Raw genomic sequence first — 56,068 nt, 5'->3', positions numbered from 1 at the left:
CCAGCGCCAGGCGACGCAGCTTCTGTTGCATGATGTCGTTCGAACGGGGCGACAGCATGCCGTTGAGGAACAACCGCAGCTCGCCGGGCCGGTTAAAGCGGCAGTGGAAGAAATCCCCCTGCACCTGATCCTCGAAAAAGCGCTGGATCGGACCGTTCTTCTGCCAGTGGAAATCGTGGGTGATCAGCGGCTTGATGCGATTGCCCGGCAACAGCTCGATCAGCCCCATGCGGTCCAGCTGGGCCAGACGGTTGATGACGTCGTGTTCGCTGAGCTCATACGCCGCCAGGATCTGCTCGAAATGCCACCGATTCAGCGCGCAGATCGCCACGATGAGCAGCGGGATGTCCGACACCAGTTGCTGTTCCTGGTCGGTCGTTAACGCATCCACCCGGGCCTCCGGCTCCAGTCGGCGCATCAGGTCGCTGATCTCCAGGCCCATTAACGCGCAGACCTGATCCAGGCGTTTCAGCGAAAACTGCCTTTCCGCAAACAGCCGCTTCACGCTGGCTTCCGACAACGACAGCTCGGCGGCCACCTGCTGGTAAGTGAGGCCATGCTCCCGCAGGACTTTCTTGAGGGCGTCGATGATGGCGGTGGTCTGGGCCATAGAATTCGGGTCTCCGGATTGCGAGTGGTTGATGGCAGCTCAAAGATACCCGCATGCCTGTGGTTCGTAGGTTGGGCTGACGCAGGAAGCCCAACGATGACCCGCCCGCGGCCCTGTACGGATTCCCCTTCCATGCCGGTTCAACACGGCTACGCTTGTTGGGCTTCCTGCGTCAGCCCAACCTACGATTGAGTCTTGATCGGGCACCTTCGGCGCCTCAGAAGCTGAAGCGTCTGCTACATGGAACGGCGAACATCTCGGCATATAGTATCGCCAGGTAATACCCCATAGCCAATCCCATGCAACTATTTGGCTTTTTCTGGTGCCCATCGCCCCACCCAACCACAGTGTCTCCAACAGCGGCACACGCCGCATTCAACAAGAAAGCACGAACCGGAGGCTGTATGGATAACGAACTCAGTAGCAACTCGACCGGCTGGTTGTTCTTTGTGAAGGCATCGTTCGCGATTGCCCTGGTGGCCACCGCGGTGGGCATTGTGTTTACGCCCACCGACCTGCTGGTCAAAGGCTACATGGCGATCTGTGCCCTGTTCCTGGTGAGCACCACCATCACCCTGTCCAAGACCATGCGCGACGAGCACGAAGGCAAACGCATCCACAATCGGATCTCCGAGGCCCGGGCCCAGCAGATCCTGAAAGAATACGGGGAGTGAGCGCCATGATGATCTGGAGAAAAGTCGGCACCCTGTTCCGCGCCTCCGCCTGCGAACCGGCGGAGAAACTGGTGGACGCCAACGCCCTGCGCATCATGGCGCAGGAGCTTCGAGAGACGGAAGACGCCATGATTGTCGCCCGGCGCGAACTGGCCGGGCTGATGGCCGAATCCAAGCAACTCGCCCGCAGCAACGACCAACTGGCCGAGGGCATTACCCGCCGTGAGAATCAGGCGCGGGAAGCCCTCGATAAAAGCGAAGACGCGTTGGCCGGCGAGTTGGCCGAGCGCATCGCCGAAGACGAAAACACGCTGGCCGAACAGCGCCAGCAAGCCCAATACCTGGCGCAGCAGGAGCAGACTCTGCGCAAGCAACTCTCTGCAGCGGCCCGACGCCTGCAGCACTACAAACGGGAGCTGAGTCTGGCCAAAGCCAACCGCAACGCGGAGCAGGTGTTGAAGCAATTGGGCAGTCACACCACCGGACTGAACAGCCGGATGAGCGACCTGGCGTCGTCCGCCGACCGCATTAAATCGCAGCAGACGCGGAATGCGGATGTGAATGAGAGTTTGCGGGAGCTGGCTGAAGAGGACGAAGGCCAGGATCTGGATCGCAAGCTGGAGAGTGCGGGGATCAGCACCGGGAAGCATGATGCGAAAGCGGTGTTGGCGCGGTTGCGGGGTGGTGAGGCGCGCACGGCGTCGCCTTCCAGCCCCGAGTGAATATGGGCGCCTGACGGCGCCTCAGAAGCTGAAGCGTCTGCTACATGCCCGAGTTGACCGAAAATGTAGCCGATGCTTTAGCTTCGGAGCAGCCTGCAAGGCTGCCAGAGAACACACACACCCTCTCAGGGCTCGGGAAAATACGCCTCTTCCTGGCTCAGCTGCTTGCGCAACTCCATCAACCGTTTGGCCGAATCCCGCAGCTTCAGGTCGCGAGGTTCCTTGGGCACCCATTCCGGGACCGGGGTGGGATTTCCTTCTTCATCCACCGCCACCATGATGACGGTGCAGCGGGTGGTCAGGCTGCGTTCTTCCCGGGTCGGGTAGCCGGCCCTCACTTCCATGGCGATGTGCATGGAGGTGTTGCCGGTCATGATCACCTTGGCGGCGACTTCAACGAGCTGCCCCACCAGGATGGGTTTGACGAAGCGGATGCCGCCGGCATAGGCGGTGATGCAGTACTTGCCGCTCCACCCGGCCGCACAAGCGTAGGCCGCGAGGTCGATCCAGCGCATCACGGCGCCGCCGTGTACCTTGCCACCAAAATTCTGGTCCCCGGGTTCCGCCAGGAAGCGCAATGTAATCTGTCGTTCAGTTCCCGGCATACCGGCTCCAATCCATCACCCAACAAAAGACTACTGTCTCAACTTCCGGGGCGAATGACGAGCGTTTACGGGGCAATTTAGACCAAGAGCTAACGGCTGGCTGACCACCAGGGGTACAACAACGGTCGACGTGACTAATCCACTCCGGGGTATTTGGGCCGCGGTACGGGCGTGCAGTGCTTGAACGCCTCACCCTTGGTGCCTCCGCCCACGACTTTGTACGGAGCAAAGCAGCGCTGGCTTTCCCGGTAGCGTCTCATTTGGGCTTCGTACCGTTCTTGCTGTTGCTCATGAGTCAGCCGGGTTCCGGGACCGGGCGATTCGGGGAGCGACTGGGGCTCGGCTTGTTGGGGCTTCACTTCAGCCGGATTTGCGCCAGCTTCTTCGGCACGCTGCTCTTGTTCGTGCCGATATTCCCTCGCGGCGTCGGCTGCCTCGCGGGCCGATTCGGCGATCGCCTCGGCCGACTTCCGCTCGCGGGCCGACGGATGACCGCTATCGATATCGAGCGTTTCACCCTGCGCTTCGTAGGCCTTCGGAATATGATCCCCGAAATGGACGTTGCCATCCTTATCCACCCAGCGATAGACCTCTGCACTGACCAGACCAGGCATTGCGCATAAAAAACCGATCGCGACGACGAAACTCCGGAACCCCATGACCAACATCCTTTGCCGGGACAACCATTCCGTTATCCCGAACTATAGACCATGGACCCGCTCTGCCCAGCGACCCGGTTCTGTCAACAGCGATGAGACACCGGACAAGCGTCGCTGTCCCGCTCCCACTGGATGGTGACGTGGTTGATGTTGAAGTCATGGCGCAGCTTGCCTTCCAGGGTTTCCAGCAGGGCGTCGTCGGAGGCCGGGTCCGGCTTGACCAGATGGGCGGTCAAGGCGTTTTCGGTGGTGCTCATGGCCCATATGTGCACGTGGTGGACGCCTTCCACGCCCGGCAGGTCATTGAGCACCGTGTGGACCTCATCCGGGTCGATACCGGAAGGTACGGCGTCCAGGCTGAGGTTGAGCGATTCCTTGAGCAGTCCCCAGGTGCCGATCAGGATGACGGCAACGATGGCCAGACTGACGACGGGGTCAATCCAGGTCTGCCCGGTCCACAGGATCACCAGGCCAGCCACCGCGACGCCCAGCGACACACCGGCGTCCGCCGCCATGTGCAGGAAGGCACCGCGGATGTTCAGGTCTTCTTTCTGACCGGCCATGAACAGCATCATGGTCGCAGCGTTGATCACCACGCCAATCAGCGCCACGACGATCACGGTCATGCCGGCCACTTCCGGCGGATTGGCGAAGCGGCGGATCGACTCCCAGGCGATGCCGCCGATGGCGACCATCAGCACCAGCGCGTTGATCAGCGCCGCCAGGATGGTGGTTTTCTTCAGCCCGTAGGTGCGCCATTTGGTGGCCGCACGCTGGGCCAGCCAGGCCGCGCCCCAGGCCAGGATGAGGCCCAGTACATCGCTCAGGTTGTGCCCGGCATCCGCCAGCAGGGCCATGGAATCCGCCAGTACGCCGTACACCGCTTCCACCACGACGAAAAACACGTTGAGCAGAATGCCGATGGCAAACGCACGGTTGTGAGCCATCCCGTGCGCGTGTCCGTGGGCATGGCCGTGATGCGAGTGACCGTGGTGGTGATGGGCGTGAGACATGGAAACGGGCTCCTTGATTGTGGTTGACGCTATTAAAAACCCTGAAGTGGTTACAGGGTCAAGCCATCACACACGTCGGGAGTCAGCGGCCCGTCTTCAGCCCGTCTGTTCTTCGGCACATTCCACGCAAATGGTGGTCTGGGGCAGGATCTTGATTCGCTCGGGGTTGATGAATTCACCGCAGTATTCGCAGATGTCGCCCTCACCTTCTTCAATGCGACGAAGCGCCCGTTCCACCTGTCGTAATTCTTCACGGGCCTCGACATCCAGTCCGTCGACGACTTCATCATTCTGTCGCTGGACGGCCTGCTCGGCGAAATCGGCTTCCAGGGGGCCACCGTCGCGGTGTTGGTGGGCGGAATACTTATCGATGCGCGCTTTGAGTTCATGGCGCAGGTCGGTCAGGAATTCGGTGCGATCGGTCATAGGGGTACCTCGCTCAATCGAGAACCGTACTCTCACTATAGGCGTTTACGTATTAACTGACGCAAGACAATAGTTAGACCGTAAGATTGCCGTTTTGTCCCCCAAGTCGGTCTGTCGCTGGAACTGCGCTAAAGTCATCGGGTAACCATCCCCGTTTTGTGCTCACTGTGCGCATCGCCATGCCAAGGAGTTTGCCCGTGTTCCATCGCCTGCTTCCGATCTGCGGCCTTGTCCCGCTTCTGCTTGTCGGTTGTGCTCACTGGACGCCGGAGCCGGACTCGCCGCCTTCCCTGCCACCCATGCATTCCATCCTGAATACGCCGGTGATCGACGGTGACACGGGCCAGCCCATTACCGTGGAAGCGTTGGCGGCCAAATGGCGGGATGCCGACGTGGTGGTGATTGGCGAGCTGCACGGCCATAACGGCGCGCACCTGCTGGAGGCCCGCATGCAGGCAGCCCTTTATGCCGAGCATCCGGATCAGGTGTTGTCGCTGGAGCCGTTCAACGTGGATCACCAGCCGGAACTGGACCAATACCTGGCCGGCAAGCTGGGCGAAGCGGAGATGATCGAAGACGCCGAAGCATGGGAAAACTACCGGGCGGGCTACCGGCCGCTGGTGACTTTCGCCGCGGAACTGGGCCTGCCGGTGGTGGCCGCTAACGCGCCGACATTGGCCGTCCGCTGCGTGGGCCGGGAGGGTCCGACGGCGCTGGACCGGCTGGATCCAGATCTGCAGGCACTGCTGCCGAAGCAGCCTTTCCTGAGCGACCCGAATTATCGCGAGCGTTTCTTCGCGGCCATGGGCGGCCACGGTAGTGGCAGCGGTGGCGACAATCCGTTAGAGAACCGTTACAAGGCGCAGCTCCTGCGGGACAACACCATGGCGAGTCGCATCCTGCAGGCACTGAAAGCCCATCCCGGCGCCCAGGTGCTGCATGTTACGGGGGTATTCCACAGCGAGGGCCGGCTGGGCACGGTAGCGTTGCTGCAGGCCCGGGATCCGGATCTCAAAATACGAGTCCTGACGCCCGTCACGGTGAGCAATCCGACACATCCCACCTACGGCGCCGACGACCTGAGTGGCGGGGATGCCGTTTACCTGCTGGCCCCGCTGCCGCCGGAATACGTCGATCAGTCCCGCATGATCGACGCGATACGCCAACAGTTCGCGGACGCCCGGGACATGGAATGCCCATGACCGGGCGCCCGTCAGCGCTGCGTTAAAGCCGGGCGCCGGGGATATCGCTGCCGGCTTCGTCCTCCGGGACGATCTCGGTTTCGGCAAGGGCACCGGCGAGCCAGCGCTCCATGGATTCGTGATGGCGCAGCCGCGCCGCGTACTGCTGGGCGCCGTCCGACAGTGGTGTGCCGTAGGTCAGGAAGCGCCAGGCCACCGGCGCGTAGAAGCAGTCGGCGATGGAGAAATCACCGAACAGCCAGGGGCCGTCCTCTCCGTAACGGGTGGTGCAATCGGTCCAGATGCGGTCCACTCTTTCGACATCCGCCTTGGCGGCCTCGGACAGTTCAATCAGGCGACGGGCGCGGCAGTTCATGGGCATTTCCGAACGCAGGGCCGACAGGCCGGAATGCATTTCCGCACAGATCGCCCGCGCATGGGCCCGGGCCCGCAGATCCGCCGGCCAGCCACGGCCGTCCAGGTAGGCTTCGGACACGTATTCGCAAATGGCCAGGGAATCCCAGACGGTCAGACCGCCGTCGATCAGGACCGGCACACGGGAAGTCGGTGAATAACGCCCGAGCCGAACCTTCAGGCCATCCTGCTGGAGCGACTCTTCGATCTCCTCAAATTCAAGACCGAATGCCGACATCAGGAGCCAGGGTCGCAGGGACCAGGATGAGTAATTCTTGTTGCCGATGACCAGTTGCATCATGACCTCCCGTTTCTGATCTGCCGAGTGAGCCCCGACAACAGGCCTAACGCCATCCATGACCGCTGTTGGAGTCGTCTGAATATAGCATTGATCCCTGTCTCAACCCATGGCCCCGGTCGCCGTTTGATGGCCCTCCGATGGGCGCTCGATCTGTGCAGGAAATCGATATGTTCAATTCCGTGGTGGCTTCCTATGCTGATGGTTGAACCCTCAGCAAAAAGGAGATTGCAGAATGGGCGTTCAACCCAAGTGGTTACCCGCATTCGCGCTGGTGATGGCATCCGGACTGGCCCAGGCAACGCCGGCACCCGACGATGCATCGGTCTATTTCATCACGCCCGAGGATGGCGCGACGGTCAGCTCCCCCGTCACCGTGCGGTTCGGACTGACAGGCATGGGCGTGGCGCCGGCCGGCACCGACAAGGCGGACACCGGCCACCACCACCTGTTGATTGATGCGGACGGTCTGCCGCCGAAAGGCCAGCCCATCCCTTCCGACGACCACCACAAGCACTTCGGCGGCGGTCAGACCGAAACCCGACTGGACCTCTCACCCGGCCAGCACACACTCCAGTTATTGATGGGCGACCAGAATCACATTCCCTTCGATCCACCGGTGGTCTCGAAAAAGATCACCATCACGGTGACCGAGTAACGCTGGCCCCCTCAATCCAGTCCGTCAACTGACGGACTGGAGAACCCGGTTTGATGGTGTGGTTTTCCAAGCCGTATTGCTGTCGGCATCGATGCTGTAGCTGTCGGCTTTCACCGTGTCGACAAAGCGCCAGTCGGAACGGGCCTCGTCCGGGGTCAGGGTGAGTTTGAGGTAGCCGCGCTGGTTGGCGTTGCTGTATTCAAGATCGTCGATCAGGGTGACCAAAGCCTCTTCGACCTGGGCGATGCTGTCCGACGGCACTTGCAGATACGTCTCCAACCCAGGCGAGCTGACAGACGCCGTCGCGAATTCCACGCCCACCGCTGTGCCGCCATTACTGGTGTCCAGGTGCAGGTTGTTGGCCCAGGCGTTGTGGGTGTCCCCTGCCAGGACGACCAGATTCTTGTCGGCCTCTTTGAAGATCTTGAGCACCTGCTCCCGCTCGTAGTAATAGCCATCCCAGGCGTCGAGGTTGTAGGGAAGTACGTTCGTGATCCGCGCTTCCTCCTCACTGCTAACTGAATCAGGATACCGCTGCTTGATATCCACCAGTTGCTGAATCGCCTGCACGATCGCCAGCGTATCCCCACTTTCATAAGCCACTAACAGCTCCGCCGGGAACAGCATCCGCCCCATCAGAACCTGCTGTCCGAGTATCTGCCAGCGGGCGTTAGATAGCTGGACTTTATTGCTCAACCAGCTGAACTGCTCGGCCCCGATCATCTCCCGGTTCGGATCTTCGACGTCCGCCTCGAATGCCCCCTCATCAATGCCGCCAGAACCGTCCAGATAATCGTCGTAGTCCAGCTGCTTGTCCCGCGCAATCAACCGGGTATCGAGCATGTAAAGACTGGCGAGGTCACCAAATTCAAAGCTGCGATAGATGGTTTCTGTGTTATCCGCACTGGCCGGGCGCACCGGCATCCACTCGAAGTAGGCCTGGAGCGCCTGCATCTTGCGATCCTGGTAGTCGCCTTCCGTGGAGGGCTGGTGGTTTTCGGCCCCGTTCTCCCAGGCGTCGTTGGCCACTTCGTGGTCGTCCCAGACTGCGATGAGCGGCCAGCGGGCATGCATGGCCTGGCAGTCGCTGTCCGCCCGGTAAAGCGCGTAGCGAGTCCGGTACTCGTCCAGGGTGATTGTTTCCGTGTTGCTGTTGTCGGGCAGCGCGCGGCCGATGGCTTCTGCACCGTCGGTGCCGTACTGACCCTCACCGTACTCGTAGATGAAGTCGCCCAGATGCAGGACCGCATCGAGGTCGGTCTCCTTGGCAATTTCCGCGTAAACGTTGAAATAACCGGCCGGGTAGTTGGCGCAGGAAACGACGGCAAACGCCGCCTGGTCGACGACGCCTTCCGGCAAGGTTCTGGTCTGTCCCACCGGCGACGTACCGGCGTCATTGGACTTGAAACGATAGAAATAGGTGGTGCCGGCAGACAGGTTCAGCACGTCCACTTTCACGGTGAAATCGTTGTCCGCCGTGGTCTGCGTGGTGCCGGAATGCACCAGTTGGTTGAAGTCCTCGTCCTCGGCCACTTCCCAGCCTACGGACATGGCGCTGGTGTTGCCGTCATTCGGGGTCAGGCGGGTCCAGAGCATCACGCGGTCCTGCAGCGGATCGCCGCTGGCTACGCCGTGGTCGAAACTGATCGCGCGTTCACGATCCTCTTCGGTGGACCCGGACAGGCAGCCCGACAGACCAGTGGATACGGCAACCGCGCCGGCACTCAGGGCCGAAACACGCAGGAACTCGCGACGGGTCAAACGCTTCATGACAAATCCTTTTGTAGTGGAGTCTGTTTATTGTGAAGTCTTTTATTCGAGGCCGAACTTACGCTCGAAGAATGACAATCCGATGGCGACCGCTTCCTGCCATAGTTCGCAAAACACAAAGAATACCCAAGCCGTCCCCCGCAAAAACAGTGCCGTATCCGGCGTCAGTCATTGAACCTGACAGGTTGGCACCGCACCAGGACGGCCAACGATGCCCACTTACGCACCAAATCAGTGCGTATATGACCGTCAGGCCAGCCGGAATCCAGCCGCTGACTTCAACGGGCAAGGCGGCCTGCGGGCATTTGGATGAGGTTGGCACTCACTTTGCTCTCTCGTGAGTGTGAGGAATCAAATGGCCAGTCGCCACTGAGGGAGGCGGCAGCGTCCCCGATTCACGACAATCTGACGCAACACCAATAGACAGCTAGGGTTCCGGTCGGCCACAAGCCGACGCCTGGTCCGAGAGCGGTCGACCTTCTTGCAAGGTTACACGGCGGGACAAAAGCCCGGGAGGACAATCAATGGCGCGCTCGCCATCTGATTCCTCTCGCTGCTTTACGAATCACTCGACACCCGCTTGCCAAGGAGGTCACGATGACCCGTAAGCTGTACACAACGATCACCCTGCTCTTCTCTCTCGCGTTCACACCCGTGGCGTTCGCCAAGGACACCTTCAACGTCTGCTGGTCGATCTATGTCGGCTGGATGCCCTGGGGCTATGCCGAGGACTCCGGCATCATCGACAAATGGGCGGACAAGTACGGCATCGACATCAACGTCGTGCAGATCAACGACTACATCGAGTCCATCAACCAGTACACCGCTGGCCAATATGATGCCTGCGCCATGACCAACATGGACGCGCTGACCATTCCCGCCGCCGGCGGCGTGGACTCTACTGCCCTGATCGTGGGCGATTTCTCCAACGGCAACGACGGCATCGTGCTCAAGGGCAAGGACAAGCTCGAGGACATCAGAGGCCAGAAGGTCAACCTGGTGGAGCTGTCCGTCTCCCACTACATGCTGGCCCGCGCCCTGGAAACCGTCGGCATGACCGAGCGTGACCTCACCGTGGTGAACACCTCCGACGCGGACATGGTCTCCGCCTACACCAGCGACGACGTCACCGCGGTCGCCACCTGGAACCCGCTGCTCAGCGAGATCAAAACCATGCCGGACAGCCACCTGGTGTTCGACTCGTCCAAGATCCCGGGCGAGATCATCGACCTGATGGTGGTGAACACCGATGTGCTCAAGGACAACCCCAAGCTGGGCAAGGCCCTGACCGGCGCCTGGTACGAGATCATGGGCAAGATGCAGGGCGACAGCGATGAGGCGATCAAGATCCGCAAGGCCCTGGCCGACGCGTCCGGCACGGACCTGACCGGCTACGACAGCCAGCTGGACAGCACCCGCATGTTCTATGACCCGGCCAAGGCGGTGGCCTTCGTCAACGGCACCGAGCTGAAAGAGACCATGCAGAAAGTGGCGGAGTTCTCCTTTGAGCACGGCCTGCTGGGTGAAGGCGCGCCGGATGCCACGTTCATCGGCGTGGAAACACCGGCCGGCACCTATGGCAACAGCGGCAACACCCAACTGCGCTTCACACCGGACTACATGAAGATGGCCGCGGACGGCGATCTCTGATCCCGCACCTCTGAACCGGCCGGTCCTTCGGGACCGGCCGTCATGAACCCGACGCCGGAACCTGTCCCATGAAGAAACTGATCAACCGACATCCGGGCATCGTGAGCCGCTGGGCGCTGGGATTGCTGCCCTTCCTGCTGATTGCGGTGATCTACACCGCCGCCTCGACCGCACGCCTGGAAGAGAATCCCAACGACAAGCTGCTGCCATCGGCCAGCGCCATGGCGGACGCCATGCACCGGATGGCTTTCGAGCCCAGCAAGCGGACTGGCGATTACGTGCTCTGGACCGACACCGCCGCCAGCCTGCAACGCCTGGCCATCGGCGTCGGCCTGGCCGCCCTGGTGGGTCTGGTGTTCGGGATCGCCAACGGCGCCATTCCCTTGTTCCGGGCCGGGCTGTCGCCGTTGATCACCGGGATATCGCTGGTGCCGCCCATGGCGATGTTGCCCATCCTGTTTATCGCCTTCGGCCTGGAAGAGTTGGCCAAGGTCATGCTGATTTTCATCGGCATCACGCCCTTCCTGATCCGCGACCTGCAACAGCGCACCGAGGAAATCCCGGAAGAGCAGATCATCAAGATGCAGACCCTCGGCGCCAACACCTGGCAGATCATCGTGCGGCTGGTCTGGCCCCAGATCATGCCCCGCCTGATCGCCGCCGTGCGCCTGTCGCTGGGTTCGGCGTGGCTGTTCCTGATCGCCGCCGAAGCCATCGCGGCCACCGACGGGCTGGGCTACCGGATCTTCCTGGTGCGGCGTTATCTCGCCATGGACGTGATCCTGCCCTACGTGGTCTGGATTACACTGCTGGCGTTTGTCATCGACCTGGTGCTGCGCCGCTACTCCGCCTGGCGCTACCCCTGGTTCCACGGCCGCACCGCCTGAGGAGGACAACGATGGCAACGCTTGAACTGAAAAGCCTCTGGAAGGAATACGGCGACGACGTGGTGCTCGAACGCCTCAACGCCACCGTGGAAACCGGTGAATTCGTCACCATCGTCGGCGCCTCCGGCTGCGGTAAGACCACGTTCCTGAAAATGCTGCTGGGTACCGAATCCCCCACCCGCGGAGAGCTCTTGCTCGATGGCAAGCCGATCCCGGACGAACCGGACGAGACCCGCGGCATCGTGTTCCAGCGCTATTCCGTGCTGCCCCACCTGACCGCCGAGCGCAACGTGATGCTGGCCGGCGAGCTGGAGTCCAGCCGCTTCCTGGGCCACACCTTTGGCCGGATGCGTCTGGCCCTGCGCAACGAGGCCCGGCAGATGCTGGAAGACGTGGGCCTCGGCCACGCCATGCACAAGTACCCGCACGAGCTGTCCGGCGGCATGCAGCAGCGGCTGGCCATCGCCCAGGCGCTGATGAAGAAGCCCCGCATCCTGCTGCTGGACGAGCCCTTTGGCGCGCTGGACCCCGGCATCCGCCGGGACATGCACAAGCTGGTGCTCAAGCTGTGGCGGGAACAGAACCTGACCGTGTTCATGATCACCCACGACCTGGAGGAAGGCTTCTTCCTCGGCACGCGCTTGTGGGTTTTCGACAAGGACCGGCTCGACCCGCAGGCCCCGGGAGCCTATGGCGCCCGCATCACCTACGACCTGCCGGTGGGCCGGGACGACGCCCACACACTGGATTCGATTGCGGACCGGGTGGACTCCACCGCCCGGGCCCTGAACGACTGATCACGCACGAGGAGAGACACGATGAGCGACGCGCTGATCTACAACACCACGCTGCCGGGCGGCCATCACTGGTCGTTCCGCATGCGCCGCGGGACCCGCCTGCGCCTCACCGATCTGGACGGCGGCGCCAACGTGGCCCTGCTGTTCTACAACCCGGAAAACCTGCTGGAGCGCTACAACGCGCCGGACACCCTCAAGGGCCAGCACACGTTCAAACTGACCCGCGGCAACTGCCTGTATTCCGACATGGGCCGCAGCATGGCCTCCATCGTCGAGGACAGCTTCGGCTGGCACGAGACTGTCTGCGGCAACCTGAGCGACGCCGCCTGCCTGAAAAAGTACGGCGAGCACGGCTACCAGGAAAACCGCAACGACTGGTTCCTCAGCGGCGAGCAGAGCTTCCTGACCGAGCTGGCCAAATACGGCCTGACTGAGCGGGACATGGCTGCCAACCTGAACCTGTTCTCCAAGGTGTACACCGACGACGCCGGCAACCTGGCCTACGACCCGTCGGCTTCCGAAGCCGGCGCCCAGGTGACCCTGCGCTTCGACATGGACACGCTGGTGCTGCTGCACACCTGCCCGCACCCGCTCAACCCGGCCAGCGACTACCCCCGGCACCCGGTGCGCGTCGAGTTCCTCACCGGCGAGCCGATGACGGCGGACGACATTTGCCTGAATCACCGGCCGGAAAACCGCCGCGCCCTGGAAAACACCCGACTTTACTACCTGGATCCGATCCAGAGCCTGGACAACGCCTGAGGAGACCGTCTGATGATTCGAGAAAGCCAACGCCAGATGGACGACGCCCGCTTCCGCCAGGTGGTGCCCGCCGGCGATTACTTCATCCACCGGATCAAGGCCGGTGAAACGTTCCGTATCCTCGACCTGGAAGGCAACCAGGCGGCGGACACGCTGTTCTTCAATGCCGACGAACCGGCCGAGCGCTACAGCTTCATGGACACCACCCGCGAACAGGGCAATGTTTACCTGTCCGCCGGCACGGTGCTGATGTCCAATCGGGGTAACCCGCTGCTGGAGATCGTCGCCGACACCTGCGGCCGTCACGACACCCTCGGCGGGGCCTGCGCCAGCGAGAGCAACACCGTGCGCTACGCGCTGGACAAGCGCTGCATGCATTCCTGCCGGGACAGCTGGATGCTCGCCATCAACCGCCACGACGAGTTTGGCCTGGCCAAGCAGGACATTACACACAACATCAACTTCTTCATGAACGTGCCGGTGACGGCCAGCGGCGGGCTGACCTTCGAGGACGGCATCTCGGGCGCCGGGAAATACGTGGAGCTGGAAGCAAAAATGGACGTCACCGTGCTGATCTCCAACTGCCCCCAGCTCAACAACCCCTGCAACGGCTACAACCCGACGCCGATCGAAGTGGCCATCTGGTCGGCCTGACGACCAGCGACCCGGCTCCCCTGCGAGCCCCGTGAGGGACGACCCTGACGGCCGGATTATTCAGGCGGGACGACCCGCCCGTTCAGGATCACCACCATGTTCAACAAGGTACTGATTGCCAACCGGGGGGCCATCGCCACCCGCATCATCCGCACCCTGAAGGCCCTGAATCTTACCAGCGTTGCGGTCTACGCCGACGCGGACGCCGATTCCCTGCACGTGCGCCAGGCCGACGAGGCCTACCCGCTGGGCACCGGCAACGCCAGCCAGACCTACCTGGACCAGGACAAACTGTTCGCCATCATGCGCGAGGCGGGCGTGGATGCCGTACACCCCGGCTACGGGTTCCTGAGCGAGAACCCGGGCTTCGTGGAACGCTGCGACGCCGAAGGCATCGCCTTTATCGGCCCCACGCCGGACCAGATGCGGGACTTCGGCCTGAAACACACCGCCCGCCAACTGGCGGAAGCGGCCAACGTACCCCTGCTCCCCGGCACCGGCCTGCTGACCGATTGCGACCACGCCCTGTCGGAAGCCAACCGCATCGGTTACCCAGTGATGCTCAAGAGCACGGCCGGCGGGGGCGGCATCGGCATGCAGGTGTGCGCCGACGCCGGCGCCCTGATCAAAGCCTGGGACAGCGTGCGCCGGCTCAGTGCCAACAACTTTGCCAACGACGGCGTGTTCCTGGAGAAATACATCGAGAAGGCCCGTCACATCGAGGTGCAGATCTTCGGTGACGGTGCGGGTCAGGCGATGGCGCTCGGCGAGCGGGATTGCTCCGCCCAGCGCCGCCACCAGAAAGTCATCGAGGAAACCCCGGCCCCCAACCTGCCGGACGACGTGCGCGCGACTCTGCACGATACCGCCGAGCGGCTGATGGCCTCGGTGAATTACCGCAACGCGGGCACGGTGGAGTTCATCGTCGACCAGGCCACCAATGCCTTCTACTTCCTGGAGGTGAATACCCGCTTACAGGTGGAGCACGGCGTGACTGAGCAGGTGTTCGGCGTCGACCTCGTGGCCTGGATGGTCAAACTGGCCGCTGGCGAGCTCACAAACCTGACGGAGTTGGCCGAAGGACTGACACCGCAAGGTCATGCCATCCAGGTGCGCGTTTACGCCGAGGACGCCAACAAGGACTTCCAGCCCTGCGCCGGTCTGCTGACTACCGTGCGCTTCCCGGAAGCGGACGGCGAGGCCACCCGCATCGACCACTGGATCGAGGCCGGTCTTGAAGTCTCCCCGCTCTACGACCCGATGCTGGCGAAAGTGATTGTTCACGCCGCTGACCGGAATCAGGCGCTGGCTGCGCTGGATCAGGCGCTCTCTGAGACGGTCATCGAAGGCATCGAGACCAATCGGGATTATGTCCGCGACGTGCTGGCCGATGGCGTGTTCGCGGATGGCCTGATGACCACCCGCTACCTCAATGATTTCCTTTTCAAACCCGCCACGCTGGATGTGCTGGCTGCGGGCACGATGACCACCATCCAGGACTATCCGGGCCGCTCCGGCTACTGGCCGGTCGGCGTACCGCCCTCCGGCCCCTTCGACAGCCTCAGCTTCCGGCTGGGCAACCGGCTGCTGGGCAATGATGGCTCGGCAGCAGGTCTGGAATTCACCCTCAACGGCCCCACCCTGCGCTTCAATACCGACACCGTGATCGCGCTGACCGGCGCCGATATGCAGGCCACGCTGGATGACGAGGCCGTTGAGCGATTCTGCGCCGTGGCGGTTCAGGCCGGGCAGACCCTCAAGCTGGGCAAGGTGCAGGGCCAGGGTGCCCGCGCCTACCTGGCCATCGGCGGCGGCATCCAGTGCGAGCCGTACCTGGGCTCGCGCAGCACCTTCACCCTGGGTCAGTTCGGCGGCCATGGCGGCCGGGCCCTGCGCACCGGTGATGTGTTGCACCTGTTGCCGGAGCAGACGACGTCATCCGAAGCGCTGCCGACATCGGTCCGACCGGCGCTGAACGATCGCTGGACCATCCGGGTGACCTACGGGCCCCACGGCGCCCCCGACTTCTTCACCGAGAACGACGTCGAGACCTTCTTCGCCACCGACTGGCAGGTGCACTACAACTCCAGCCGCACCGGCATCCGCCTGGTGGGCCCCAAGCCGGAATGGGCACGACGGGACGGCGGTGAAGCGGGCATGCACCCGTCCAACATCCACGACAACGCCTACGCCATCGGCACCGTCGATTTCACCGGGGACATGCCGGTGATCCTGGGGCCGGACGGGCCGTCACTGGGCGGTTTCGTGTGCCCGGTGACCACCATCAAGGCGGACCTGTGGAAGCTGGGTCAGCTCAAGGCGGGCGATCGAATCCGCTTCCAGCCAGTCAGTCTGGACGACGCCGACCGGTTAGCGGTCGAGCAGGATCATGCCATCGACAACCTGGCGCCGGCGACGACGGAGGTGAGCGATCACCGACCGGCAACGCCGGTCCTCAAGCGGCTTGATGCCGACCAAGCGGGGGTCGACGTGGTGTATCGCCCGGCCGGCGACCGCTACCTGCTGATCGAATACGGCCCGCTGGAACTGGACCTGCGTCTGCGCTTCCGGGCCCACGCGCTGATGCTGTGGCTGGAGGACCAGGCGCTGGACGGCATACTGGAACTGACGCCGGGCATCCGGTCGCTGCAGGTGCATTTCGATCCCGCCTTGCTGCCCCGGGCCAAACTACTGGCGACACTGGAAGCGGCGGAGGAACACCTGCAACAGGAGAAAGATCTGGAGGTGCCGTCCCGCATCATCCACCTGCCCCTGTCCTGGGACGACGAAGCCTGCCGGCTGGCCATCGAGAAGTACATGCAGTCGGTGCGCACGGACGCCCCCTGGTGCCCGAGCAACATCGAGTTCATCCGCCGCATCAACGGGCTGGAGAGCATCGATGAGGTCAAACGCATCCTGTTCGAGGCCAGTTACGTGGTGATGGGCCTGGGGGACGTGTACCTGGGCGCACCGGTGGCTACGCCCTACGACCCGCGCCACCGGCTGGTGACCACCAAGTACAACCCGGCCCGCACCTGGACCGCGGAAAACTCCGTCGGCATCGGCGGCTCCTATCTCTGCGTCTACGGCATGGAAGGCCCGGGCGGCTACCAGTTCGTGGGCCGGACGATGCAGATGTGGAACCGGTATCGCACGACAGAGGCCTTCACGCAGCCCTACCTGCTGCGCTTCTTCGACCAGATCCGCTTCTACGAGGTCAGCGCCGAGGAACTGGTGCAGATCCGTCGGGACTTCCCCAAGGGCGACTACCCGTTCCAGGTCGAGGAGACCACGTTCAGTCTCAACGATTATCAGGCGTTTCTTGAGGAGAACGCCGCGGATATCGACGCGTTCACGGCTGATCGCAACGCGGCTTTCGAAGAAGAACTGGAGCGCTGGGTCGCCAGCGGCCAGATCCACTTCGAGTCCCAGCAGGATCTGGCGGAGCACGACAGCGACGGCCTGCCCGAAGGCACCCCCGTAGAATCGCCAGTGGCGGGCAGCCTGTGGAAGCTGTGCGTGGCCCAGGGCGAGTCGGTGACCGAGGGTCAGACGCTGGCGATCCTGGAATCCATGAAGATGGAGATCGAGATCCCCGCACCGGCGGACGGCACGGTCCTGGCCATCGCCCGCGCCGAGGGCCAGCAGATCAACGCCGGGCAGGCCTTGATGGTGCTGGAGGCGTAGGTATCAGGAGAGTGCGGGAATCTCCCGCACTCTCCTGGGGATCGCTTCGAGACGGTTTTTCAATTCGTCCTGCAAATCGTTAAACAATGCAATTATTTGTTCAAAACAGGGTGCCATACTCAATGGCGCCTGATAGCTTAGACGACAGGGATTTCCCTACTCACACAAGGACGTTCGACTGAAACGTTCGACCCTATGTCGTTGATGCTGCCATTCCGTATTCTGTTACGGAAAACTGCCCTGGTATGGGCATTGATGTCGCTGGCCACCTGCGGTGCTGCCAGCCCATCGACCATAAAGCTGACCAGCGGCACGTGGGCGCCTTATCTTGAAGAGACGCCGTCACGTGGCATTATCGGGCAAATCATCGATGAAGCGTTCGCCGAGGAAAACGTGACCGTTCGCTGGGGATTCTTCCCCTGGGCGCGTTCCTACAGGCTGGCCCAAAAAGGGCTCTGGGATGGATCTGCCGCCTGGGCCTGCACGCCCGAACGGGCCCCCTACTTTTACTTCAGCGATCCCATCATCCCGGTCAGGCTGGCCTTCTTTCACCGCCGTGACAAGCCGATCGACTGGACGACCCTCGACGATCTGCGAGGTCTGCGCATCGGCCTGTCCCGGGACTATTATTACGGCAGTACCATCAACCAGGCGATCGCCGACGGTATCCTGGAAGCGGACGTGGCCCGGTCCGACGTCATCAACTTCCGTAAACTGCTGGCCGGTCGCATCGACCTGTTCCCCATTGATGTGGCCGTCGGTCGCCGGCTGCTGGTTGAGACGTTCAGCAAGGAGGACATCGAGCAACTGGCGGTGCATCCCCACGTTGTTTACGCCACCCAGCTTCGTCTGTTGCTGTCACGACAGATCCCGGGCAACGAGGCACGGATGAAGCAATTCAACCTGGGGCTGCAACGTCTGAACGCCCGGGGCCGGGTGGACGCGATCATGGCGGATGCCGCCAAGGACCTGCCCTACCCGGTCACGCTTTACGGCGACGGCCCGGACCCAGCCGAATGCGACTTTGCCAGGGCGTCGACACCCGCACCGGTCAACCCAACCGAAACGGGCGACATCCAGTAACCCGAACGAAGCGATCCTGGCACGCGCTGTCCTATCACGGCGACGGACAGATCGGCGTATCCAGACGTTTGATCCACACCGAAACCAGCGCCAGGCCTTCCTCATGCACCACGGTCCGCCCCAGCTCGGGCATCAAATCGCCGGGCTGCGTCGAGGCCATTCGGTAGTGCAGTATCGAATTCTCAATGTCACCCGGGACAATGTCATAGGGAAGGCCGCTCAACGCGTAGGTGGTCGGTTGTTTGCAAAGGCCCCGCTGGGTCGGCTCGTCGTGGATGTCGCGCCAGAACTCCATATACAGCCCGGTGTTGCTGGCACTGCCTTGCGGTCGGTGGCAGTGAGAGCAGTTGATATCCAGATAGCCCGTCGCCAGCTGGGTCAGCTCTGCATCGGACTTGCCGGCCAGCAGCGAGGCATCGCTGTCGTGATAAGCCGGCACCGTCTGGATGGAAGAGAGATCGACGGGAACGCCGGTCAAAATGCCCTGCTTTACCCAGTAGTCGAGCTCATTGTCCGGGCCAGAGGCATAATCCAGCGCCCGGTTCAGCAGCCTTGCTTTGGGCCCGATGGGGCTGATCGTACTGCCTTCCCCGTTAACGGCATTGTATTGATGGCATTGCTTGCACTGGTTTTTGTCGGGGACCCGGTAATCGATATCCAGCTGCACACCATTATGGACCGTCGTGACCGGAACCACGCCGCCAGCAATCTGCAGTTCAGCCTCCGAGAAGTCGTCATTCCAGATATAGGGCAGACCCACCCAGCCTTTCTCCCGATGAATCAGCAGGCGGGTTTCGATCAGGCGCTCGTCCAGCCCGCTGGCGTCGAAGCCGCGGAAAGCGGTGTCGGCCGGCATGGAGAAGGTCTTGACCAGAACCGTGCCGACCGGGAAATCAAACGCCTCATGCTCGGTATAGGCGGCGGCCCGACCTTCCGGTACGAACACGAACCGGTACTTGCTGGCGTAGTCGGAGAAAAGGGGCGTCGTCAGGTCGTAGGCAATCCCACGGCCATTCGGGTTGGCCGTGGGATTGGCGGCATCCGCAAACAGTCGATAACTGCTCAGGTGTCGGCAATTCGCCGTTTCCAGCGCGACCTGATTGATGGCGCCGCTTTCCTGGCCACAGTCGCCGGATTCCGGTCCGTGTGAGGGCTGGCTGTTATCCTCCGAAGCGGCGCTGCCCCCTCCACCACAGGCCGAGAGCCCCATGAGGCACAGCGCGAGCCCCAGCGCTTTGAGAGCAGACGAGGACCGTCTCATACAACGCGCCCTCAGTCGCAGCTATCGGGCGTCATGCTGTTGATCCACTTCCCGATCAGCTCCAGGCCTTCCTCATGCACCACGGTGCGACCCAGCTCGGGCATCAGCTCGCCGGGCTCGGTGGACGACATGCGGTAGTGGAGGATGGAGTTTTCAGCATCTCCGGGCACCACATCGTAGGCCAGCGCGCCGCCGCCAAAGGCAATCGGCTTCTTGCAGACGCCGTGTTTGGTCAGGTTGGTGTCGAAGTCCCGCCAAAATTCCATGTGCAACCCCGTATTGCTGGCGCTGCCTTCCGGGCGGTGACAGTGGGAGCAGTTGATATCCAGGTACCCCTTGGCCAGCTGCATCAGCTCCTCATCGGACTTGCCCGCCAGCAATGAGGCGTCACTGTCGTGGTAGGACGGGACCGTCTGGATTGTGTTCAGATCCGAGGGAACCCCGGTCAGGATGCCCTTCGAAATCCAGTGCGACAATTCGTTCTCGGACCCGGACGCATAATCCAGCGACCGGTTCAGCAGCCGGGCTTTGGGTCCGATGGGCGAGATGGCACTCACGTCGCTGCCCGAAGCCTTGTACTGATGGCATTGTTTGCACTGGTTCTTGTCCGGGACGCGGTAGTCGATGTCCAGCTGGACGCCGTTGTGGACGGTGGTCACGGGAACCACACCACCGGCGATCTGTAACTCGGCATCCGAGAAATCGTCGTTCCAGACGTAAGGCAGGCCCACCCAGCCTTTCTCCCGATGGATCAGCAGTCGGGTCTCGATCAGGCGCTCGTCCTGTGCGTTGGCGTCGAAGCCCCGGAAGGCGGTATCCGCCGGCATCGAGAACGTCTTGACCAGCACCGTCCCGACCGGAAAGTCGAACACTTCGTGCTCGTTGTAGGCCGCCGCCTCGGCGTCCGGCACGAAGACAAACCGGTATTTGCTGGCGTAGTCCGAGAACAGTGGCGTGGTCAGGTCGTAGATCACGCCGCGTCCGTTCGGGTTTTCGGTGGGGTTGGACGCATCCGCAAACAGGCGATAGCTGCTCAGGTATTTGCAGTCGGCGTCCTCGAGGGCCGCCTGGTTAATGGCGCCGGAGGTGTCGCCACACACTCCGGACTCTTTGCTGGTGCTGGCCTGACGACCCTCATCGGAACGGTCTCCGCCTCCTCCGCCGCCACAGGCCGCAATCCCGGAGACACACAGCGCCAGCCCCAATAGTTTCAGATCGAATTGAAAACGCTTCATTCCGTCATACTCCTCGGGCCCGGTCCCGCCGTGGGACCGGGCCTTGTCTTACCGAACGATCAGAGCGCGCAGGACGCCGCGCTGGCGTCACCGGACTCGCCCGAATCACAGCCGTACGCTTTGCCGTTGATCGTGGCGGTGGCTGCCGTCAGACGGTTGAGGGGCGTTGCGCAGTTGAGGAGTGTGCTTTGGCTGGCTTCGAACAGGAGCCTGGCCTTAGGCATCATTGATCCGTCAAAGTTGTCTGGATCGGTGGCACTTGTGCCGTACACCTGGCCAAAGCTGACATCACTGTTGTTCTCTGCACAGATCATGTCTTCAGCAGAAAACGGAGCCCCAGCAGTCGCTTCAACCGTGCCGGTGTTCGCCAGCAGCTCACCAAGACCGTCGTAGAGCACAGCCGGGAAGGCGCCGTAATTGGTGACGTACCCGGTAATGATGTCGGCAATCAGCGAGCCCTCAGGTGCTGCACCAGAGTCACTGATGGCGTTATCGTGAATGTGGATATTGCGGGGAACCGGATTCCAGCCGTCGTCGATGACCGGCTTGTAGGTCGGATTGCTGTAATCCAGGTTCTCGTCTGCGAGATAAAACGAGCTGATTGCCACGGATGTGGTCTTGTGGTCACTGATGTCGTTGTTGTAAATCTCGACATCGTTGGTGGACAGCACAATGACGCCGGTGCCCGGTGGAACGATGTGCACGCCCGCCGGGTTGGAGCTGGCGTTGGCGAAGTTCTCCTGGTTGTTGTTGCTGATGTCGTTGTCGAAGACCCGCACGGTGGAGCCATAGTGGCCGTTGCCGATCGGCAGGTCGAACACCAGAATCCCGCCAGTGTTGCCGGTAGCGACGTTGTCATAGACGTCGGCGTGCATGGAGTTTTCGATCTCGATGCCGGCGACGTTTTCCTCGGCCGTGTTGCGCCGCACCACGATGTTTTTCGACTGGCCGACGTAGACCCCGGCATCCGCCGAGCCGCGCACGTAGGAATCTTCGATCAGGATGTTCTCACACTCCACCGGATACAGGCCGTAGGCGCCGTTGTCCTTGTCCAGCACGCCTTCCCAGACGGTGGCGACCGATTGGATGTGGATCCCGTTGGTATCTTTCAGTTTGATCGCGTTGTTGGCCGCCTCGTAAACACCGATGTCCTTGATGATGATATCGACGCCGTTCTCGACCAGGATCCCGTCACCGCCGGTGGCCTCGGAGAAATCCAGGATGGTCTTGCCCTTGCCGTAACCCATGATGGTGATGTTCTTGACCGACTCACCGTCGCCGTCGGAATCCGCATCAAAGGTCAGTTTGTCGGAAATCTTGAAGCGGCCTTCCGGAAACACGATCACGTCGCCGGATTGGGCGTTGATAAAGGCCTCTTTCGCATCCTGGGTCAGGTTATCGGCCGCCAGCATCTTCGCGCCGGCGGGGAACTGCGGACCCGCCGCCTGGTCGGAGCCCTCATCCGAACCGTCACCACCACCTCCGCAGCCGGTCAGCGCCATGGTCGCCATCAACGCGCCGGCAGCCAGCCCTGACTTCAGCCAGTGTTGTCCTGTCATTGTTATCCACTCCTTATTGTTATCGTCGTGGAACCGGCCCCTATCACGTTTTATTGGGCGGGCGGTTCGCGCCATCCCGTCACTGCGTCACTGGAAGTGCCGGGACGTCATCACCATAAGGAAGCGGCTGGACAGTGGGCGAGCAGAAGCGGCGTGCAGATCGCGAGCGCGACTGTGCAATTCCTGAAATCCCTTGCGTGCCAAGGGCGACAGCAGCCCTGGCGCGGGTCACAAATCGATGTGCAATTCCTGGAATTGAAGGAATGACTCAGGCGGGATCGAGCGTACTCTTGAGACCTTCGCCGGCCTCACCCTGGCGATAGGCGGTCGGGGTCACGCCCTGGATTTCCCGGAATGCCCGATTGAAGGAGCTCAGCGTCCGGTAACCCACATCGAGGGAAATATTGAGCACCGGGGTGTCCGGTTCGCGCCGCAAGCGGCTGGCGGCCTCGGCAATCCGCAGCTGATTGATATAATCGTTGAAATTGCGGTAGCCGAGCGTGCGATTGATCACCCGCCGCAGCCGGTACTCGGGAATACCCGCCTCGGCCGACAGCATCGCCAACGTCAGCCGCTCGGTGCGGTAATAGCCAGCGGCCATGGTTTGGGCCAGGGCGATGGCGTCGGCATCCTGCTCCGGATCCTCCGGCTTACCCGGTACCGCCTCAACCGACGCAGGCGGTGTTGGCTCGGTCTCTCCGCTGGCCACTTCCAGTACACCCTGGCGTCCGTGGATCAGACAGACGGCGGTCAGAAACGCTGCCACACCGGTGACCAGTCCCGGCGTCAGCTCGCTGGAAAGCCCGGTATTCATGGATACCGCGGCCCAACCCACGGCACCGCCCACCACCAGCAGGACCAACAGCCGTGCCCGTCGGCGGGCTTCCACCAGATCGTCGCGCCAGTGGGAGACGACATGCCAGAACCCCCGCAACACGATGACGTATTCCAGATAGCGCCCCAGCGTCCAGCCAAAGAATACCGCCGGCCCCATCGGCGCGTCCGGTGTCACGAACGGCCGGGCAATGGCCGGTGCCAGAAACGTATACAGCGCCATCGCGGCCCAGGGGCTGAGCAGTCGCGGGCGCCGGGCAAACGTTATTTCGCAGAGCAGCCAGAACAGGCCCGGCAACGCCGTCTGCAGGTCGGATGTGAGCCAGTGCCAGCCGCGCGGCATCAGCGGGTCGATCAGGAAGGCAAACGAGGTCAGCACGATCATCAGGAACACGCGCCCCATCCGGGAATGCCGGAAGTCGCGCACGAGGATCACACACAGCAGAGAAAGGCAGCCAAGGCCGAAGCCGGTCAGCAGATGCACGGAAATCGCCTTTGTATCGTTGTTGTCAGCGTGAAGTTATGAACAGCAATTCAGGCCTTATCTTAATCCCGATTTGAAACGGTGTCGCCTCGCAATGTCACTCCCACCGGCTACCCTTAAGCAGAGAGCCCCACTTCCATAGCTGGTTTCAGAAGGATCTGACAGATGACACGCACCCCCAGGCGTTTTTCCCTGGCGCTGCTGATCTCACTCGTGGTGACACTGGGCATGCTGGTGTTGACCGCGACGCTGATCTTCCAGGCGCACCGGGGAATGGAGTCCGCCAAGCTCGCGGCGACGTCGGATTCCGCCGAAGAGCTGGTCCATGCGGTCAACGACCGGATCCACGCCATCACCACGCCGCCGATGACGGCCCTGCTGGTGTTGCGGGACAGCTCGCTGACCGCGGAGCGCACACTGGAGGAGCGTCTGGGGCGACTGTCGGTCCTGGCCGACGTGCTGCGGGTCAACGCGATCGTGGATGCCGTCTATGTCGGCTATCCGGACGGCGATTTCTTCCTGCTTCGGCGGGTGCCAGACGATCATGGCAGCCTGCCGGTGGACCCGCCAAAAACCACCCGTTACATCCTGCAGACGGTGTCCGTGGACGCCGGCGGTCAGCGTCAGGCGGATCTTCGTTACTACAACGAACACCTGCGTCTGCTCGACCAGCGCCCTAACCCCGACCAGGACTACGATCCCCGCACCAGAGGCTGGTATCAGCGCGCCCTGGCTTCGGACGGTATGACCCTGACCCGGCCTTACGTGTTCTACACCACCCACGCCATCGGCATGACCCTGGCACAGGCGGCGTCCAACGGCGATGCGGTGGTCGGCATCGATGTCACCGTCTCAGCGCTCAGCCACCAGCTTGAAGACCTCAAGCTCACGCCGCACACCGAAATTGCCATCGTGGACCAGAAGGGACAGGTTGTGGCCTATCCCGATCAGGATCGCATGGTTGTCGGCAGTGCCGACGCACCGGACCTGGCACGGCTCAGCGATCTGTCGGTGCCCGCCCTGGATCAGGTTGAAGCGCTGCCGGTCAGCACGCAGGCCCGCCAGTTCACCAGCCAGGGCAGCGAGTGGTTCGGAATTTCAGCGGATCTGCGGTCGATCCACACCGCCGGGCTGCGCATGCTGATCGCCATCCCGGCCGACGAGTTGATGGCCGATGTCTGGCAGCTGGTGCGGGATCAGCTGTTCATCGCCCTCATCATCGTTCTGGCATTACTGGTGCTGGGCGCCCTCCTGGGCCGCCAGCTGGGTCGCCCGTTAAAGCGACTGGCCGGCGAGGTCGAAGCATTGTCGCGGTTTCATTTCGATACGCCGATCAGCAGCGGCTCCCGCATTCGCGAAGCCCACAAACTGGGGTCGGCCCTGACCGACATGTCCGGCACCATCCGCAGCTTCCAGTCCATTTCGCTGACGCTGAACCGGGCGCGCGACCTGTCCAGTCTGCTCAACGGCATCCTGAACGAGCTGATCAGCATCCTGAACGAGAAGCACGGCCGCATCTTCCTGTACCGGGAGCCGACCCATGAACTGGAGATAGCGGCCGCCGTGGGCCCGAGCGAACGCCAGCGCATCGACAACATCCAGCCCGAACAGACCGACCACGACATCATCCGCACTCTGCGCCACACGGTCACCGACCACGCCGTCTATGCGGTGCTGCGAAACCGGGAGCAGGCCCTGGTGGGCGTGTTGATGATTGACCTGGACGACGTGCACTTTGAAACCATGGACGAGCATCTGATCCGCTTCGTCCATGAAATCGCCGGCTCCGCCGCTGTGGCCATCGAGACCCGCCAGCTGATCGAAAGCCAGCAAAGCCTGATCGAAGGCGTCATCCGCCTGATCGCCGACGCGATCGACGCCAAATCCCCTTACACCAGCGGCCACTGTGAGCGGGTGCCACAGCTGGCCAAGATGCTGGTAGACCAGGCCGAGCGATCACAGGAACCGCCCTTCGCCGACTTCAGCATGAGCGAACGGGAGCGATACGAATTCCACATCGGCGCCTGGCTCCACGACTGCGGCAAGATCACCAGCCCCGAGTACGTGGTGGACAAGGCCACCAAGCTGGAAACCATCTACAACCGCATCCACGAAATCCGCACCCGCTTTGAAGTGCTGCATCGGGACGCGGAGATCCGCTATCTCGATGCGCGCATCGCCGGCGCGGACGAAGCGGAAGCACGCCGGCAGCGGGACGCCACACAGGCCGCGCTGCAGGAGGAGTTTGCCTTCATCGCCCAGTGCAACCAGGGCGGCGAATTCATGGCCGACGCCGACATCGCCCGGCTCGACGACATCGGCGACCGGCGCTGGAACCGGCATTTCAGTGACCGCCTGGGGCTATCCCACGATGAGGCGCTGCGCTTCGAAGGACGCCCCGAACCCGAACTGCCGGTGGAGGAGAAACTGCTGGACGACAAGCCGGAACACCAGTTGCCCTGGGCAGCGGGACGCCGGCCTCCAGTGACTCAGGACGACCCGCGTAATCGCTGGGGCTTCGATATGGTGCTGCCGGACGTGGCCTACGACTATGGCGAGCGCTACAACCTGTCCATCCGACGCGGCACCCTGACACCGGAGGAACGCTTCAAGATCAACGAGCACATCGTGCAGACCATCATCATGCTGGACGCCCTGCCGCTGCCCGACCGTCTCGCCCAGGTGCCCCGGTTTGCCGGCACCCATCACGAAAAAATGGACGGCACCGGCTATCCGCGCCGACTAACCGGAGAGGCACTCAGCATTCCTGAAAAAGCCATGAGCATTGCCGATATTTTCGAGGCGCTGACGGCGGTCGACCGTCCCTACAAGGAAGGAAAAACCCTGACCCAGTCCCTCGATATCCTGCACCGAATGGCCCTTGAGGGGCATGTGGATCCGGAGGTATTCAACCTGTTCCTGCGCTCGGGCGTTTATCTGGATTACGCCCGGCGCTTCCTCGCCCCGCAGCAGATCGACGAGGTGGATATCGACCGCTACCTGGTCGGGGAACAGGCGTGACGATCAATGCCCTTTCACTTTCTGCTTGCCGCAGCGCTCGCAGCGGTAGACCGTGATCAGCTTGCCCGATTTCACATCGAACTGTTTGCCTTTACACACCACCCATTTATGAATGTCATGCTGGCAAAGGCCTTTGCGGGTCACTTTACCCGCAGGTTTTCGGAACGGAATAACGTCGCCCATGGCTGCTCACTCAGGTTGCCCATTTCTGAGCATACTCCGGCGTATCGAAAGCGGGAAGATGCCAGACTGACCTTTATAGAATAGTTAAATGATGTAACGGTTGTACGCTGAAGGATGCCGCCCCTGCGGAGAGCTGTTATCGTTCTGGCGGACCTGCGCCGCCCGTGGTGGACGACCGCAGACACATTACGGCAAGGAAGCGACATACGTCATGTTTCGCCCGGATTTGCGATCACATGTCAGCCAAAATCTGTGCGGCACGGTAGCCCTTCTGATCCTGCTGTGGAGCGCCACCAGCAGCGCCGAAACCGTCCGCCTGACCAACGGCAACTGGCTTCCCTATCTGTCAGAACAACCGCCGCACGGATTCGTCAGCGACATCATCCGCCGCGCCTTTGCGCTGGAAGGCATTGACGTCGAGTGGGGATTCTTCCCCTGGTCCCGATCCTACCGACTCGCCCGGGACGGCCACTGGGACGGCACGGCAGCCTGGTCCTGCTCGCCCGGCCGCGCCGCCAGCTTCTATTACAGCGCTCCGATTACCCCCATCCGGTACGTGTTCTTCCACCGGACCGATCGCACCTTCGACTGGCAGCACGCCGACGATCTGCGCGGCCTGCGGGTGGGGCTCACCCAGGACTACGCCTACGGCGACGTCATCCAGCAGGCCCGGGATCAGGGTTGGATCGAAACTGACACGACCACCTCCGATGCGCTGAATTTCCGCAAGCTGCTGGCCGGTCGCATCGACCTGTTCCCCATCGATGTCCGCGTCGGACTGCAAATGCTGAAAAACGAGTTCACGCCGGAGGAAGCCCGACAGATTACCTATCATCCCCGCGTGGTCCATGCCGCTTACCTGCACCTGCTGCTGACGCGTTCCCTCCCCGGCAACCGGGGCCGCATGGCCGCCTTCAATGACGGCCTTCGCCAACTGCGCGCCAACGGCATCGTCAGCCAGCTGCAACCGGTGCAACCGCTGCCCCGCCCCCTGAACCAGAAAACCGCGGAAATCGCCCGCCATTGCCGTTTCAACATCCAGACCGCCGGTCAACCAGCCACCCCTGAACGGCATGATATAGTGGACCCTGAATTCCAGAACTGACGTCACTACATGTCCGCCAATACCATTGAGATCAATCGCCAGCGACACCGCTTCGACGGCCGGGAATCCGTCTGGCTGTTCGGTTACGGCTCGCTGATTTTCAAAGCCGACTTCCCCTACCTGGAACGCCGCCCTGCTTCGATCGAGGGCTGGGCGCGGCGTTTCTGGCAGGGCTCCCACGACCATCGCGGCACCGTGGAGTCGCCGGGGCGGGTCGTCACCCTGATCGAACAGCCGGGCGTGACCTGCCGGGGCATGGCCTACCGGATCTCACCGGAGGTGTTCGACCACCTGGATGTGCGGGAAAAGAACGGCTACCTGCGTTTCACGACGCCGCTGACGTTCGATAACGGTGAGCAGGCGGAAGGTCTGGTGTACATCGCCACGCCGGAAAACACGGCGTTCCTGGGCCCGGCCCACGAGCGCGACATCGCCCGCCAGATCGCCGGCGCCCACGGCCCCAGCGGCCCCAACGACGAATACCTGCTGCGTCTGGCGGATTCCCTGCGGGAACTGGCGGACGAGGACGCCCACGTGTTCGGCATCGAGCACTATCTGCGAAACCCGGACTACTAAGAGGGGCCCGTCACCGCACGCGAATTACCGGTCGCCGCAGCGTTCTTCGTAGGTTCGCCGGTATTTCTCGCGCATGCGGTCGCCCTCTTCATCGCTCAGGTAGACGGTCTCGCCCTGGTCGTTAAGGCGGTAGAAGCGGTTGATGGACTTCATGTGATTGAGTTCGGCCAGCATCTTGCGGCAGGCCGCATCGCGTTTTCCCCGGGCGGCTTCACGCTTGGCGGCCGCCTGCTCTTCCGCCTGCCGCTCCTGCTGCCGACGCTGGAAGAACTCGTCCAGTTCCTTGAGGCGGGTGGCGTTGTCTTCACCGTCGCCATTGAGAGGCTGTGGCGACTGAATCTGTTTTTCGCGGGCCTGGGCGTTGGCGGGCGGCCGGTCGCCAAAATGGACCTGCCCCTGGGCGTCTGTCCACTGGTACACTTCGGCCTGCAACGGCATCGCAGCCAGCGCCAGTGTGGCCAGGGTCATGAGCTTGCGCATGTTCATCATCCTTGAAATTCGCTACACGGTGCCAATATAAAGCCATTCCAGACCGGAAAGCCGACCCTGTGTGACCTCATACGGCATCGCCGTTGGACAACACCTGCATCTGCCTGCAGATAAACGTATCGTAACTCCCGGCATGGCAAAAAACACGATAGGATTCAGTGCATGTTTTTCGCGATCTTCTTCGGGGCCCTGATTGGCTACCAGATTGGCCGCCTGCCGGGCCTGATCATGGGTGCCGCTGTCGGCTACTTCCTCATCAACGCCCTGCGCAGCAAGCTGCGTTCCGGCATTTTTAACATCCAGTCCCAGTTCCTGGAGAGCACGTTCGCCGTTATGGGCGCCATGTGCAAGGCCGACGGCGTGGTCACCGAGGATGAAATCCAGGTGGCGGAAACGTTGTTCAACCGCCTGCACCTCTCCGGTCAGCAGCGCGAAACGGCCAAGGCGGCGTTCCGGCGCGGCAAGGAAGCAGACTTCGACCTGGATGCGGAACTGGAGCAGTTGCTGAGCGTCACCCGCGGCAACCGGGCGCTATTGCAGATGTTCCTGCAAGTACAAGTCTCCGCCGTGGCGGCCGACGGCGCCATTCACCCGGCCGAACACGAGATGCTGTTGCGCATCGCCCGCAAGCTGGGGCTGCCGGAATCGCAAATCGATCAGCTCGAAGCCATGATGCGTGGTGCCTACAGCGGTGCCGGCGGATCAACCGGCGCCGGGCCGACCAGCGGCCAGAAGCTGGCCGATGCCTACAAGGTTCTGGGGGTTTCCGAGGAATCCAGCGACGCCGAAGTCAAACGCGCCTATCGCAAGCTGATGAGCGAAAATCATCCGGACAAGCTGGCCGGACGCGGCCTGCCCGAAAGCATGCGGGAAATGGCCGAAGAGAAGACCCGGGAAATCAGCAACGCCTACGACGTGGTCAAGGCAGCCCGGGCGGCCTGATCCCTCCGCTCACCGTCGATTCAGAAGAAGTAACGGGCCGCTGCCGCCGCCGCAATCCCCGCGGCAATCGACGGCAGCGGCTTGTGCAGCACCAGCATCAATAGGCCAGTCGTTCCCAATGCCACCCGGGCGCCCAGATCGCCGGTGATGGCCATTGGGGTGAGGATGGCGATCAGCACGGAACTGGCCATGGTGTTGATGAAGCTCTCGATGCGGGGATTGATGGTCACGTAGGACATCAAAAACGGCCCGCCCCAGCGGGTTGCCAGGGTGACCAGCGCCATGACGGCAATAATGGCCAGCACGCCCAGCGGCGATGTTTCAATGCTCATCGGTCTTGCGCTCCAGCCAGAAGAATCCCACCACACCGCCGGCCAGCGCCCCCACCACGACATGGGTATGTGGCGGCAACCACCAGTACGCGGCCATGGCTGCCGCCGCGGCCACGATCCAGGCCAGCAGGACCCGCGGGTTCTTGCGCCCGCCCAGGGCCATGGCCAGCAGGAAGCAGCCCAGCACCATGTCCAGACCATACTGCTCCGGATGCGCCAGCAGCCCGCCAAAGTAGACACCCAGCAACGTGCCGATCAACCAGGCCAGCCACAGCACAATGCCGCCACCGAGAATCACCTCCAGGTTGCGTCGGCCGTTCTGGTAATCCTGTGCGGCGATCGCCCAATTGGCATCGGTGAGTACCAGCAGGAGTCCGTAGCGCTGTGACGTCTTCATATCCCGCAACATCGGGTAGAGGGAGGCGCCCATCAGGATATGCCGGGAGTTGATGGCGAAGGTAATGGCCATCAACGGCAGCAGGGCCACCTGATCGCCCCAGAGTTCCAGGGCCGCAAACTGGGAGGCGCCGGCGAACACCAGCACGCTCATGAACGTGGCTTCCAGCGGCAGGATACCCTTCTGCACAGCGGCCAGACCGAACGCCGTGCCAAAAGCAATGACGAACAGGGATATCGGCAGCAGCCGCAGGAATTCCCCGCGCACCCGGGCCGGATCAAGGCGATAAACCGCTGAAGAGGATGAATTATTCATCAAAGCAAGCTAATGAAACCCGTCTCGAGAACGTATAGGTACTTGCCGAAGGCGCGCCGTATCAGTCGCAGGCGACCCCGGCGTTCGAGTGAATGATGCAGCGAATCCAGGGCAGCGCCTCGGGATAGTCGGCAGCATTCAACACAAATTCCTGCCCGCGGGCGACGGCCTGCAGCACCACCCGGTGGGTTTCCCGCTGCCAGCGTTCGGGTTTGGCGTGGTACGTCAGGGGCACGTGCCCGTCACGGGGATAGAACCAGCGCGGCAACGCCCAGACGCCCGGCCGGGTGGCCCGGCGGTCCGTCAGCTGCAACGAGGCGCGGTGCTGCTCAAACCACCCTGCTCCGGGCAACGCCGGAGGATGGTCATCCAGCGTCAGGTGATCCGACGCCAGATAGAGGGTGTTGCCCGGATCGTCCTGCCAGCGGAAATGCGGATGGTAGCGCGCCCAGGCCATGTCGTCGGCCTCCAGCGCGTCCACGCACTGGATCGCACCGATCTGCAGCCATCCCCAGATCACGTGCCGGGCCGGTTCCGCGGGATCGAAGCACCAGCCGTTGGCCGTTTCAATCACCGGTCGAAACAGGCCGAAGAAAACAAACAGGTCGCCTTCCGCCACGCCCTGATTCTTGAGATGGCCCTGGGCCGCCCCACTCTGCCCGAAAATCGGCCGCCAGCCGGCCTGGCGTGGCAATGCTTCGGCGTTGAGATCCGGGTCGATATGCGCGCCACTGGTGGCCGACAGGCGTTGCCGGGTCAGCGGGCCGACGGTGTCGCCCAGGGACTGCCCGTGATGGACGATATCGCCGAAAGACACGGTCGAGCGTGCATCCGGAATCGGTAACGACAGCAGCCGCCCGTCAGGCAGGATGGGACTGGGACAACCGCCGGAACTGGAATCGAAACCCTTGCGGCTGAAGATAATGCGCCGCGGGATCATAACCAGCGCGGTACCCGGGCCTGGTATTCCCGGTAGGCATCACCGTAGAGACGGGCCAGCGCGTCTTCCTCGGCCCTCGCCTGGCGGATGATCACGACCACCCCCACGATCAGGCAAACCAGAGAGAATACGCTGGGCAGCGCAAGGAAAAACCCCAACTGGCCCAGGATGATGGCCATGAACAGCGGATTGCGCGAGCGCCGGAAAGGCCCGCTGGTAATCAGGTGCCCCCGATGCTGGCTGTCGATACCCGAGCGCCAGTCCTCGTGCATGTACGCCTGCACGTAATCGATCAACGAGAAAGAGGCCAGCAGCAGGATCGCCCCGGCGGCGAGGATAACCGGTTGGTAGAGCGTCGGGAACACACCGAGCCAGGGATCGATATCGACCACGATGCGCGCCACGCAGACGGCCAGGATACTGGCACGAAAGAGGTTGAAGATATGCCGGTGCCACCAGGTGTGACTGCCCCGGGCACCGTAGTGAATGTGGGAGAACCGCATGCGTTCGAACAGCCCCAGGCTGCGGCTCGTGTAGTGCAGGCCGATCATGAGGAAATAGATTCCCAGGAAGTGTTTCACCAGCAATTCAACCGAACTCATCCCGGACTTTTCTCCCACTGACAACGCATGCTTTGAACTGAAGGAATAAGAGCTTAGCGAGAAACGCGGCCGCCTGAAACCGGAATGACGCCACATGTTTCCTGATAGGACATTCAGTCACGTTCCGGGATCGGCTAGAGTTCAAAAAACACTCGATAACCGGACCAGCCATGACCGCTCAGGAACGCCCCACGCCGATCCATGCCTTTACCGACGACGCCCTCGGCCGCCACGATGCCACCGCCCTCGCCCGGCTGATCCGACAGGGCGAGATCAGTGCGCGCGAGGCCGTGAGCGCATCGATCCAGCGGGCACGCGCCATGGCAACGCGGCTGCACGGCATCGCAACCCCCGACTACGAGAACGCCCTGCGACAGGCCGCTCATCCCGGTGATGGCGTTTTTGCCGGGGTGCCGACTCTGATCAAGGACAACACGGATGTCAAAGGGTTGCCCACTGGACATGGCTCCCTGGCCGTGCCGTCCAAACCGGCAACGCACACCAACGCCTTTGCGGCACAGTACCTGGCCCAGGGCCTGATCAGTATCGGCAAGAGCTCCCTGCCGGAATTCGGCTTCAACGCGTCCACCGAGCCGGCTCATACCGACGCGACCCGCAACCCCTGGAACCCGGCCTATTCCTGCGGCGCCTCCAGCGGTGGCGCGGCCGCGCTGGTGGCGGCCGGCGTGGTGCCCATTGCCCACGCCAACGACGGCGGCGGTTCGATTCGCATTCCGGCGGCCTGTTGCGGACTGGTGGGACTCAAGCCGACACGCGGCCGGCTGGTCGATAGCGAGGCGGCGCGATCCCTGCCGATCAACATCATCGGCGAAGGCGTGGTCACCCGCAGTGTGCGGGACACGGCCCACTTCCTGGCCGGCGCGGAGCGCTATTACCTGAATAAACGGCTACCGCCCATTGGCGAGGTGCTGGGCCCGGGCAAGCGGCGGTTGCGGGTTGGTCTGGTGCTGGATTCCATTACCGGCGACGCGACCGATGCCACCACCCGCAACGTGGTCGAGACGATCGCCAGGCGTCTGGGCGAGCAGGGCCATACCGTGATGCCGATCGATATCCCCGTCGCCGCTCGCTTCGCCGACGACTTTGCGCACTATTGGTCCTGCCTGGCGTTCCTGATGGCCCGCTTTGGTCATCGCATCCTGGACCGGGATTTCGACCCGCAACGCGTTGACAGCCTGACCCGGGGTCTGGCCGATCGCTTCCGCCGTAACCTGCACCGCACGCCAGGCGCACTTTGGCGGCTGCAGCGTAGCCAGAAACAGTATGCGGAGGGATTGGAAAAGATGGGCGTGGATGTTGTGCTGTCCCCGGCGCTGGCCCACACCACGCCAAAGCTGGGCTACCTGAGCCCGGAACTGTCATTCGAGGAACTGTTTGCCCGGCTGCGCCGCTACGTGGCCTTCACACCACTGGCCAACGCCACGGGGGCGCCGGCCATCAGCCTGCCCGGTGGCCAGACGGCCGAGAACCTGCCGGTGGCCGTGCATCTGTCGGCCCGGCACGGTTGCGAGCGCGACCTGCTGGAGCTGGCCTTCGAACTGGAAGCGATCGCCCCCTGGCCGTTATTGTCAGACCGGGCTTAGTGCCGTCGCCTCATCCGGCCGATAGACCGATACCCGGTTGCGACCGGCGCCCTTGGCTTCGTAGAGGGCTTCGTCGGCGCGGGTGAACAGTTGCTTGGTGGCGTCGGCTTGCTCCGGCACCAGGGTACAGACACCAATGCTGACCGTCAGGCGCAACATCTCGTCCGAGACCCGGAAATCGGTGGACGCGATGTCCCTGCGAATTTTCTCGGCAACCTGCACCGCGCCCTCTTCCGGCGTGTCGGGCAGCAGAACCACAAACTCCTCACCGCCATAGCGGGCCGCCAGATCCTGCGGACGCGTGACGAACTGGCGAATACCCTGCGTTACCATCTGCAAACAGTCGTCCCCGACCAGATGGCCGTACTTGTCGTTGAACTGCTTGAAGTGATCGATATCCACCACCAGCAGCGACAGGGGCTGGCCAAAGCGATACGCCTTGACGCAGGCCGACTGGAACGCGCGATCGAAGTGACCCCGATTCTTGAGGCCGGTTAAGGCGTCGGTGGCACTGAGCTCCATCAGGCGCACGTTGAGGTCTTCCAGATCCCGGGTACGCTCCTGGACCCGCTCCTCCAACAGCGCATTGGCTTCCTGCTGCACCTGCAGACTCTTCTCCTGCGCCAGACGGGCCTTGCGTTCTTCCCGGTAGAGCTTTTCCTGGGCGGCGAAGGTCCGCTTCTTCTCCTTGTTCAGCCGGTCCGCCAGGGCAATGGACAGCAGGATCACGCCCAGGGCCGATCCCACCTGGGTGGCGTTTTCGGTAAACACGTTCTGCGGCAACACGGTGAACTTGTTCAGTGCCAGCACCACGCCACCAAACAGCATGAAGAACCAGGCTACCCCGAAGTATCGGGCGGCAGGGTCTTTCTTCAGCCAGCGAACCACGCCCAGCACCACCATGCCGGTGCAGCCGATCGCCGCCAGGATGATCGTCGGGTGGATCATGTACTGGTAGGGCACCACCAGTGCCGCCAGGGCAAACAGCGCTGACAACGCCGACACGATGATCGTTGCCCAGGCCAGCACCGGATGAATCCGGGGCAGCACCGACAGAAAGCGCATGGCAAAAATGCCGCCGAAGGTGACGGTCAGGTTGAGGAAGAAAATGATGGCCTGGTCGTTCCACCAGGTCGCTTCCGGCCAGAGATACTGGAAGGCCATGCCGTGCAGGCTGGCCAGGAACAGCGGCATCGCGGTGATGTAGCCCACGTAGTAGAGGAAGCTGCGCTCCCCCACGGCCAGGAACACGAACAGGTTGTACAGGATCATCACCACGACGATGCCGTAGTAGATGCCCTCCAGGAGCAGTCGCGGCTGCTCGGAAGCGTAGAAGGCGTCCTGGGTCCAGAAGGTCATGGGCAGCTGCAGCGAACTGGTGGTGCGCACGCGCAGATACAGGGTGGTTTCCCCCTGCGACGGCACCTCCACCGGCACCAGGAAATTCCGGTTGTGGATGGGGCGGGCGTAGAACGGCTGCTTGTCCCCCAACGACCAGGATTGGCCCACCACGCCATCGGTGATCTGGTAAATCTCGATATCATCGAGCACCGGATAGCCAATCTCGAGCAGGTTATCCACCGGCTGCAACTGCGGGTTTTCAATGGTCAGGCGGAACCAGTAGGCACGGTCCTGATAGCCCAGGTTGATGTCTTCGCCGGTGTTCCGGGTCCAGTCGGCATCGCTCAGTGTCAGCACCTGCTGCAGGGAGACCTCATCCTGACCTTCGGCCCAGTAACTCACATTCGAGGCCAGATCTTCCTTCTGGGTAAAGGGCGACAGGATCAGAGGATCCGCGGATGCGGTTCCGGTCACGAGAAGTGCAATCAGTAAAAGCCAACGAACCATAGGCCGCCTGTGTCATTCTTGTTATGCGATCGACGCGCTTTATTACTGACTTAGTATGGATCAGCTGACAACCTGAAATAGCTTGTTTTTGTAATAAGTTGTTTTATTGGACAACAGAAACGTCAACCAAACGCAAAATGGGCCTCCTGAAACCGCTTTCACTCCCCTTGCAGGGTCGCCACGATCCGGCGCGCGCCGCCGTGGTCCCGATGCTCGCACAGATAGATGCCCTGCCAGGTACCCAGCACCGGTCGGCCATCGCGAACCGGCAGGGTCAGGGAGGGTCCGATCAGCACGTTTTTGATGTGGGCCGGCATGTCATCGGGCCCTTCCATCGTGTGCTCGTAGTGCGGCGCGTTCTCCGGGACCATCACGTTGAAATGCCGCTCCAGGTCGCCGCGTACGTCCGGATCGGCGTTTTCGTTGACCGCCAGCGACGCCGAGGTGTGCTGGATGAACAGGTGCAGCAGGCCGATGCGGCAATCCGACAGCGCCGGCAGCTGCGCCAACACATCGCGGGTCACGAGATGAAAGCCGCGTGGCTTCGGGTCGAGCGTGATGGTGTTCTGGTGCCAGCCCATAAAACCTCCTGACGTATTGTGAACGGCTACACTTGAGACTTGAGCGCCCCGGTTGGACAGACTGCGAGGGCGTTGCCATTATTAGGACAATTGTGAACCCCGTAGGCCGGTGTGTCAGCAAAGGGCTCCATAACGCCCGTTTTTAGAATCTGGTGCTGGTAACGCATTGATGTCCCAGAATAAAACATTCATTGAATTTCACGAAGCGCTGTTGAAGCTCAGCCACAGCCCGGACTTCATCGGCGACAACCGCAGCCGGAAGCTGGCTTCACTCAGCGACCTTGCCGGCCAGCTATTACAGGTCGACCGGGTCAGTATCTGGCAGATGAATGCAACGGGCGACCGCATTGACAGCGAGGCCCTGTACCGGCTCGAAGGCGGTCACGACTACCAACCGATCGCGTTGGTGGAAAGCGACAACCCCGCTTACTTCCGGGCACTCAGGACCGCACGTGTCATTGATGCCAGCGAGGCCCACAATGACCCGCGCACAGCCGCGTTCAACGAAACCTACTTCGAGCCGCTGGGGATTCATTCCCTACTGGATGCACCGATCTTCGACGGTGGCCGGCTCAGCGGGGTGATTTGCCTGGAATCCCTGCGACGACGAACCTGGACCCTGCCCGAAATCTCATTCGCGACCGCCATCGCCGACACCATCAGCCTGATCAATACCCACGAAGCGTGGATCCGCTCCCAGAAGCAGCTCGCCTACGTGACCCACTTTGACAGCCTGACCGGCCTGCCCAATCTGCAGTCCTTTCGCGAGCGTGTGCTGCACCTGATCCAGAAAATGCGGCAGCGCGCCGGTGAGGGATTCGCCCTGATCTGGATCGATCTCGACCGGCTCAAAAGTGTTAACGACGGTATGGGGGCCGCCGGCGGTAACCGGGTTATCGCCGAGATTGCCAATCGGCTGCGCAGCCTCTACCTGAACGGGCGTGACAAGGTCGCCCGGGTCGGTGGCGACGAATTTGCCGTACTCATCCGCACCAACACGGACAGCGACCGCATCGATTACGTCATCCACCAGATCCAGCATTGCATCAGCGACCCACTCGTCATCGATGACCGCACCCTGCGCATGACCGCCAGCCTCGGCGTTTGCCGTTACCCCGAGGACGGCGGCGATACCGAGTCGTTGCTGCGCAGTGCCGAAGCCGCCATGTATCACGCCAAAGAAAACGGTCGGGCGCGGATGCAGGCCTTCAGTTCTGAAATCCATTCCACCGCGCGGTCCCGGTTCGTACTGGAAGGCGAGCTGCGTCAGGCCATCCAGAACAACGCGCTGGACGTGTTCTATCAGCCCATCGTGAACACCGGCGACGCCCACATGGTGAGCATCGAGGCCCTGGTGCGCTGGCACCACCCCGAACAGGGCTGGATGGCACCCATCGAATTCCTCGACGTGGCCCGCAACGCCGGCTTGATGCAGGATCTGGGGGAGGTCGTGCTGCGACGCGTCTGCCAGGACCGACAACAAGCAGCCAGCCGCGGCAACCCGTTGCCTATTACGGCGATCAACCTGGCGGCCGAACAGGTGATGGACGATCGCCTGCCGCGGCAGGTCCAGGAGATGCTGGAACAGTACGGCGTTGCCGGCAGTGAACTGCAGTTTGAGGTCACCGAGGACGCCATCAAAGGTGACTCCAAGAGCATGCAGGCCACCCTGAATGAGCTGGTCGCGCTGGGCTCCAGGCTGTCCATCGACGACTTCGGAACCGGCTACTCCTCCCTGTCCCGCCTCAAGCATCTGCCCTTCTCACGGCTGAAAATCGACCGGTCTTTCATCCGCGATATCCCCGACGATGCCGACGACATAGCCATCACCCTGTCGATTCTGGGTCTGGCCCGCGGTCTCGGTATGGAAGTCGTGGCGGAAGGGGTGGAGACGGAAGACCAGCGTCAGTGGCTACAGCAGCAGGGTTGTGAACTGCTGCAAGGCTACCTGTTCAGCAAGCCGGTGCCCATTGACCAACTGCGGTCGCTTCACTCAAATCCCCTGCGATCGGCGCTCTAAAGGGTTGAAACCCAGGACACGCGCTATCACATCCATGGCTAGTGCACTGGACACCGATTCAACCGGATGGAACGGGACCGACCAATGGCCGTAACACTCGAGACACTGCAGGGCGCCGACCTGCTGGACCACCTGGACGCGCTGGCCGACCTGCGCATGACCGTCTTCCGCGATTTTCCCTATCTCTACGACGGCAACGCCGACTACGAGCGCCAGTACCTGCGCACCTACGCCCGCTCTGCTGGCTCGATTTGCGTGATTGCCCGTGACGGCGAACGCATCGTCGGCGCTTCCACCGGCATCCCCATGGCCGATGAGGACGATGCCTTCCGCCAGCCGTTTGTTGATGTCGGCTGGAATCCGGACGATATTTTCTACTATGGCGAATCCGTCCTGCTCGGCGATTATCGGGGACAAGGCTTGGGCGTGGCTTTCTTCGATGAGCGCGAGCGGCATGCCCGCGAGGCCGGTTTTCGCCAGGCCGTTTTCTGTGCCGTTGTCCGGCCACAGGACCACCCGGCCAGGCCTGCAGATTACGAACCGTTGGATGCTTTCTGGCAACGGCGTGGGTATTACCCCGTACCCGGGCTTGAAACCCGCTATACGTGGACGGATATCGGAGACCCCGGGCCAACCGAAAAGCCCATGCAATTCTGGTACAAAGCGCTCCAGGGCTCGTAAATCTGACGTTCGCGTCTTTTTCTGCCGACAAGGAATAGGGAGAACACCATGAAAACTGTATTGCTGAGCCTTTTGGCCGCGGTGGCGCTCATCGCCAGCCCCATGACCTTTGCCCAGGACAAGGATCCACTGAGGGTCGGCATGTCCGGCCGCTACTTCCCCTTCACGTTTGTGGAAAACGACAAGTTGCAGGGCTTTGAAGTGGACGTCATGAACGCCATCGGCAAGGAACTGGGACGCAAGGTGGAGTACCGCACGGCGGCGTTCTCCGGCCTGTTCGGGCTGCTGGAATCCGGTCGCATCGATACCGTCGCCAACCAGATCACCATCACCGACGAGCGCAAGCAGAAATACGTCTTCACCCAGCCGTACGTCTATGACGGCGCGCAGGTGGTGGTCAAGAAAGGCAACGACAGCATCCACAGTGTGGAAGACCTCAAAGGCAAAAGCGTGGCCGTCAACCTGGGCTCCAACTACGAAGCCCTGCTGCGCGACCTGCCCTACTCGGACCAGATCGACATCCGCACCTACGAAAGCAATCTGGAGCAGGACACCGCCCTGGGCCGTGTCGACGCCTTCGTGATGGACCGCGTCAGCGCCAGCCAGATCATCAAGGAAAAGCCGCTGCCTTTGGCCCTGGCCGGCCCGACCTTTTCCAGCATCAGCAACGCCTACCCGTTCCGCGATACCGAGGACGGCCGCGCCCTGCGGGACGAGGTGGACCAGGCCATCACCAAACTGCGGGAAGACGGCACCCTGAAGGCCATCTCCGAATCCTGGTTCGGGACCGATATCACCACACCCTGAACCGGGACGGTTGAATGAATGTTCTAGATTTCGACTACATGCTGGGGCTGATACCGGTACTGCTGAAGTATCTGCCCCTGACCCTGGAGATGGCCGCCGCCGGCATGGTGCTGGCGCTGATCCTCGCCTGCCTGTTGGCGGTCATCCGGGTGTTGAAGGTGCCGGTACTGAACCGGTTCACCATGTTGTTCATCTCCTTCTTCCGCGGCACTCCGCTGCTGGTGCAGCTGTTCCTGTTCTACTACGGCCTGCCCCAACTGGTCAGCTCGCTGACCGCCATCAACGGCATTACAGCGACCATCATGGGCCTGACCATGCACTTCTCGGCGTACATGGCAGAGTCGATCCGCGCGGCGATCGTCGGCGTGGACCGCAGCCAGACCGAAGCAGCCCTGTCGATCGGCATGACCAACGCCCAACTGATGCGGCGCATCATCCTGCCGCAGGCGACCCGCATTGCCGTGCCGACACTGATGAACTACTTCATCGACATGATCAAGGCGACCTCGCTGGCCTTTACCCTGGGCGTGACGGAACTGATGGGCGCCACCCAGAAAGAGGCGGCCGGCAGCTTCCTCTACTTCGAGGCGTTCATCATCGTCGCCATCATCTACTGGGTGATCGTGGAAATGCTGTCCTGGCTGCAGCGCTATCTGGAACACCGACTGAACAAGGCCTATAGCCGATGATCCGACTGAAAGGACTGCGCAAGGTGTACGGCAGACAAACCGTGCTCGACGGGATTGACCTGGACATCGCCAAGGGCGAGATCGTGGTGGTGATCGGTCCTTCCGGCACCGGCAAGTCGACCCTGCTGCGCTGCATCAACTTCCTGGAAAAGCCAACGGCCGGCGAGATCACCGTGGGCGACCTGACTGTCGACGCCTGCTCCACCTCGCGCAAGGACATCCTGGCCCTGCGCCGCCGCACGGCCTTCGTGTTCCAGAACTACGCCCTGTTCGCCAACAAGAACGCGCTGGACAACATTGCCGAGCGACTGATCGTGGTGGACAAGTGGCCCAAGGAAAAAGCGCGCGAGAAGGCCCGCGAGATTCTCCAGCGCATCGGCCTGGGCGACAAGGCCGAGGCTTATCCGGCGTCCCTGTCCGGCGGCCAGCAACAGCGGGTCGGCATCGGCCGGGCCATGGCCACCGGCGCCGAGGTTATCCTGTTCGATGAGCCCACCTCGTCGCTGGATCCGGAATGGGTCGAGGAAGTGCTGGGCCTGATGAAGCAACTGGCCAGCGAGCACCAGACGATGGTGGTGGTCACCCACGAGATGAGTTTTGCCAGAGACGTGGCTGACCGGGTGATCTTCGTGGATGGTGGTCGCATCGTGGAACAGGGCCCGCCGTCGGAGCTGTTCTCCAACCCGCAGGATCCGCGAACGCGGGATTTCCTGCGCAAGGTGCTGCCGGATCAGACCGTCTGACAGACGGCGGTGACCTGACGAAACGCCATCCGCCGGGTGACCTGCACGGTCTGGTTGAACGTTTGCGGCGTTTCCGGGCGCGCGACGGCGCTACCGTTGCCCCCGGTCGGCGTGGTGATGACCCCGGCGGGATAGGAGACGGATACGGGTACGTTACGGGAAAATTCATTCCGACCGACATCGACCAGCCGCAATGAATCCACGGCCCGGCCGGTCTCCCGGGCGCAGGCCGCCAACGCGCCTTCCTCAAGAATCTGCCAGTCCAGGGTGATGGCATCGGTATAACTGACGTGCCATGCCCCGGACTGGTTCTCGAACGTATAGCCCACCGCCCCGTCGAAAGGACGCACCCCGGCGGTCTGGCAACCGGCCATTACCAGTCCCGCCGCCAGGGCGACGGTGATCCTCATCGTCGTCCCAATTGAGCCGGTTCTCCGCCGGACGCTGCCCATAAGCCGCTTACCTCCGGCCATTTGGATCATCTGCCGCTGCCGCGGTTCCCCGCGAGCCTACCCTTTGTAATAGACGATCTGATGGGTGGTGGCCAGCAACTGCCCGTTGGCGCCCCAGAGCTCGGCGCTCTGGTCGAAGTAACTCTTGAAGTAACGCTGGGCACGGGCTTCGGCCAGGATGGGCTGCTCGCCCTGCTGGGCCAGCGTCTCGCCATCGGCGTGGAAATAGGTGGTCAGGGAGACGGTGCCCGCCGGCATCCGTTCCTGGCGTCGTATAAAGATCCGCGGGAAGAAGCAGTCACTGATCGCCATCAGCGAGGCGAAATCCAGCGGTCGGGCCGGCTTGTCCCGAACCCAGAGACGTGAGGCGCCGTGGGGCTGCTCCGGGGTCTTGCCGGTGGGATCGAAACCGCCGTCGATGATGCGCAGATCGTAATTGGCCACCCAAGGCAGGCTGAGGCCGGCATCGAACGGCTCCACCTGATCGAATGGCGGCACATCGTCCGGCATGCCGACATCGCTGCCTTCCCAGCTGTCCCGGCGAACACCGGTCAAGACCGTAGCGGTCACGGCCGTTTCGCCGCCCTGGGTCAGTTCGATCATCCAGTGCTGGGTGGAGCGGTTGGTGCGACAGGGTCGCGTCACCACGTCGAAATGATCGTCCGCGATGGGGCCGGCGAAATTGACGGTCATGGACACCGGATCCCCCAGGCGATCGGGGTGGTTGAGAACGCCGTTCAGCAGGGTCGCGGCAATCACGCCGCCAAACGGCCCGACCATGTTCGCGTACGCCGGCGGGAAACGCCCCTGCCAGCGGTCGTCGCCGGTCCGCTCCAGGGCGATGGATTGATCGAAAACATGGGAATGGGCTTGTTCAGTCATGAATGGTCCTTCTCGGTATTGCTCTGGAGGACCTGCTCGACCTGCCAGAGCCGGTCCTGCCCGAAAAACATCTCGTCCCCGACAAACAGCGTCGGCGCCCCGAAGACGCCCTTGTCGATCGCCTCGTCCGTCATCGCCTTGAGCCGCTGCTTGACGGTCGCCGCGTTGCACTGATCCATCACCGCCTTCGGATCAAAACCCGCGTCCGACCAGACACTGGCCACGACGTCAGGATCGGTCATGTTCTTACGATCGACCCACATCGCTTTGAACACGGCGGTCAGGTAGTCATCGAACCGCGGCGTGTCGAGAAAAGCAACCGCGCCGCGCATCAGGGTCAGGGTGTTGATCGGGAAATGGGGGTTCATGTTGAACGGCACGCCATAGCGGTCGGCAAATCGCCGGAAGTCCATGTGCATGTAGCGCCCCTTGGCCGGAATCATCACCGGTGACTGGTTCCCGGTGGCCTGGAACACGGCGCCCAGCAGCATGGGGCGCCAGTTGAGGCGGGCCTGGTGGCGGTCTGCCAGGGTTGGCAACTGGGTCCAGGCGAGATAGCTGGCCGGGCTGCCGATGTCGAAATACACGTCGATGACGGGATTCATGGTCAGGTTCCTCAAAAGGTTTCGATCCAGGGGCGCAGGTCCAGCTCGTGAGTCCAGCAGTCCCGGGGCTGGCCGTGCAATTGCCAGTACTGGTCGGCGATGTGCTCGGGATTGAGAATGCCGTCCTGTTCTTTCAGTGCGTAGCGCTCAGGGAAGTTGTCGCGGATGAAGTCCGTGTCGATGGCGCCGTCGATGACCGTATGAGCCACATGGATCCCCTGTGGCCCCAGTTCCCGGGCCATGCTCTGGGCCAGCGCGCGCAAAGCGAATTTCGCTCCGGAAAACGCCGAGAAGCCGGCACCGCCCCGCAGGGACGCCGTGGCACCGGTGAATATGACGGTTCCCCGGTGGCGCGGCAGCATCACCCGGGCCGCTTCCCGACCGGTCAGGAAACCGGCAAACGCAGCCATTTCCCAGACCTTGCGATAGACCCGGGCGCTGGTGTCGGTGATCGAGTAGCGAACGTTGGCACCGATGTTGAAGACGACAAGCGCCACCTCACCGATATCGGCCTCGATCCGATCGAACAGTTCGACCATGGCCGTCTCGTCACGGGCATCGCAGCCAAAGCCGTGGGCCGCTCCGCCGGCTTGCCGGATGTCCTCCAGCAGCGGATCCAATGCGTCGCGATGGCGACGGGTGGCGACCACCGTCAGTCCCTCCCGGGCGAAGCGTTTGGCAATGGCACCGCCGGTCGCATCGCCGGCGCCGATGACCACGGCGACCTGGGGGCGCGTGTTGTCCTGTCCAGTGTTCGGTTCCATATCGATTCGCCTCCCGGGCTTTATTGTCTGTTTTTGTAGGTTCTTTTTTGGAACTCGATAAATAGTCAGTTCCATTACAGAACTTGTCAAGTTATTCTGCAGGCACCTGTCACCAAAGGATATTGCTCGATGCGTTGGGAAGAACTGGATCAACAGCCCTGTTCACTGGCCCGGACCCTGTCCGTGGTGGGCGATCGCTGGACACTGCTGATCCTGCGGGACTGCTTCCTGGGCGTACGCCGGTTCGAGACTTTCGAGCGCCGCCTGGGCATCACTCGTCATGTCCTGACCGATCGTCTGAAAAAGCTGGTGGAGCACGATGTGCTCTGCAAGTCGCCTTACCAGGAACGCCCCCGCCGGGAAGAGTACCGGCTCACCGAAAAGGGCCTGGATCTGCACACCGTGATCCTGACCCTGGTGAACTGGGGCGACAAGCACATGACCGACGAACGGGGCGCGCCCGTCAAGCACATCCACAAGGGGTGCGGTCACGCCATGCACCCGCAGATGGTCTGCTCGGAATGCGGCGAGCCGATCACCGCACGGGATATTCGGGTCGAGGCGGGCGACGGCTGGCAGGACACGGCGCCGCTTTTGGGATCGGATCGGTCCTGACGAGTGACAATGTCATCCTGACGGTGGCGTTCCAGAGCCGTCCGGGTGGCCAGGGCGATGACGTGTTGTCACCTGGAGGCCGTTACCCGGGCGCGGCTACTGAGACAGGGGCAAGGGTTCAGTGACCAGCGTTTCCCAGCCGAGGGCCGTGGCAACACGTGCAAAGCTGGCTTCCGGAGCGGTGCTGAGCACCAGGGACTCGCCGGTCAGCGGATGGGTCAGGCTCATGCCGACGGAGGCCAGGAAGAGCCGGGCTTCGCCAAAATGTTGGGCAAAAAACCGGTTGTGCCGTCCGCGGCCGTGATTGGCGTCGCCGATGATGGGATGGCTGATGTGTTTCATGTGGCGGCGCAGTTGATGACGTCGCCCGGTTCGGGGATACAGGGCCATCAGCGCGTAGCGACTGGTGGAATAGCCCTCCACCTGGTAGGGAATGTCGCTGATGCCGAGACGCACATAATCCGTGATCGCCTCCTGGACTGCCGAGGGTTGCCCCTTCAGACGGCGATCCGTCGGTTCCTCCCGGAGCGGGTAATCCACCGTGCCCTGCTCTTCCGGCCAGCCCCGGACAATGGCCAGGTAGGTTTTGTCAATCTCGTGGGCCATCATCTGCGCGCCCAGCAAACGGGCCACTTCCGGATCCTTGGCGAACAGCAGCAGGCCGGACGTCGGCCGGTCCAGACGGTGTACCGGGTAGACATGTTGCCCCCCGTTCAGGGCTCGGGCGTACTGCAGGGCAAACTCGGTCTCGCGCTTGTCGATGGGGCTGCGGTGAACCAGCAGACCGGCCGGTTTGTGCACAGCCAGCAGCTCGTCGTCTTCGTACACCAGATCGAGGGGATTGGATTGGGTCATGACTGAAGGCCCGGCGGTCCGCCGGGCGGTGACTCCCTGATTTGAGTCCATTTCAAAAACTCTGCCAGAATGATGGCTACAGCAACGTCAGGATCGAATGCCTCATGGAAGTCGAACAGATCGAGATCAGAGATCACATCAAACGGTTCGCCCCGTTCGATGACCTGCCGGAAGACACCATCGACCGTCTGGCGACACAGGTGGAAGTCGCCTACTACCGCGCGGGCTCGACCATCCTGACCTATGGCGAACCCATCGGCGACCTCTATTTCATCCGCAGCGGCGCGGTGGAAGTCTACCGGCGCAACGGTGAACTCTACAACCGTCTCAGTGAGGGCGACCTGTTCGGCCAGCTTGGCCTGATGATGAACAAGAAGGTGCGCTACCCGGCCACGGCCATCGAAGACACACTGATCTACCTGATTCCGGACGCCCTGTTCCAGGAATTGTGGGAAGCCGGCGACCATTTTGCGGACTTTTTCGACATTGAAGACCAGGGTCGCCTGCGCGCCGCTGTCTCCAGGCAGGAGAAAGCCAACCCGCTGATGACCTCGCGGGTCCGCCGGCTGATTACCCGAAAGCCCGTTTCCGCAGAGGCCACCGTCTCCATCCGGGACGCCGCGCGACTGATGACTGACGAAGGCGTTTCGGCCCTGATCCTGACGAATCCCGGCAAACAGATGGATCAGGAATGGAAACCCGGCGACAACCCGATGGTCGCCGGCATCATCACGGATCGCGACCTCCGCACCCGGGCCCTGGCCGAGGGACTCGACTACGACACGCCGGTCAGCGAGATCATGTCCACGGATCTGGTTTATATCCGTTCCGACAAGTACGTCTTCGAGGCCATGCTGACCATGCTGCGCAGCAACGTGCACCATTTGCCGGTGCTGCATCGCAACAAGCCGGTGGGCGTGGTAGCGCTGTCGGACATCGTCAAGTATGAGTCCCAAAGCGGGCTCTACCTGGTCAGCAACATCCATCATCAGGTGGACGTTCGGGGCCTCAAACGCCTGAGCCGGGACAAGGCGGCGACGTTCGTGCGCATGGTCAACGAGGACGCCAACTCGCACATGATCGGCAGTGCCATGGCGGGTATCGGACGGGCCATTTCCCAGCGTCTGCTTGAGTTGGCCGAAGAACAACTGGGACCGCCGCCGATCCCCTACTGTTTCATGGCGCTGGGCTCCATGGCCCGGGACGAACAACTGATCGTGACGGACCAGGACAACGCCCTGGTGCTGGACGACAGCTTCATCCCGGAAGAACACGACGAGTACTTCAAGGCGCTGGCCAAGTTTGTCAGCGATGGCCTGGCAGAATGCGGCTACACCTATTGCACCGGCGACATCATGGCCACCAATCAGGCCTGGCGTCAGCCGCTGCGGGTCTGGAAGGAATACTTCACCGAGTGGATCGAGAAGCCCGACGCCAAATCATTGCTTAACAGCGCCATATTCTTCGACCTGGATGGCATTGCCGGGAACACCCAGTTCGCCGAGGTGCTGAAAGACCTGATCGCCACCAAGGCCCAGCGTACGCCGCGATTCCTGGCCTACCTGGCCCACGCGGCTCTGAATCGCAAACCGCCGCTGGGGTTCTTCCGTGACTTCGTCATGGAGAACGACGGCAAGCACAACAACTCGATCAACCTGAAGCGCCGCGGCACCGCGCCGCTGTCGGATCTGGTGCGGGTGCATGCGCTGGCCTGCGGCTCCCGGGCGCAGAATACCTTCAACCGAATCAATGCCATCGAAGAAACCCAGCTGCTGGCCGAGGGCGTGGCCAACAACCTGCGCGATGCGCTGGAGCTGATTGCCATCGTGCGCATCCGCCACCAGGCCCTGGATATCGAGGCCGGCCGGGATCCGGACAACAACATCGAGCCGGAGAACCTGACCCGCTTCGAACGTCGTAACCTGAAGGAGGCCTTCCAGGTCATCAGCAACGCCCAGAAATTCCTGCGCCACCGTTATCACGCCAGTGGCGGCGGATCGATCAACTGATGGGGATCGCAGCCATGCCCGGTTCGACAGCCGCCGCCCAAACCCTGGACTGGCCGACCCGCTTCGAAACGCTTGCGGCAACGGCGCACACACCGGCGTTGCAGCGGTACTACGCCGCTGGCGCGCCGGCAGGGGATACGCCCATGCGGGATGTGCCCATGGTGGCCCTGGACTTCGAAACCACCGGTCTGGATGCCGACACCCACTCCATCGTCAGCATCGGCCTGGTGCCGTTCAACACGCACCGGATTTTTTGCCGTGATGCCCGGCATTGGGTGGTTCGCCCGGTGCTGCCGCTGCACCGCGAATCGGTCACCTTCCACGGCATCACCCACTCGGAAGTGCGGGTGGCACCGGATCTCCGGGAAATCCTGGACGAACTCCTGGAGGCGCTCGCCGGGCGCATTGTGGTCGTCCACTTTCGCCACATCGAACGGGCATTCCTCGATGCCGCCCTGCGCTGGCGCCTGGAGGAAGGCATCGAATTCCCGGTCATCGACACCATGGAACTGGAAGCCCGCTGGCACCGGCAGAAGCCACCCAGCCTCTGGGACCGGCTGCGCGGACGCAAGCCGGAGTCCATCCGCCTGGCCGACAGCCGCACCCGATACGGACTGCCCTACTACGCGCCCCACCATGCCCTGACCGATGCCCTCGCCACGGCCGAACTTCTGATGGCGCAGCTGCAGTACCGGTTTGACCCGGACACGCCGCTAAAGGAGCTTTGGCAGTAAGAACCGCTCAGCCATCAATGAACCGCTTCCGGTCTTCCGGAGCCGGAACCGGGCAGGTTTCATAACGGCCGAACCAACGGTAGCGGTGCCGGCCGATCCAGTCGTAGAGACCATCCCGCAAGGGCCGGGGCACCCAGCGGAACACCGCAAGCCAGCGCCAGGGCCACGGCAGCCCTGCCAGAATCCGCAGAACCGCGTCACTGCGCCGAAACGCACGTTGGCCGTCGATCAGTACCACGCTGTCCATCGCCTCTGACGGCACCTTCATTTCCCGGCACAGCGCCTGCCCGGCCTCCGACTGCAAGGTTCCCAGGCGGAAACGATGGGCCCGGTCGTGACGCAGCACAAACCGCCCCCAGAACTGGCAGAAAACACAAACACCATCGAACAGAATCACGGGGTGTGCCCGCTCCATTTCGCCTCCCGATTTGCCCGCGAAGGTTTGGCCCTGACGGTAAACAACGCGGCCCCTGCGGCCATCCAAGAACGACGGCACGGACGCTAGAGTAGTGCTTTATCCGAACCCGTCGTCTGCAGGAGTCACCCATGGCCACACAACAACACATTCAGGGTTGCGGGGTACAGCTTTTCACCACCACCCGGGGCAATCCCGAAGCGCCGGCCATCGTTCTGGTGCACGGCTACCCGGACAACCAGCAGGTCTGGAACGGGGTGGCCGAACGCCTCGCGTCCGACTGGTACGTGGTTACCTACGATGTCCGTGGAGCGGGTCTTTCCGACCGGCCCGCCCGGACACGGGACTACCGCATGTCCCTGCTGGCGCGGGATCTGGAAGCCGTGGTCGATGCCCTGTTGCCCGACCGCCGCTTCCACCTGGTCGCGCACGACTGGGGGTCCATCCAGAGCTGGGAATCGGTCACCGGCCGCCCCCTGCAGCATCGCATTGCCTCCTTCACCACGCTGTCCGGTCCCTGCCTCGACCACGTCGGTCACTGGATGCGCGCCCGCCTGGCCCGCCCCACACCGCGCCGGATCGGCCAGCTTCTGCGACAGTTAGGCAGCTCCTGGTATATCTTCGCGTTCCAACTGCCCTGGGTCGCGCCCACGCTGTGGGAAACCTTACTGGGAGAGCGTTGGCCGGCCTACCTGAATGCGAGCGAGGGCATTGCCGAGGAGGCGCTCAACCCCCACCAGACGGCCGACGGGCGCGATGGCATCCGCCTGTACCGGGCCAACATGCTGCCCCATCTGCTCAGCCCCCGTGTGCGTTATGCGCACTGCCCGGTGCAGTTGATCGTCCCCAAACAGGACCGCTACGTGGGCGCCCAGCTGTTCGAAGACCTGCACGAGTGGGTCCCCGCCCTGTATCGCCGGGACATGGACGCGGGGCACTGGGCGCCGTTGAGCCATCCGGACGAACTTGCTGAAAGCATCGCCGAATTTGTACAAAGCGTTGAAGGCGGTGACCCCGATTCAGCGCTGGCCTCCTTGCGGATCCACAACGTGGCATCGCAAACCCGCCACAGTGCCACCGTCCTGAAAACGGTGTAACACGGCACACCACAAACGGATCTTAATAAAACTGTAATCTTTCTTTCATAGACTTGTGCGCCAGTCGGGTCGGAACAACCGATCCGACCCTTATTGTCTTGTTTGAGGGTTAACTGATGCACTGGTACACCCGGAGTATCCTGAATCGGGTGCTGACGATTATTATCGGCGCCAACTTGGTCATCGCCATCGTTGCGGGGCTTTACTTCAGCTATTCGCTGGAGGTCAAGGATGAGTTCTACACCCTGGGATCACGGGATCTGGGCCAGGCCATGGAAGTGCAGGACATACTGAGTGAATTCAAAACTCAGGTGCAGGAGTGGAAGAATACGTTGATGCGCGGCCACAAGGCCGACGATCGGAAGAAGTACTGGCAGCAGTTCCAGGATCAGGAAGACAAAGTCCAGGCCGCGCTGAAGGATTTGCTACCGCGCCTTCACAATGACAAGGCCCGGGATATCCTGACCCGCTTCCAGGCGGCGCATCAGCAAATGGGACAGGCCTACCAAAAAGGCTTTCAAGCTTTTGTCGACTCCGGCTTTGACCACAAAGTCGGCGATGCCGCCGTTCGCGGCATAGATCGCGAGCCCAGCCAGCTTATTGAGAAAGCCGCCATGGATATCCGGGCGGATGCCGTGGCTGACCTCAATCGCCTGGAACAGGATGTCTCCAGTCGCGCCCATACCCTCGGTGCTGTTCTCCTGCTGGCGATCCTGTTGGGAACGATGGGCTGCGTCATCGTTCTGGTGCGGGCCGTTATCCGCCCCACCCAGCAACTGATCAGCAATATCCAGAGGCTGGGTGATGGCGACGCCACCCAGGCTGCCACCCTTGAGCGCCAGGACGAACTCGGCAAACTGGCCGATGCGGCCCGACAGCTGCACGGTTTCCTGGTCGAGACCAGCCACCAGCTCAGCCGCAATGCCGGCCAGTTGGAAGGTACCCGGGATACCATCCGCACCAACGCCAATATGGTGTCGGACCGTGCCGAAGACGCCCACCTGCGAATCGACCAGATTGCGACGGCCATGAACGAAATGTCCGCCACGGCACAGGATGTGGCCCGCCATGCGGCCACCGTCGCCAGTGAAGTCAATGAGACGGCCCGGCAGACCGATGATGCGGACAATCAGATCGAGTCCGCCGTCGACAGCATGGAACGGCTGGTTGCCCAGATCCGCAGCTCCAGCGACACCGTGTCCAAGCTTGCCGATGATGGCCAGAAAGTGGGCAAGGTGATGGAAGTAATTCGGGAGATTGCCGACCAGACCAACCTGCTGGCGCTGAACGCCGCCATTGAGGCGGCACGGGCCGGCGAAGCGGGCCGTGGCTTTGCGGTGGTGGCCGATGAGGTGCGTACCCTCGCCTCCAAGACACAGGACGCCACGGTAGAAATCGATCGCATCATCGGGACGATTCAATCCGGCTCCCGCGATGCGATGGAATTCATGCGCGCCAGCGAGGTGGTCGGTCAACAAAGCAGTGAAGCGGTCTCGACGGTCCGGGCCAGCCTGGGGGATATCCGCCAGCGAATGACCCAGGTGAATGATGCGACGACGCAGGTGGCCACCGCCGCGGAAGAGCAGACCAGTGTCTGCGAGGATATCAACCGGAACGTGGCCGGCGTGGCTGAAATTTCAGAAGCCATGAGCAAGGCGGCCCAGAACAACCTGGCCACCATCCCGGAACTGGAGAGCATGGCCGGCGAAGCCAATCGACTGGCCGACCGTATCCGCACCTGAAAACAGCCGGGCCCGTGACCGGGCCGGCAACAACATCAAAGGACGCCGCCGGTCGCCGACAGCAGGCCGGCGACGAGCGCCACACCCAGCGCAATACCGGCGACCTTGAGCCCCTCGAGTATTTCCCGGTCACGCGGCTCGGTTGTCTCCTTCAGCAGCCCGGACTTGCTGGCAAAACTGTTCTTCCTTAACAGTAGCTGCATGGTCAGCCCCTCTTTGGACAAAATCGATCAATGTCATTGGCATTTACAATATGAGAATAATTCTCATTTGTAAACCGTTTTCCGATAACACTTATTGATACCGATCCAAGTCGTGATTGAGGCTGCCATTCCGGCGGGGCAGGCAACCTTGCCAAGCCCACCGGACAAAGGCCGATGTCACCATTTCTTGTAGGGCAGGAACTTCCCGTTCATGGTAACCACAACCCGGTCGCCCGCCGGGTTCTCCTCCTTGTCCACCGACAGGGTGAAGTCGATGGCGCTCATGATGCCGTCACCGAATTTTTCATGGATCAGTGCCTTCATCGTATCGCCGTAGACACCCGTCACTTCGTAGAAACGGTAGATCAGCGGGTCCTTGGGGACCGTCCAGTCCCAACTCTTATACGGGCAATCCTGCAGCGCCGCGGCCACCTCGCCATCGAGTCCCAGTACCTCACACAGCGCTGAGGCCTTGTCTTCGGTCATGCTGTTGGCGCCGAAGCAGACGGACGTTGTGAAAACCGGCGACAGGCCGACGGCCTCGGCGATGGCTTCCCAGGTCATCCCTTTGCTGTTCTTGGCGTCCAGAATCCTGGCGGTCATCAGTTCTTTGTTCATGACACTCTCCCCATTGTTGGTCGTGTGCACTGTGGTGGTGCTTTAAAAGCAGGCGTTCGGCCGGAAAAGGCCCGGTCCGTCGTCGTGCCAGGGAGAGGTTGCAATTGATGCGCCACGGCGACGCAAAGAGAGTGGGAGGCACCGGCGGCCCGGGTGGGACGCCGGTGTTCAGGGAGATCAGCCGGGCCAGGTATCCAGTACGTCTTCCAGATCCGTGCTGTCCACCAAAGGATCGTCGAGATCCACCACGATTTCGGAGCGGGCCAGGGTCCAGGCCCTGCCGGTGATATCGCTGTCCATGGCCCGGTGCCCGGCAACGGTCGCCTCACCCAGCACCTTACCCACAAACGAGCTGCCCCGTGGCGAGACGGTCTCGATCCACTGACCTTCGTGGATATCGCCGGCGTCGTACATCAGCGCCAGTCGTGCGGACGTCCCGGTCCCGGTGGGACTGCGGCAAATCACGCCGGGATGCACATAGGTCGCCGACGGCGTTCGATAACCCTCGCTGCCCACCGGCTCCAGAGGGCCCATGAAATGGGCGAACGGCAAGGGGCCGACCTCGCCCAGCTCCGGATGCTGTTGGGTCACCTGCGGTCGCGCCGCCGTCACCAGGGCATGACCAAAGGCGGCCAGCGCCGGCATTTCATCCGCCGTGAGTTTGAAGCCGAAATGGGCCGCGTCCACCAGCGCGAAATAGGCGCCGCTCCAGACCAGGTCATAGCGCACCTGACCGTAATGCGGCACATCGACAACCTGATCCCGGGCCTCCACATAGGCCGGCTCGCCCTGGGTGGTGATCGACTGGACCCGACCATTCTCGTTATAGGCCTTGATATGCGCCAATCCGGCCGGTGACTCCAGCACGATCGACTGCTCGCCCTCCTCCATCGGGATAATCCCGCTCTGCAGGACGGCCGTGGCGGTGCAGATGGTGTTGGAGCCTGAGTACAGCGGATACCCCATCGCCTCCATGATGATGTAGCCCGCCTGGGCCTTGGGATTGGAGGGCTCCACGATCAGGTCCAGGGACATGTAGGGATCGCCGTAGGGCTCAGACAACAGCAACCGCCGGAAGCCGTCGCCGTGCTGCTGGATATAGCGCATTTTCTCGAGCACCGAGTCGCCGGGCAGTTTCCCCACGCCGTAGGTGATGATGCGGCTGACATCGCCGCCTGACTGCATATCGATCAGGCCGATGGACCGCATCCGGTGCCGCGTACCGTCGTTCTGCATAGGTCGCTCCCACTTTATCCGCGGGCGGTCGAAAATGACCATCCGCTTTCACATGTCATAGCCGAACGGGCATGCCCGTTGATTGCACGCCGGCAAGGCCTTGAAACTCAGGGCCATTCCGAGCTCTTCCGGGACTCCCAATCAGATCCGCACTCGCAATGCCCATGAACAGACGCTGGCCGCTCGATAGTCGCGCCACCAGAGCGGACAAGGCTCCCTGTCAGGTTAGGTTATTTTTCTGCCAAGGGTATAGGGGGCGATGCCAATCCAAAGGTCTGATGATGCAGATAAAACCGGAACCAGGCCGTGGCCTGAATCCTGCATTGCACGCTGTAAATCGCCGTCGTACCGCCAACGTTTGCCGCCGGTACGGATTTCATTCACCCGGTTCACCGGGATTCTGGAGCCGCCATGGACATCAGCAGTATTTTTTCCGGCCCCACCAGCAGTAACGCCAGTACGCAGTCGGATACCACCGGCGCCACCGACTCCGGCGCGTTCGACCAACTGTTCGCCCAGGCGATGTCTGCCTCCGGCAGCGACAATACCGCCCAGACCACACAGACTGTCGGCAGCCTGGCGGCCAATGCCCTGGGTGCCTCCGTGGCGGACAGCCTGGGCTCAGTGCTGCCCGCAGCAACCACGGAGACCGCGGCCGGGACGACCACAGACAGCGACTCTGCCGATGCCGACGTCTCAACCGGCACCGTCACCAGCAAGAGCGACCGCGGCCTCTTCGAAGACGGCGATAGCCTGTCCGCTGGCGATCTGGTGGATATCGTGAATCCGCTGCAGCACATTCCCATCGTCGGCACCTACTACCGGGAACTGACGGGTGACGAGATTGGCTACGCCTCGCAGGTCGCGGGCTGCACGCTCTATGGCGGCGCGCTCGGCGCCCTGTCGGCCCTGGGTAGCATCGGTTTTGAAGCCGCAACCGGCGAAGAACAGGTGGAATACGCCACCGATATGGTGACCGGCGGTTCGTCGGACAGGACGGCCCGGGGCTGACGCCCGGGCGGCAAGATCATGCCGCTAACGGGCAATGACGCGGTAGACCGGACGCAGCCTGGGGATCTGCTTCAACACCACCTGCAGGACGGTCATCAGCGGCACGGCCATCACGACGCCGATCGCGCCCCACAGCCAGCCCCAGAAAAAAATCGACAGGAAGATCACCACGGGATTGATGGACATCCGGAAACCGTGGATATAGGGCTCCAGGAAAAATCCCACCACCGAGGTCAGGGCCAGATAGCCCACGGGCGCGATCATCATCATCCAAAGCTGGTCCAGCGTGGTCAGCGAGATCACCGCCAGCAGGCCCACCGTGCCGATCACGCCCAGGTAGGGAACGAATCGGGCCAGCCCCGCAATCAGCCCCCAAACGACCGGCGAAGGCAATCCCACGGCCCAGCACATCAACCCGGTCAGGACACCCACCAACAGGTTACTGGCGCTGATCACCATCAAATATTGGGCAATCTGGGATTGGGAATCCCGCACCACCCGCAGCACCATGCGCCGGTCCCCCCTGGGAAGCTGGCGCACGAAGTTGCGGATCAGGCTGTCACCACTGACCAGCAGGAAGTAACTGAGTGCCAGAGCCAGGGCCAGGCCGGTCGCCCCGTTGCGCAACTTGGTGAACATCGTCTGCTGCCAGGAGTTGGACTGCACCACCACCTTGGTGGGCTCATCCCCCTTGGACAGCTCTTCCATTTTCTTTTCGACCTTTCGGGCCGATTCCGTAACGCGTTCCAGGCTCGTGGTGATGCCCTTGCCACCCACCAGCAGTCGCGACATACCTTCCGGGGCTTTCTCGACCCATTCCATGATGGGTGACGACACCGCCCAGCCTACGCCGGCCATACCGGCCAAAAGCCCCAGGATCAGTACCAGGGCCGTCACGCCGCGAGGTACCCTCCAGCGCTTGCGGGCGCCCCGCACGGCTGGCGCCATCAGCAGGCTGGCGAGTATCGCCAGTGTAATCGGCAGGATGATCTGGTGGGCAACGTAGAGCGTGTAGAGAATCCCGAGCGTGAA

At 62.3% G+C, this 56,068-nt stretch carries 56 protein-coding genes and 1 riboswitch (2 of these 57 running past the window's edge); of the genes, 27 read left to right on the top strand and 29 right to left on the bottom strand.

Annotated features, from left to right (window positions below; translation table 11 throughout):
- Window positions 1-610, bottom strand: the 5' portion of a protein-coding gene (locus JL474_RS14595) for a helix-turn-helix domain-containing protein (RefSeq protein ID WP_203142621.1). It extends 158 nt beyond the left edge of the window; 610 of the gene's 768 nt are visible here — the first part of the coding sequence; the start codon lies at window positions 608-610; its stop codon lies beyond the left edge, outside the window.
- Between the two features lie 404 nt (window positions 611-1,014).
- Between JL474_RS14595 and JL474_RS14590 the strand changes: the two genes are divergently transcribed.
- Both JL474_RS14590 and JL474_RS14585 read left to right on the top strand, forming a co-directional pair.
- Entirely contained in the window at window positions 1,015-1,284 is a 270-nt protein-coding gene (locus tag JL474_RS14590; protein WP_123635230.1) for a YiaA/YiaB family inner membrane protein, read from the top strand.
- Between the two features lie 5 nt (window positions 1,285-1,289).
- Window positions 1,290-2,006 (top strand): PspA/IM30 family protein, encoded by a 717-nt coding sequence (locus JL474_RS14585; RefSeq protein ID WP_203142620.1) that lies wholly within the window; start codon window positions 1,290-1,292, stop codon window positions 2,004-2,006.
- Window positions 2,007-2,131: 125 nt separating this feature from the next.
- Here the strand turns inward: JL474_RS14585 and JL474_RS14580 are convergent, their stop codons facing one another.
- From JL474_RS14580 to JL474_RS14565, 4 genes are all read right to left on the bottom strand, one after another.
- Window positions 2,132-2,611, bottom strand: coding sequence for an acyl-CoA thioesterase (locus JL474_RS14580; protein ID WP_123635232.1), 480 nt, complete (start codon window positions 2,609-2,611; stop codon window positions 2,132-2,134).
- A 134-nt stretch (window positions 2,612-2,745) separates the two neighbouring features.
- Window positions 2,746-3,270, bottom strand: coding sequence for a DUF4124 domain-containing protein (locus JL474_RS14575; RefSeq protein WP_203142619.1), 525 nt, complete (start codon window positions 3,268-3,270; stop codon window positions 2,746-2,748).
- Window positions 3,271-3,353: 83 nt separating this feature from the next.
- The gene (locus JL474_RS14570; protein WP_123635234.1) at window positions 3,354-4,283 is read right to left on the bottom strand and encodes a cation diffusion facilitator family transporter; all 930 of its coding nucleotides are present in this window, start codon (window positions 4,281-4,283) and stop codon (window positions 3,354-3,356) included.
- 96 nt (window positions 4,284-4,379) lie between these two features.
- Window positions 4,380-4,709: a TraR/DksA family transcriptional regulator gene (locus tag JL474_RS14565; protein ID WP_123635235.1), complete on the bottom strand. Its 330-nt coding sequence runs from the start codon at window positions 4,707-4,709 to the stop codon at window positions 4,380-4,382.
- Between the two features lie 197 nt (window positions 4,710-4,906).
- On the opposite strand from JL474_RS14565, the gene JL474_RS14560 reads away from it, so the two are divergent.
- Window positions 4,907-5,911: a ChaN family lipoprotein gene (locus JL474_RS14560; protein WP_328797827.1), complete on the top strand. Its 1,005-nt coding sequence runs from the start codon at window positions 4,907-4,909 to the stop codon at window positions 5,909-5,911.
- A 22-nt stretch (window positions 5,912-5,933) separates the two neighbouring features.
- Here the strand turns inward: JL474_RS14560 and JL474_RS14555 are convergent, their stop codons facing one another.
- Complete coding sequence (locus JL474_RS14555) at window positions 5,934-6,605, bottom strand: glutathione S-transferase family protein (RefSeq protein ID WP_236012269.1); 672 nt, start codon at window positions 6,603-6,605, stop codon at window positions 5,934-5,936.
- 232 nt (window positions 6,606-6,837) lie between these two features.
- On the opposite strand from JL474_RS14555, the gene JL474_RS14550 reads away from it, so the two are divergent.
- A complete protein-coding gene (locus tag JL474_RS14550; RefSeq protein ID WP_203142618.1) occupies window positions 6,838-7,260 on the top strand; it encodes a DUF4399 domain-containing protein in 423 nt (140 codons plus the stop codon).
- Between the two features lie 24 nt (window positions 7,261-7,284).
- Here the strand turns inward: JL474_RS14550 and JL474_RS14545 are convergent, their stop codons facing one another.
- Window positions 7,285-9,030 (bottom strand): alkaline phosphatase D family protein, encoded by a 1,746-nt coding sequence (locus JL474_RS14545; protein ID WP_203142617.1) that lies wholly within the window; start codon window positions 9,028-9,030, stop codon window positions 7,285-7,287.
- A 416-nt stretch (window positions 9,031-9,446) separates the two neighbouring features.
- Window positions 9,447-9,548: riboswitch (guanidine-I (ykkC/yxkD leader) on the top strand.
- Between the two features lie 79 nt (window positions 9,549-9,627).
- On the opposite strand from JL474_RS14545, the gene JL474_RS14540 reads away from it, so the two are divergent.
- The 7 genes from JL474_RS14540 to JL474_RS14510 all read left to right on the top strand — a co-directional run bounded on the left by JL474_RS14540 (window position 9,628) and on the right by JL474_RS14510 (window position 18,550).
- Window positions 9,628-10,680, top strand: coding sequence for a putative urea ABC transporter substrate-binding protein (locus JL474_RS14540; RefSeq protein ID WP_203142616.1), 1,053 nt, complete (start codon window positions 9,628-9,630; stop codon window positions 10,678-10,680).
- A 68-nt stretch (window positions 10,681-10,748) separates the two neighbouring features.
- On the top strand, window positions 10,749-11,567 hold the full coding sequence (locus JL474_RS14535; protein ID WP_203142615.1) for an ABC transporter permease: 819 nt from the start codon (window positions 10,749-10,751) through the stop codon (window positions 11,565-11,567).
- Between the two features lie 11 nt (window positions 11,568-11,578).
- Window positions 11,579-12,364, top strand: coding sequence for an ATP-binding cassette domain-containing protein (locus tag JL474_RS14530; protein WP_203142614.1), 786 nt, complete (start codon window positions 11,579-11,581; stop codon window positions 12,362-12,364).
- Window positions 12,365-12,385: 21 nt separating this feature from the next.
- A complete protein-coding gene (locus JL474_RS14525) occupies window positions 12,386-13,126 on the top strand; it encodes an urea amidolyase associated protein UAAP1 (RefSeq protein ID WP_203142613.1) in 741 nt (246 codons plus the stop codon).
- A 9-nt stretch (window positions 13,127-13,135) separates the two neighbouring features.
- Window positions 13,136-13,780 carry an urea amidolyase associated protein UAAP2 gene (locus JL474_RS14520; RefSeq protein ID WP_236012288.1) on the top strand — a complete coding sequence of 215 codons (645 nt, stop codon included), beginning with the start codon at window positions 13,136-13,138 and terminating at the stop codon, window positions 13,778-13,780.
- A gap of 96 nt (window positions 13,781-13,876) precedes the next feature.
- Window positions 13,877-17,467, top strand: coding sequence for an urea carboxylase (gene uca / locus JL474_RS14515; protein ID WP_203142611.1), 3,591 nt, complete (start codon window positions 13,877-13,879; stop codon window positions 17,465-17,467).
- 255 nt (window positions 17,468-17,722) lie between these two features.
- A complete protein-coding gene (locus tag JL474_RS14510; RefSeq protein ID WP_203142610.1) occupies window positions 17,723-18,550 on the top strand; it encodes a substrate-binding periplasmic protein in 828 nt (275 codons plus the stop codon).
- Window positions 18,551-18,584: 34 nt separating this feature from the next.
- Here the strand turns inward: JL474_RS14510 and JL474_RS14505 are convergent, their stop codons facing one another.
- The 4 genes from JL474_RS14505 to JL474_RS14490 all read right to left on the bottom strand — a co-directional run bounded on the left by JL474_RS14505 (window position 18,585) and on the right by JL474_RS14490 (window position 23,923).
- A complete protein-coding gene (locus JL474_RS14505; RefSeq protein ID WP_203142609.1) occupies window positions 18,585-19,811 on the bottom strand; it encodes an SO2930 family diheme c-type cytochrome in 1,227 nt (408 codons plus the stop codon).
- Window positions 19,812-19,822: 11 nt separating this feature from the next.
- The gene (locus tag JL474_RS14500; RefSeq protein ID WP_203142608.1) at window positions 19,823-21,046 is read right to left on the bottom strand and encodes an SO2930 family diheme c-type cytochrome; all 1,224 of its coding nucleotides are present in this window, start codon (window positions 21,044-21,046) and stop codon (window positions 19,823-19,825) included.
- A 59-nt stretch (window positions 21,047-21,105) separates the two neighbouring features.
- Window positions 21,106-22,605, bottom strand: coding sequence for a parallel beta-helix domain-containing protein (locus JL474_RS14495; protein WP_203142607.1), 1,500 nt, complete (start codon window positions 22,603-22,605; stop codon window positions 21,106-21,108).
- Between the two features lie 268 nt (window positions 22,606-22,873).
- Window positions 22,874-23,923, bottom strand: a complete 1,050-nt coding sequence (locus JL474_RS14490; protein ID WP_328797826.1) for an AraC family transcriptional regulator — start codon at window positions 23,921-23,923, stop codon at window positions 22,874-22,876.
- Window positions 23,924-24,088: 165 nt separating this feature from the next.
- Here JL474_RS14490 and JL474_RS14485 point away from each other — a divergent pair, with 165 nt between their 5' ends.
- Complete coding sequence (locus JL474_RS14485) at window positions 24,089-26,944, top strand: HD domain-containing phosphohydrolase (protein WP_236012268.1); 2,856 nt, start codon at window positions 24,089-24,091, stop codon at window positions 26,942-26,944.
- 3 nt (window positions 26,945-26,947) lie between these two features.
- Here JL474_RS14485 and JL474_RS14480 read toward each other — a convergent pair whose 3' ends face one another.
- Window positions 26,948-27,127, bottom strand: coding sequence for a hypothetical protein (locus JL474_RS14480; protein WP_123635245.1), 180 nt, complete (start codon window positions 27,125-27,127; stop codon window positions 26,948-26,950).
- A gap of 211 nt (window positions 27,128-27,338) precedes the next feature.
- Here JL474_RS14480 and JL474_RS14475 point away from each other — a divergent pair, with 211 nt between their 5' ends.
- The gene (locus tag JL474_RS14475) at window positions 27,339-28,232 is read left to right on the top strand and encodes a substrate-binding periplasmic protein (RefSeq protein ID WP_203142606.1); all 894 of its coding nucleotides are present in this window, start codon (window positions 27,339-27,341) and stop codon (window positions 28,230-28,232) included.
- 9 nt (window positions 28,233-28,241) lie between these two features.
- Window positions 28,242-28,808 (top strand): gamma-glutamylcyclotransferase, encoded by a 567-nt coding sequence (locus JL474_RS14470; RefSeq protein ID WP_203142605.1) that lies wholly within the window; start codon window positions 28,242-28,244, stop codon window positions 28,806-28,808.
- 24 nt (window positions 28,809-28,832) lie between these two features.
- Here JL474_RS14470 and JL474_RS14465 read toward each other — a convergent pair whose 3' ends face one another.
- Complete coding sequence (locus JL474_RS14465; RefSeq protein ID WP_203142604.1) at window positions 28,833-29,288, bottom strand: DUF4124 domain-containing protein; 456 nt, start codon at window positions 29,286-29,288, stop codon at window positions 28,833-28,835.
- A gap of 171 nt (window positions 29,289-29,459) precedes the next feature.
- On the opposite strand from JL474_RS14465, the gene djlA reads away from it, so the two are divergent.
- Window positions 29,460-30,239 carry a co-chaperone DjlA gene (gene djlA / locus JL474_RS14460; protein ID WP_123635249.1) on the top strand — a complete coding sequence of 260 codons (780 nt, stop codon included), beginning with the start codon at window positions 29,460-29,462 and terminating at the stop codon, window positions 30,237-30,239.
- A 20-nt stretch (window positions 30,240-30,259) separates the two neighbouring features.
- Here djlA and JL474_RS14455 read toward each other — a convergent pair whose 3' ends face one another.
- The 4 genes from JL474_RS14455 to JL474_RS14440 form a co-directional block, all read right to left on the bottom strand.
- A complete protein-coding gene (locus JL474_RS14455) occupies window positions 30,260-30,571 on the bottom strand; it encodes an AzlD family protein (protein ID WP_203142603.1) in 312 nt (103 codons plus the stop codon).
- Window positions 30,561-31,283, bottom strand: a complete 723-nt coding sequence (locus tag JL474_RS14450) for an AzlC family ABC transporter permease (RefSeq protein ID WP_203142602.1) — start codon at window positions 31,281-31,283, stop codon at window positions 30,561-30,563. The genes JL474_RS14455 and JL474_RS14450 overlap by 11 nt, the downstream gene beginning before the upstream one ends.
- 61 nt (window positions 31,284-31,344) lie before the next feature.
- The gene (locus JL474_RS14445; protein ID WP_203142601.1) at window positions 31,345-32,223 is read right to left on the bottom strand and encodes an Nmad3 family putative nucleotide modification protein; all 879 of its coding nucleotides are present in this window, start codon (window positions 32,221-32,223) and stop codon (window positions 31,345-31,347) included.
- On the bottom strand, window positions 32,220-32,825 hold the full coding sequence (locus JL474_RS14440) for a methyltransferase family protein (protein WP_236012267.1): 606 nt from the start codon (window positions 32,823-32,825) through the stop codon (window positions 32,220-32,222). The genes JL474_RS14445 and JL474_RS14440 overlap by 4 nt, the downstream gene beginning before the upstream one ends.
- A 170-nt stretch (window positions 32,826-32,995) precedes the next feature.
- Here JL474_RS14440 and JL474_RS14435 point away from each other — a divergent pair, with 170 nt between their 5' ends.
- Window positions 32,996-34,429: an amidase gene (locus JL474_RS14435; protein WP_203142599.1), complete on the top strand. Its 1,434-nt coding sequence runs from the start codon at window positions 32,996-32,998 to the stop codon at window positions 34,427-34,429.
- On the opposite strand, the gene JL474_RS14430 is transcribed toward JL474_RS14435, so the two are convergent.
- Together JL474_RS14430 and JL474_RS14425 are read right to left on the bottom strand one after the other, a co-directional pair.
- Window positions 34,415-36,277, bottom strand: coding sequence for a sensor domain-containing diguanylate cyclase (locus JL474_RS14430; RefSeq protein ID WP_123635255.1), 1,863 nt, complete (start codon window positions 36,275-36,277; stop codon window positions 34,415-34,417). The genes JL474_RS14435 and JL474_RS14430 overlap by 15 nt on opposite strands.
- Window positions 36,278-36,435: 158 nt before the next feature.
- Entirely contained in the window at window positions 36,436-36,858 is a 423-nt protein-coding gene (locus tag JL474_RS14425; protein WP_203142598.1) for a secondary thiamine-phosphate synthase enzyme YjbQ, read from the bottom strand.
- Window positions 36,859-37,027: 169 nt separating this feature from the next.
- Between JL474_RS14425 and JL474_RS14420 the strand changes: the two genes are divergently transcribed.
- The 5 genes from JL474_RS14420 (at window position 37,028) to JL474_RS14400 (ending at window position 41,798) form a co-directional block, all read left to right on the top strand.
- A complete protein-coding gene (locus JL474_RS14420) occupies window positions 37,028-38,878 on the top strand; it encodes a putative bifunctional diguanylate cyclase/phosphodiesterase (RefSeq protein ID WP_203142597.1) in 1,851 nt (616 codons plus the stop codon).
- 84 nt (window positions 38,879-38,962) lie between these two features.
- Window positions 38,963-39,559, top strand: a complete 597-nt coding sequence (locus JL474_RS14415) for a GNAT family N-acetyltransferase (RefSeq protein ID WP_203142596.1) — start codon at window positions 38,963-38,965, stop codon at window positions 39,557-39,559.
- Between the two features lie 48 nt (window positions 39,560-39,607).
- A complete protein-coding gene (locus tag JL474_RS14410; RefSeq protein ID WP_203142595.1) occupies window positions 39,608-40,366 on the top strand; it encodes an amino acid ABC transporter substrate-binding protein in 759 nt (252 codons plus the stop codon).
- 14 nt (window positions 40,367-40,380) lie between these two features.
- The gene (locus JL474_RS14405) at window positions 40,381-41,055 is read left to right on the top strand and encodes an amino acid ABC transporter permease (protein ID WP_123635260.1); all 675 of its coding nucleotides are present in this window, start codon (window positions 40,381-40,383) and stop codon (window positions 41,053-41,055) included.
- Entirely contained in the window at window positions 41,052-41,798 is a 747-nt protein-coding gene (locus tag JL474_RS14400) for an amino acid ABC transporter ATP-binding protein (RefSeq protein ID WP_203142594.1), read from the top strand. Before JL474_RS14405 ends, JL474_RS14400 begins: the two co-directional genes overlap by 4 nt.
- On the opposite strand, the gene JL474_RS14395 is transcribed toward JL474_RS14400, so the two are convergent.
- The 4 genes from JL474_RS14395 to JL474_RS14380 all read right to left on the bottom strand — a co-directional run bounded on the left by JL474_RS14395 (window position 41,786) and on the right by JL474_RS14380 (window position 44,501).
- Entirely contained in the window at window positions 41,786-42,208 is a 423-nt protein-coding gene (locus tag JL474_RS14395) for a hypothetical protein (RefSeq protein WP_203142593.1), read from the bottom strand. The two genes, JL474_RS14400 and JL474_RS14395, sit on opposite strands and share 13 nt — an antisense overlap.
- 99 nt (window positions 42,209-42,307) lie before the next feature.
- The gene (locus tag JL474_RS14390) at window positions 42,308-43,132 is read right to left on the bottom strand and encodes an acyl-CoA thioesterase (protein WP_203142592.1); all 825 of its coding nucleotides are present in this window, start codon (window positions 43,130-43,132) and stop codon (window positions 42,308-42,310) included.
- The gene (locus JL474_RS14385) at window positions 43,129-43,737 is read right to left on the bottom strand and encodes a 2-hydroxychromene-2-carboxylate isomerase (protein WP_203142591.1); all 609 of its coding nucleotides are present in this window, start codon (window positions 43,735-43,737) and stop codon (window positions 43,129-43,131) included. Before JL474_RS14385 ends, JL474_RS14390 begins: the two co-directional genes overlap by 4 nt.
- 11 nt (window positions 43,738-43,748) lie before the next feature.
- Complete coding sequence (locus JL474_RS14380; protein ID WP_203142590.1) at window positions 43,749-44,501, bottom strand: SDR family oxidoreductase; 753 nt, start codon at window positions 44,499-44,501, stop codon at window positions 43,749-43,751.
- A 129-nt stretch (window positions 44,502-44,630) separates the two neighbouring features.
- Here JL474_RS14380 and JL474_RS14375 point away from each other — a divergent pair, with 129 nt between their 5' ends.
- On the top strand, window positions 44,631-45,116 hold the full coding sequence (locus tag JL474_RS14375; protein WP_123635266.1) for a winged helix-turn-helix transcriptional regulator: 486 nt from the start codon (window positions 44,631-44,633) through the stop codon (window positions 45,114-45,116).
- Window positions 45,117-45,212: 96 nt separating this feature from the next.
- On the opposite strand, the gene JL474_RS14370 is transcribed toward JL474_RS14375, so the two are convergent.
- On the bottom strand, window positions 45,213-45,971 hold the full coding sequence (locus JL474_RS14370; RefSeq protein ID WP_203142589.1) for a pseudouridine synthase: 759 nt from the start codon (window positions 45,969-45,971) through the stop codon (window positions 45,213-45,215).
- 104 nt (window positions 45,972-46,075) lie between these two features.
- Here JL474_RS14370 and JL474_RS14365 point away from each other — a divergent pair, with 104 nt between their 5' ends.
- A complete protein-coding gene (locus JL474_RS14365; protein ID WP_203142588.1) occupies window positions 46,076-47,980 on the top strand; it encodes a putative nucleotidyltransferase substrate binding domain-containing protein in 1,905 nt (634 codons plus the stop codon).
- Between the two features lie 14 nt (window positions 47,981-47,994).
- Window positions 47,995-48,714 carry a 3'-5' exonuclease gene (locus tag JL474_RS14360; protein ID WP_203142587.1) on the top strand — a complete coding sequence of 240 codons (720 nt, stop codon included), beginning with the start codon at window positions 47,995-47,997 and terminating at the stop codon, window positions 48,712-48,714.
- A 7-nt stretch (window positions 48,715-48,721) separates the two neighbouring features.
- Here JL474_RS14360 and JL474_RS14355 read toward each other — a convergent pair whose 3' ends face one another.
- Window positions 48,722-49,129 (bottom strand): thiol-disulfide oxidoreductase DCC family protein, encoded by a 408-nt coding sequence (locus tag JL474_RS14355; RefSeq protein WP_123635270.1) that lies wholly within the window; start codon window positions 49,127-49,129, stop codon window positions 48,722-48,724.
- 131 nt (window positions 49,130-49,260) lie between these two features.
- Between JL474_RS14355 and JL474_RS14350 the strand changes: the two genes are divergently transcribed.
- Both JL474_RS14350 and JL474_RS14345 read left to right on the top strand, forming a co-directional pair.
- Entirely contained in the window at window positions 49,261-50,226 is a 966-nt protein-coding gene (locus tag JL474_RS14350) for an alpha/beta fold hydrolase (protein ID WP_203142586.1), read from the top strand.
- 116 nt (window positions 50,227-50,342) lie between these two features.
- Window positions 50,343-51,968 (top strand): methyl-accepting chemotaxis protein, encoded by a 1,626-nt coding sequence (locus tag JL474_RS14345; protein ID WP_203142585.1) that lies wholly within the window; start codon window positions 50,343-50,345, stop codon window positions 51,966-51,968.
- A 35-nt stretch (window positions 51,969-52,003) separates the two neighbouring features.
- On the opposite strand, the gene JL474_RS14340 is transcribed toward JL474_RS14345, so the two are convergent.
- The 3 genes from JL474_RS14340 to JL474_RS14330 form a co-directional block, all read right to left on the bottom strand.
- The gene (locus JL474_RS14340; protein WP_190294897.1) at window positions 52,004-52,171 is read right to left on the bottom strand and encodes a hypothetical protein; all 168 of its coding nucleotides are present in this window, start codon (window positions 52,169-52,171) and stop codon (window positions 52,004-52,006) included.
- A 177-nt stretch (window positions 52,172-52,348) separates the two neighbouring features.
- Complete coding sequence (gene cynS, locus JL474_RS14335) at window positions 52,349-52,789, bottom strand: cyanase (RefSeq protein WP_203142584.1); 441 nt, start codon at window positions 52,787-52,789, stop codon at window positions 52,349-52,351.
- Window positions 52,790-52,966: 177 nt separating this feature from the next.
- Window positions 52,967-54,025, bottom strand: coding sequence for a proline racemase family protein (locus tag JL474_RS14330; RefSeq protein WP_236012266.1), 1,059 nt, complete (start codon window positions 54,023-54,025; stop codon window positions 52,967-52,969).
- Window positions 54,026-54,436: 411 nt separating this feature from the next.
- Between JL474_RS14330 and JL474_RS14325 the strand changes: the two genes are divergently transcribed.
- The gene (locus JL474_RS14325; protein WP_203142583.1) at window positions 54,437-55,036 is read left to right on the top strand and encodes a hypothetical protein; all 600 of its coding nucleotides are present in this window, start codon (window positions 54,437-54,439) and stop codon (window positions 55,034-55,036) included.
- Window positions 55,037-55,060: 24 nt separating this feature from the next.
- On the opposite strand, the gene JL474_RS14320 is transcribed toward JL474_RS14325, so the two are convergent.
- A protein-coding gene (locus tag JL474_RS14320; protein ID WP_123635276.1) for an AI-2E family transporter crosses the window boundary here: on the bottom strand, window positions 55,061-56,068 show its 3' portion. 120 nt of this gene lie beyond the right edge of the window; 1,008 of the gene's 1,128 nt are visible here — the last part of the coding sequence; its start codon lies off the right edge, out of view — the gene reads right to left on this strand; its stop codon occupies window positions 55,061-55,063.

The sequence above is a fragment of the Marinobacter mangrovi genome, from assembly GCF_016798325.1.
Lineage (GTDB): Bacteria > Pseudomonadota > Gammaproteobacteria > Pseudomonadales > Oleiphilaceae > Marinobacter_A > Marinobacter_A mangrovi.
The sequence above is the reverse complement of the archived record's forward strand: the minus strand, read 5'-3'. Positions and strand labels throughout refer to the sequence as shown.

Coding starts and splice junctions, on each gene's coding strand:
- JL474_RS14445 (WP_203142601.1), bottom strand. CDS start 32,223: ATGATCCCGCGGCGCATTATCTTCAGCCGCAAGGGTTTCGATTCCAGT.
- JL474_RS14385 (WP_203142591.1), bottom strand. CDS start 43,737: ATGAATCCCGTCATCGACGTGTATTTCGACATCGGCAGCCCGGCCAGC.
- cynS (WP_203142584.1), bottom strand. CDS start 52,789: ATGAACAAAGAACTGATGACCGCCAGGATTCTGGACGCCAAGAACAGC.
- JL474_RS14530 (WP_203142614.1), top strand. CDS start 11,579: ATGGCAACGCTTGAACTGAAAAGCCTCTGGAAGGAATACGGCGACGAC.
- JL474_RS14360 (WP_203142587.1), top strand. CDS start 47,995: ATGCCCGGTTCGACAGCCGCCGCCCAAACCCTGGACTGGCCGACCCGC.
- JL474_RS14390 (WP_203142592.1), bottom strand. CDS start 43,132: ATGACTGAACAAGCCCATTCCCATGTTTTCGATCAATCCATCGCCCTG.
- JL474_RS14350 (WP_203142586.1), top strand. CDS start 49,261: ATGGCCACACAACAACACATTCAGGGTTGCGGGGTACAGCTTTTCACC.
- JL474_RS14455 (WP_203142603.1), bottom strand. CDS start 30,571: ATGAGCATTGAAACATCGCCGCTGGGCGTGCTGGCCATTATTGCCGTC.
- JL474_RS14395 (WP_203142593.1), bottom strand. CDS start 42,208: ATGAGGATCACCGTCGCCCTGGCGGCGGGACTGGTAATGGCCGGTTGC.
- JL474_RS14370 (WP_203142589.1), bottom strand. CDS start 45,971: ATGACCCAATCCAATCCCCTCGATCTGGTGTACGAAGACGACGAGCTG.
- JL474_RS14345 (WP_203142585.1), top strand. CDS start 50,343: ATGCACTGGTACACCCGGAGTATCCTGAATCGGGTGCTGACGATTATT.
- JL474_RS14545 (WP_203142617.1), bottom strand. CDS start 9,030: ATGAAGCGTTTGACCCGTCGCGAGTTCCTGCGTGTTTCGGCCCTGAGT.
- JL474_RS14475 (WP_203142606.1), top strand. CDS start 27,339: ATGTTTCGCCCGGATTTGCGATCACATGTCAGCCAAAATCTGTGCGGC.
- JL474_RS14525 (WP_203142613.1), top strand. CDS start 12,386: ATGAGCGACGCGCTGATCTACAACACCACGCTGCCGGGCGGCCATCAC.
- JL474_RS14510 (WP_203142610.1), top strand. CDS start 17,723: ATGTCGCTGGCCACCTGCGGTGCTGCCAGCCCATCGACCATAAAGCTG.
- JL474_RS14380 (WP_203142590.1), bottom strand. CDS start 44,501: ATGGAACCGAACACTGGACAGGACAACACGCGCCCCCAGGTCGCCGTG.
- JL474_RS14505 (WP_203142609.1), bottom strand. CDS start 19,811: ATGAGACGGTCCTCGTCTGCTCTCAAAGCGCTGGGGCTCGCGCTGTGC.
- JL474_RS14550 (WP_203142618.1), top strand. CDS start 6,838: ATGGGCGTTCAACCCAAGTGGTTACCCGCATTCGCGCTGGTGATGGCA.
- JL474_RS14405 (WP_123635260.1), top strand. CDS start 40,381: ATGAATGTTCTAGATTTCGACTACATGCTGGGGCTGATACCGGTACTG.
- uca (WP_203142611.1), top strand. CDS start 13,877: ATGTTCAACAAGGTACTGATTGCCAACCGGGGGGCCATCGCCACCCGC.
- JL474_RS14535 (WP_203142615.1), top strand. CDS start 10,749: ATGAAGAAACTGATCAACCGACATCCGGGCATCGTGAGCCGCTGGGCG.
- JL474_RS14590 (WP_123635230.1), top strand. CDS start 1,015: ATGGATAACGAACTCAGTAGCAACTCGACCGGCTGGTTGTTCTTTGTG.
- JL474_RS14355 (WP_123635270.1), bottom strand. CDS start 49,129: ATGGAGCGGGCACACCCCGTGATTCTGTTCGATGGTGTTTGTGTTTTC.
- JL474_RS14400 (WP_203142594.1), top strand. CDS start 41,052: ATGATCCGACTGAAAGGACTGCGCAAGGTGTACGGCAGACAAACCGTG.
- JL474_RS14500 (WP_203142608.1), bottom strand. CDS start 21,046: ATGAAGCGTTTTCAATTCGATCTGAAACTATTGGGGCTGGCGCTGTGT.
- JL474_RS14480 (WP_123635245.1), bottom strand. CDS start 27,127: ATGGGCGACGTTATTCCGTTCCGAAAACCTGCGGGTAAAGTGACCCGC.
- JL474_RS14450 (WP_203142602.1), bottom strand. CDS start 31,283: ATGAATAATTCATCCTCTTCAGCGGTTTATCGCCTTGATCCGGCCCGG.
- JL474_RS14325 (WP_203142583.1), top strand. CDS start 54,437: ATGGACATCAGCAGTATTTTTTCCGGCCCCACCAGCAGTAACGCCAGT.
- djlA (WP_123635249.1), top strand. CDS start 29,460: ATGTTTTTCGCGATCTTCTTCGGGGCCCTGATTGGCTACCAGATTGGC.
- JL474_RS14565 (WP_123635235.1), bottom strand. CDS start 4,709: ATGACCGATCGCACCGAATTCCTGACCGACCTGCGCCATGAACTCAAA.
- JL474_RS14580 (WP_123635232.1), bottom strand. CDS start 2,611: ATGCCGGGAACTGAACGACAGATTACATTGCGCTTCCTGGCGGAACCC.
- JL474_RS14495 (WP_203142607.1), bottom strand. CDS start 22,605: ATGACAGGACAACACTGGCTGAAGTCAGGGCTGGCTGCCGGCGCGTTG.
- JL474_RS14425 (WP_203142598.1), bottom strand. CDS start 36,858: ATGGGCTGGCACCAGAACACCATCACGCTCGACCCGAAGCCACGCGGC.
- JL474_RS14340 (WP_190294897.1), bottom strand. CDS start 52,171: ATGCAGCTACTGTTAAGGAAGAACAGTTTTGCCAGCAAGTCCGGGCTG.
- JL474_RS14465 (WP_203142604.1), bottom strand. CDS start 29,288: ATGCGCAAGCTCATGACCCTGGCCACACTGGCGCTGGCTGCGATGCCG.
- JL474_RS14330 (WP_236012266.1), bottom strand. CDS start 54,025: ATGCAGAACGACGGTACGCGGCACCGGATGCGGTCCATCGGCCTGATC.
- JL474_RS14585 (WP_203142620.1), top strand. CDS start 1,290: ATGATGATCTGGAGAAAAGTCGGCACCCTGTTCCGCGCCTCCGCCTGC.
- JL474_RS14375 (WP_123635266.1), top strand. CDS start 44,631: ATGCGTTGGGAAGAACTGGATCAACAGCCCTGTTCACTGGCCCGGACC.
- JL474_RS14555 (WP_236012269.1), bottom strand. CDS start 6,605: ATGATGCAACTGGTCATCGGCAACAAGAATTACTCATCCTGGTCCCTG.
- JL474_RS14430 (WP_123635255.1), bottom strand. CDS start 36,277: ATGGTTCGTTGGCTTTTACTGATTGCACTTCTCGTGACCGGAACCGCA.
- JL474_RS14440 (WP_236012267.1), bottom strand. CDS start 32,825: ATGAGTTCGGTTGAATTGCTGGTGAAACACTTCCTGGGAATCTATTTC.
- JL474_RS14435 (WP_203142599.1), top strand. CDS start 32,996: ATGACCGCTCAGGAACGCCCCACGCCGATCCATGCCTTTACCGACGAC.
- JL474_RS14415 (WP_203142596.1), top strand. CDS start 38,963: ATGGCCGTAACACTCGAGACACTGCAGGGCGCCGACCTGCTGGACCAC.
- JL474_RS14365 (WP_203142588.1), top strand. CDS start 46,076: ATGGAAGTCGAACAGATCGAGATCAGAGATCACATCAAACGGTTCGCC.
- JL474_RS14420 (WP_203142597.1), top strand. CDS start 37,028: ATGTCCCAGAATAAAACATTCATTGAATTTCACGAAGCGCTGTTGAAG.
- JL474_RS14410 (WP_203142595.1), top strand. CDS start 39,608: ATGAAAACTGTATTGCTGAGCCTTTTGGCCGCGGTGGCGCTCATCGCC.
- JL474_RS14570 (WP_123635234.1), bottom strand. CDS start 4,283: ATGTCTCACGCCCATCACCACCACGGTCACTCGCATCACGGCCATGCC.
- JL474_RS14470 (WP_203142605.1), top strand. CDS start 28,242: ATGTCCGCCAATACCATTGAGATCAATCGCCAGCGACACCGCTTCGAC.
- JL474_RS14575 (WP_203142619.1), bottom strand. CDS start 3,270: ATGGGGTTCCGGAGTTTCGTCGTCGCGATCGGTTTTTTATGCGCAATG.
- JL474_RS14485 (WP_236012268.1), top strand. CDS start 24,089: ATGACACGCACCCCCAGGCGTTTTTCCCTGGCGCTGCTGATCTCACTC.
- JL474_RS14540 (WP_203142616.1), top strand. CDS start 9,628: ATGACCCGTAAGCTGTACACAACGATCACCCTGCTCTTCTCTCTCGCG.